The organism is Brevibacterium sp. UCMA 11754, from assembly GCF_021532275.1.
Lineage (GTDB): Bacteria > Actinomycetota > Actinomycetes > Actinomycetales > Brevibacteriaceae > Brevibacterium.
The window spans coordinates 1-57,671 of record NZ_JACBOT010000031.1 but is presented as its reverse complement, the minus strand read 5'-3'; the positions used below and the strand labels follow the sequence as shown (position 1 = coordinate 57,671).

General features: G+C 64.0%; 45 protein-coding genes, 4 pseudogenes and 1 riboswitch (1 of these 50 running past the window's edge). Of the genes and pseudogenes, 35 read left to right on the top strand and 14 right to left on the bottom strand.

Annotated elements, in window-relative coordinates; all coding sequences use genetic code 11:
* The 4 genes from HX613_RS17260 to HX613_RS17245 all read left to right on the top strand — a co-directional run.
* On the top strand, window positions 1–1,267 hold the 3' portion of the coding sequence (locus HX613_RS17260) for a pyridoxal phosphate-dependent decarboxylase family protein (protein ID WP_235346450.1). It extends 398 nt beyond the left edge of the window; the window shows 1,267 of its 1,665 coding nt (coding positions 399–1,665); its start codon lies off the left edge, out of view; the stop codon is at window positions 1,265–1,267.
* Window positions 1,264–2,742 (top strand): lysine N(6)-hydroxylase/L-ornithine N(5)-oxygenase family protein, encoded by a 1,479-nt coding sequence (locus tag HX613_RS17255; protein WP_235346449.1) that lies wholly within the window; start codon window positions 1,264–1,266, stop codon window positions 2,740–2,742. Before HX613_RS17260 ends, HX613_RS17255 begins: the two co-directional genes overlap by 4 nt.
* Window positions 2,739–5,294, top strand: coding sequence for a GNAT family N-acetyltransferase (locus tag HX613_RS17250; RefSeq protein WP_235346448.1), 2,556 nt, complete (start codon window positions 2,739–2,741; stop codon window positions 5,292–5,294). The genes HX613_RS17255 and HX613_RS17250 overlap by 4 nt, the downstream gene beginning before the upstream one ends.
* Before the next feature lie 107 nt (window positions 5,295–5,401).
* On the top strand, window positions 5,402–5,728 hold the full coding sequence (locus HX613_RS17245) for a DNA gyrase subunit A (RefSeq protein ID WP_193084515.1): 327 nt from the start codon (window positions 5,402–5,404) through the stop codon (window positions 5,726–5,728).
* 174 nt (window positions 5,729–5,902) lie between these two features.
* Here the strand turns inward: HX613_RS17245 and HX613_RS17240 are convergent, their stop codons facing one another.
* Window positions 5,903–7,108: a DUF418 domain-containing protein gene (locus HX613_RS17240; protein ID WP_235346447.1), complete on the bottom strand. Its 1,206-nt coding sequence runs from the start codon at window positions 7,106–7,108 to the stop codon at window positions 5,903–5,905.
* Window positions 7,109–7,192: 84 nt separating this feature from the next.
* Between HX613_RS17240 and HX613_RS17235 the strand changes: the two genes are divergently transcribed.
* From HX613_RS17235 to HX613_RS17195, 9 genes are all read left to right on the top strand, one after another.
* Window positions 7,193–7,945, top strand: coding sequence for a TetR/AcrR family transcriptional regulator (locus tag HX613_RS17235; RefSeq protein ID WP_235346446.1), 753 nt, complete (start codon window positions 7,193–7,195; stop codon window positions 7,943–7,945).
* A 151-nt stretch (window positions 7,946–8,096) separates the two neighbouring features.
* The gene (locus HX613_RS17230) at window positions 8,097–9,119 is read left to right on the top strand and encodes a LacI family DNA-binding transcriptional regulator (protein ID WP_235346445.1); all 1,023 of its coding nucleotides are present in this window, start codon (window positions 8,097–8,099) and stop codon (window positions 9,117–9,119) included.
* A 119-nt stretch (window positions 9,120–9,238) separates the two neighbouring features.
* Window positions 9,239–10,333, top strand: coding sequence for a substrate-binding domain-containing protein (locus HX613_RS17225; RefSeq protein WP_235346444.1), 1,095 nt, complete (start codon window positions 9,239–9,241; stop codon window positions 10,331–10,333).
* 20 nt (window positions 10,334–10,353) lie between these two features.
* Window positions 10,354–11,178 carry an ATP-binding cassette domain-containing protein gene (locus HX613_RS17220; protein ID WP_235346443.1) on the top strand — a complete coding sequence of 275 codons (825 nt, stop codon included), beginning with the start codon at window positions 10,354–10,356 and terminating at the stop codon, window positions 11,176–11,178.
* Window positions 11,175–12,386 carry a sugar ABC transporter permease gene (locus tag HX613_RS17215; protein ID WP_235346442.1) on the top strand — a complete coding sequence of 404 codons (1,212 nt, stop codon included), beginning with the start codon at window positions 11,175–11,177 and terminating at the stop codon, window positions 12,384–12,386. Before HX613_RS17220 ends, HX613_RS17215 begins: the two co-directional genes overlap by 4 nt.
* A 243-nt stretch (window positions 12,387–12,629) precedes the next feature.
* Window positions 12,630–12,733, top strand: a riboswitch (TPP riboswitch).
* Window positions 12,721–13,617, top strand: a complete 897-nt coding sequence (gene thiM, locus HX613_RS17210; RefSeq protein ID WP_235346441.1) for a hydroxyethylthiazole kinase — start codon at window positions 12,721–12,723, stop codon at window positions 13,615–13,617. (Overlaps the previous riboswitch by 13 nt.)
* Window positions 13,614–14,384 (top strand): thiamine phosphate synthase, encoded by a 771-nt coding sequence (gene thiE, locus HX613_RS17205; RefSeq protein ID WP_235346440.1) that lies wholly within the window; start codon window positions 13,614–13,616, stop codon window positions 14,382–14,384. Before thiM ends, thiE begins: the two co-directional genes overlap by 4 nt.
* A complete protein-coding gene (gene thiD / locus HX613_RS17200) occupies window positions 14,381–15,247 on the top strand; it encodes a bifunctional hydroxymethylpyrimidine kinase/phosphomethylpyrimidine kinase (protein WP_235346439.1) in 867 nt (288 codons plus the stop codon). Before thiE ends, thiD begins: the two co-directional genes overlap by 4 nt.
* A 93-nt stretch (window positions 15,248–15,340) precedes the next feature.
* Entirely contained in the window at window positions 15,341–16,072 is a 732-nt protein-coding gene (locus tag HX613_RS17195; protein WP_235346438.1) for a TenA family protein, read from the top strand.
* Between the two features lie 104 nt (window positions 16,073–16,176).
* On the opposite strand, the gene HX613_RS17190 is transcribed toward HX613_RS17195, so the two are convergent.
* On the bottom strand, window positions 16,177–16,731 hold the full coding sequence (locus HX613_RS17190) for a DUF1648 domain-containing protein (RefSeq protein ID WP_235346437.1): 555 nt from the start codon (window positions 16,729–16,731) through the stop codon (window positions 16,177–16,179).
* Between the two features lie 669 nt (window positions 16,732–17,400).
* On the opposite strand from HX613_RS17190, the gene HX613_RS17185 reads away from it, so the two are divergent.
* Complete coding sequence (locus HX613_RS17185; RefSeq protein ID WP_235346436.1) at window positions 17,401–19,308, top strand: HNH endonuclease signature motif containing protein; 1,908 nt, start codon at window positions 17,401–17,403, stop codon at window positions 19,306–19,308.
* Window positions 19,309–19,348: 40 nt separating this feature from the next.
* On the opposite strand, the gene HX613_RS17180 is transcribed toward HX613_RS17185, so the two are convergent.
* Genes HX613_RS17180 through nadA form a run of 4 tightly spaced genes read right to left on the bottom strand, consistent with a single transcriptional unit; the run spans window position 19,349 to window position 24,485 of the window.
* Window positions 19,349–20,602: a cysteine desulfurase family protein gene (locus tag HX613_RS17180; RefSeq protein WP_235346435.1), complete on the bottom strand. Its 1,254-nt coding sequence runs from the start codon at window positions 20,600–20,602 to the stop codon at window positions 19,349–19,351.
* 1 nt (window position 20,603) lies between these two features.
* Window positions 20,604–21,488: a carboxylating nicotinate-nucleotide diphosphorylase gene (gene nadC / locus HX613_RS17175; protein ID WP_235346434.1), complete on the bottom strand. Its 885-nt coding sequence runs from the start codon at window positions 21,486–21,488 to the stop codon at window positions 20,604–20,606.
* A complete protein-coding gene (nadB, locus tag HX613_RS17170) occupies window positions 21,482–23,194 on the bottom strand; it encodes an L-aspartate oxidase (protein WP_235346433.1) in 1,713 nt (570 codons plus the stop codon). The genes nadC and nadB overlap by 7 nt, the downstream gene beginning before the upstream one ends.
* 7 nt (window positions 23,195–23,201) lie before the next feature.
* Window positions 23,202–24,485: a quinolinate synthase NadA gene (gene nadA / locus HX613_RS17165; RefSeq protein WP_235346798.1), complete on the bottom strand. Its 1,284-nt coding sequence runs from the start codon at window positions 24,483–24,485 to the stop codon at window positions 23,202–23,204.
* Between the two features lie 285 nt (window positions 24,486–24,770).
* Between nadA and panB the strand changes: the two genes are divergently transcribed.
* The 3 genes from panB to HX613_RS17150 all read left to right on the top strand — a co-directional run bounded on the left by panB (window position 24,771) and on the right by HX613_RS17150 (window position 28,438).
* A complete protein-coding gene (gene panB, locus HX613_RS17160; RefSeq protein ID WP_235346432.1) occupies window positions 24,771–25,718 on the top strand; it encodes a 3-methyl-2-oxobutanoate hydroxymethyltransferase in 948 nt (315 codons plus the stop codon).
* A complete protein-coding gene (gene panC / locus HX613_RS17155; protein ID WP_235346797.1) occupies window positions 25,718–26,584 on the top strand; it encodes a pantoate--beta-alanine ligase in 867 nt (288 codons plus the stop codon). The genes panB and panC overlap by 1 nt, the downstream gene beginning before the upstream one ends.
* Before the next feature lie 324 nt (window positions 26,585–26,908).
* Window positions 26,909–28,438 (top strand): mechanosensitive ion channel, encoded by a 1,530-nt coding sequence (locus HX613_RS17150; protein ID WP_235346431.1) that lies wholly within the window; start codon window positions 26,909–26,911, stop codon window positions 28,436–28,438.
* 150 nt (window positions 28,439–28,588) lie between these two features.
* Here the strand turns inward: HX613_RS17150 and HX613_RS17145 are convergent, their stop codons facing one another.
* Window positions 28,589–29,371: a LysE family translocator gene (locus HX613_RS17145; protein WP_235346430.1), complete on the bottom strand. Its 783-nt coding sequence runs from the start codon at window positions 29,369–29,371 to the stop codon at window positions 28,589–28,591.
* Between the two features lie 226 nt (window positions 29,372–29,597).
* Between HX613_RS17145 and HX613_RS17140 the strand changes: the two genes are divergently transcribed.
* The 9 genes from HX613_RS17140 (at window position 29,598) to HX613_RS17100 (ending at window position 37,825) form a co-directional block, all read left to right on the top strand.
* A complete protein-coding gene (locus HX613_RS17140; RefSeq protein ID WP_235346429.1) occupies window positions 29,598–30,500 on the top strand; it encodes a LysR family transcriptional regulator in 903 nt (300 codons plus the stop codon).
* A gap of 109 nt (window positions 30,501–30,609) precedes the next feature.
* Complete coding sequence (locus HX613_RS17135; protein WP_235346428.1) at window positions 30,610–31,743, top strand: GuaB3 family IMP dehydrogenase-related protein; 1,134 nt, start codon at window positions 30,610–30,612, stop codon at window positions 31,741–31,743.
* Window positions 31,703–32,785 (top strand): SURF1 family protein, encoded by a 1,083-nt coding sequence (locus HX613_RS17130; protein WP_235346427.1) that lies wholly within the window; start codon window positions 31,703–31,705, stop codon window positions 32,783–32,785. Before HX613_RS17135 ends, HX613_RS17130 begins: the two co-directional genes overlap by 41 nt.
* 2 nt (window positions 32,786–32,787) lie before the next feature.
* Entirely contained in the window at window positions 32,788–33,225 is a 438-nt protein-coding gene (locus HX613_RS17125; RefSeq protein ID WP_235346426.1) for a DUF3817 domain-containing protein, read from the top strand.
* A 44-nt stretch (window positions 33,226–33,269) separates the two neighbouring features.
* Window positions 33,270–34,850 carry a glutamine-hydrolyzing GMP synthase gene (gene guaA / locus HX613_RS17120; protein ID WP_235346425.1) on the top strand — a complete coding sequence of 527 codons (1,581 nt, stop codon included), beginning with the start codon at window positions 33,270–33,272 and terminating at the stop codon, window positions 34,848–34,850.
* A gap of 93 nt (window positions 34,851–34,943) precedes the next feature.
* On the top strand, window positions 34,944–35,687 hold the full coding sequence (locus tag HX613_RS17115; RefSeq protein ID WP_235346424.1) for a biotin transporter BioY: 744 nt from the start codon (window positions 34,944–34,946) through the stop codon (window positions 35,685–35,687).
* Window positions 35,684–36,454 carry an energy-coupling factor ABC transporter ATP-binding protein gene (locus HX613_RS17110; RefSeq protein ID WP_235346423.1) on the top strand — a complete coding sequence of 257 codons (771 nt, stop codon included), beginning with the start codon at window positions 35,684–35,686 and terminating at the stop codon, window positions 36,452–36,454. The genes HX613_RS17115 and HX613_RS17110 overlap by 4 nt, the downstream gene beginning before the upstream one ends.
* A complete protein-coding gene (locus HX613_RS17105) occupies window positions 36,451–37,125 on the top strand; it encodes an energy-coupling factor transporter transmembrane component T family protein (RefSeq protein ID WP_268826999.1) in 675 nt (224 codons plus the stop codon). The genes HX613_RS17110 and HX613_RS17105 overlap by 4 nt, the downstream gene beginning before the upstream one ends.
* Window positions 37,126–37,261: 136 nt before the next feature.
* Window positions 37,262–37,825, top strand: a complete 564-nt coding sequence (locus tag HX613_RS17100; RefSeq protein ID WP_235346421.1) for a cysteine hydrolase family protein — start codon at window positions 37,262–37,264, stop codon at window positions 37,823–37,825.
* Window positions 37,826–38,002: 177 nt separating this feature from the next.
* Here HX613_RS17100 and HX613_RS17095 read toward each other — a convergent pair whose 3' ends face one another.
* Window positions 38,003–39,184, bottom strand: coding sequence for a glycosyltransferase family 4 protein (locus HX613_RS17095; RefSeq protein WP_235346420.1), 1,182 nt, complete (start codon window positions 39,182–39,184; stop codon window positions 38,003–38,005).
* Between the two features lie 309 nt (window positions 39,185–39,493).
* Here HX613_RS17095 and HX613_RS17090 point away from each other — a divergent pair, with 309 nt between their 5' ends.
* The 3 genes from HX613_RS17090 (at window position 39,494) to HX613_RS17080 (ending at window position 43,879) form a co-directional block, all read left to right on the top strand.
* Window positions 39,494–40,159: a LemA family protein gene (locus HX613_RS17090; RefSeq protein ID WP_235346419.1), complete on the top strand. Its 666-nt coding sequence runs from the start codon at window positions 39,494–39,496 to the stop codon at window positions 40,157–40,159.
* Window positions 40,156–41,010 (top strand): tRNA pseudouridine(38-40) synthase TruA, encoded by an 855-nt coding sequence (gene truA, locus HX613_RS17085; protein WP_235346418.1) that lies wholly within the window; start codon window positions 40,156–40,158, stop codon window positions 41,008–41,010. The genes HX613_RS17090 and truA overlap by 4 nt, the downstream gene beginning before the upstream one ends.
* Window positions 41,011–41,236: 226 nt before the next feature.
* A complete protein-coding gene (locus HX613_RS17080) occupies window positions 41,237–43,879 on the top strand; it encodes a bifunctional metallophosphatase/5'-nucleotidase (RefSeq protein ID WP_235346417.1) in 2,643 nt (880 codons plus the stop codon).
* Between the two features lies 1 nt (window position 43,880).
* Here the strand turns inward: HX613_RS17080 and HX613_RS17075 are convergent, their stop codons facing one another.
* Entirely contained in the window at window positions 43,881–46,019 is a 2,139-nt protein-coding gene (locus HX613_RS17075; protein WP_235346416.1) for a hypothetical protein, read from the bottom strand.
* A complete protein-coding gene (locus HX613_RS17070) occupies window positions 46,016–48,508 on the bottom strand; it encodes a hypothetical protein (RefSeq protein WP_235346415.1) in 2,493 nt (830 codons plus the stop codon). Before HX613_RS17070 ends, HX613_RS17075 begins: the two co-directional genes overlap by 4 nt.
* Before the next feature lie 265 nt (window positions 48,509–48,773).
* Here HX613_RS17070 and rplM (HX613_RS17065) point away from each other — a divergent pair, with 265 nt between their 5' ends.
* From rplM (HX613_RS17065) to glmM (HX613_RS17055), 3 genes are all read left to right on the top strand, one after another.
* Window positions 48,774–49,217: a 50S ribosomal protein L13 gene (gene rplM / locus HX613_RS17065; protein WP_009883872.1), complete on the top strand. Its 444-nt coding sequence runs from the start codon at window positions 48,774–48,776 to the stop codon at window positions 49,215–49,217.
* Between the two features lie 35 nt (window positions 49,218–49,252).
* On the top strand, window positions 49,253–49,768 hold the full coding sequence (gene rpsI / locus HX613_RS17060; protein ID WP_235346413.1) for a 30S ribosomal protein S9: 516 nt from the start codon (window positions 49,253–49,255) through the stop codon (window positions 49,766–49,768).
* 251 nt (window positions 49,769–50,019) lie between these two features.
* Window positions 50,020–51,372, top strand: coding sequence for a phosphoglucosamine mutase (gene glmM, locus HX613_RS17055; RefSeq protein WP_235346414.1), 1,353 nt, complete (start codon window positions 50,020–50,022; stop codon window positions 51,370–51,372).
* 84 nt (window positions 51,373–51,456) lie between these two features.
* Here glmM (HX613_RS17055) and HX613_RS17050 read toward each other — a convergent pair.
* Window positions 51,457–52,574: pseudogene (locus HX613_RS17050) on the bottom strand (ABC transporter ATP-binding protein); the annotation flags it as partial.
* Between the two features lie 12 nt (window positions 52,575–52,586).
* On the opposite strand from HX613_RS17050, the pseudogene HX613_RS17045 reads away from it, so the two are divergent.
* Window positions 52,587–53,735 (top strand): annotated as a pseudogene (locus HX613_RS17045) (ABC transporter ATP-binding protein); the annotation flags it as partial.
* A gap of 84 nt (window positions 53,736–53,819) precedes the next feature.
* Here the strand turns inward: HX613_RS17045 and glmM (HX613_RS17040) are convergent.
* The 3 genes and pseudogenes from glmM (HX613_RS17040) to rplM (HX613_RS17030) all read right to left on the bottom strand — a co-directional run bounded on the left by glmM (HX613_RS17040) (window position 53,820) and on the right by rplM (HX613_RS17030) (window position 56,423).
* Window positions 53,820–55,177 (bottom strand): annotated as a pseudogene (glmM, locus tag HX613_RS17040) (phosphoglucosamine mutase).
* A 251-nt stretch (window positions 55,178–55,428) separates the two neighbouring features.
* Window positions 55,429–55,944 (bottom strand): 30S ribosomal protein S9, encoded by a 516-nt coding sequence (rpsI, locus tag HX613_RS17035; RefSeq protein ID WP_235346413.1) that lies wholly within the window; start codon window positions 55,942–55,944, stop codon window positions 55,429–55,431.
* A 35-nt stretch (window positions 55,945–55,979) separates the two neighbouring features.
* The gene (gene rplM / locus HX613_RS17030) at window positions 55,980–56,423 is read right to left on the bottom strand and encodes a 50S ribosomal protein L13 (protein WP_009883872.1); all 444 of its coding nucleotides are present in this window, start codon (window positions 56,421–56,423) and stop codon (window positions 55,980–55,982) included.
* A gap of 264 nt (window positions 56,424–56,687) precedes the next feature.
* Between rplM (HX613_RS17030) and HX613_RS17025 the strand changes: the two genes are divergently transcribed.
* Both HX613_RS17025 and HX613_RS17020 read left to right on the top strand, forming a co-directional pair.
* Window positions 56,688–57,173, top strand: a complete 486-nt coding sequence (locus HX613_RS17025; protein ID WP_235346412.1) for a hypothetical protein — start codon at window positions 56,688–56,690, stop codon at window positions 57,171–57,173.
* 202 nt (window positions 57,174–57,375) lie between these two features.
* A pseudogene (locus HX613_RS17020) lies at window positions 57,376–57,671 on the top strand (hypothetical protein); the annotation flags it as partial.

Sequence of the window (57,671 nt, the reverse complement as noted above, 5' to 3'; positions counted from 1 at the left end):
CCTCAACTGCCCTGTCGCCGTGCCAGCCGTCGCGGCCGAGGCGATGCTGGCTGCGATCAACACCTCCGTCGACACCTACGACCAATCCGAAGTCGCCACACTCATGGAGCGCCGCCTGGTGCAGTGGGCCTGCAGGCACGTCGGATTCTCCGGCGGTGACGGAATCTTCACCTCGGGCGGCACCCAGTCGAACCTGCAGGCACTGTTCCTGGCCCGCGAGAACGTTCTGCGCGCACAACAGGCACAGGTGCTCGGCAGTGCCCAGCCCGGCCGCGGCGAGCCATCACGCCGAGAGCTCATGTCTCGGCTGCGGATACTCACGACCTCCCAGACTCACTTCTCGATATCCCGCGCCGCACACATCCTCGGCCTCGACGCCGAGGCTGTAGTGACCGTGGACACCGACGCCGCCGGACGCATGGACGCCGAGGCTCTGGCCGAGCTGATGCGCGACATCGATGACACCGGCGGCATCGTCATGGCCGTCGCCGCCACGGCCGGAACCACCGACCTCGGCGTCATCGACCCACTCGACGCCATCGCCGAGATCTGCGAGAACGCGAACGTGTGGATGCACGTCGACGCCGCATACGGCGGGGGACTGCTGTGGGCACCACGACGCAAACACCTGCTGCAGGGAATCGGCCGCGCCACCTCGGTGACCATCGACTTCCACAAGACCTTCTTCCAACCCGTGTCCTCAAGCGCACTGCTGGTGCGCGAACTCGCCCTGTTCGACCCGACGCTTCATCACAATGACTACCTCAACCCGGAGGCTGAGGCCCAGGGCGCCGATGCCGAACCGAACCAGGTCGACAAATCCCTGCAGACCACCCGACGCTTCGACGCCCTCAAGCTCTGGACGACTCTGCGCGCCCGCGGTGCCACGGAGATCGGTTCGATGGTCGATGCCGTGTGTGATCTGGCCGCCGAGGTCCGAGAGCTCCTCGAGGCACAGCCGGACTTCGAGGTGCTGGGAGCAACCGACCTGAGCACGGTCCTGTTCCGGTTCGCCCCCGCGACCGCCGAGGCTGCCACTGCCGATGAACTGGTGCCGATGATCCGCCGCGTCCTCTTCCGCTCCGGGCGCGCAGCGATCGCCCGCACCACCATCGACGGCACCCCCTGGCTCAAACTCACCCTGCTCAACCCCGACACCACGGTCGCAGACATCACCGCCGTGCTCGACCTCGTCCGCGCCACCGGCCACGGGATCCTCGCCGGCCGGCACCTGGAGAGCACGACCCTCGAAGGAGGCGCAGCATGAGCACACCCGAATCACACATCCACGACATCGTCGGCATCGGCATCGGACCCTTCGGTCTGGGACTGGCCGCTCTGTCTGACCCCCTGCCCGACGTCGACGCCGTCTTCCTCGACCAACGCGAGGAATTCCGCTGGCACCCGGGCATGATGATCGAAGGTGCGACGGTCCAGGTCCCGTTCCTCGCCGACCTCGTGACCATGGCCGACCCCACCTCCCGCTTCTCCTTCCTGCAGTTCCTCAAGGACAGCGGCCGGCTCTATCCCTTCTACATCCGCGAATCCTTCTACCCTCTGCGCGCCGAATTCGACGAATACTGCCGATGGGTCGCCGCTCAGTTGGACACTCTGCGCTGGAACCGCACGGTCACCTCGGTGACCAGGAATGATGACATCTACACCGTGACCGCCGAGGTGGCCGATCAGTTCGGTCAGACGCTGAGGACTGAGTCCTACCGCGCCCGCCACCTGATCCTCGGTGTCGGGACCGAACCGGTCCTGCCACAGGCCCTGCAGAACCTGGAAGCTGAGGGCACAGGCCCGGTCATCCATACCTCGAAGTACCTCGACCACAGAGACGCACTGCTCGAGAGCGGATCAATCACCATCGTCGGCAGCGGACAGTCTGCGGCCGAGATCTACCGTGATCTCATCGACGAAGCTGAAGCCCGTGGCGTGCGACTCGACTGGGTGACGCGCTCACCGCGCTTCTTCCCGATGGAGTACACGAAGCTGACCTTGGAGATGACGTCCCCGGAGTACACGGATCACTTCCGAGCCCTGCCCGATGACCTGCGCGAACAGCTCGGACGTGAACAGCGAACCCTGTACAAGGGCATCAGTGCCGAGCTCGTCGATGACATCCACGACACCCTCTACCGACTCAGCCGCGGCGGCAGGAAGCTGCGCACCAACCTCCTCGCAGAATCGGAGCTGATTGCCGCCGACCACGATGCGAGCACCGGCGACTATGCTCTGCGCTTCCGCAACACGTCACTGGACAGGTGCTTCGACCGGCGCACCGGATCGGTTGTCTCTGCCACCGGTTACAAGTCCCAGGTCCCGGCCTTCCTCGCGCCGCTGGGAGACGAGATCCGCCTGGATGCCAAGGGCCGCCTCGAGGTCAGCCGCCACTACACGGTCAACGACGCAGGCACCATCCACGTCCTCAACGGCGAAGAGCACACCCACGGAGTCACCGCACCCGATCTTGGCTTCGGGCCCTGGCGCGCATCGGTCGTGCTCTCACATGTGACCGGACGGGAACCGTACCCGATCGAGAAGACCATCGCCTTCCAGACCTTCGGAGTTCCGGACGACGGGGCACTCGACGATGGGGCGCTCGACGACGGAGCTCTCGACACGACTCCTCTGAGCACTCAGGACGACTTCGAATCGCACTTCGACTTCGCCGACACCGCTTCCGATTCCGACTCCGATTCCCAGCCTGCAGACGACAGGGAGATGACACACGTATGACCACCGACCTCATCAACGACGCACCCACACCCTCAACGGCAAGCTCCGCACTCACCGTGGACATCCGAGCCGTGGACCCAGCCCGGGATACCAAGAACATCCACGTGTGGCTGACCCACCCGCGCGCCCACTACTGGCAGATGACCCACCTCGACGAGTCCGGAGTCCGCGACTACCTCGGCGCGGTCCTCGGCTCCGCCGACGAGAACGGTTGGGTGGGATCGGTCGACGGCATCGACTGCTTCTACGTCGAAACCTATCTGCCCTCCACGCTGATCCCACACGATGTTGTTCCCACCGGGCCCGATGACATCGGAATGCACCTGCTCGTCGCCCCACCTGACGGCGATGGAGTCCGCGGACTCACGAACCAGATCATGGCCGAGGTCATCGACTTCTGCCTGCGCCCGATCGAACGAGGCGGCCGCGGCGGTCACCGAGTCATCGTCGAACCCGACGTGCGCAACACCGCCATCCTCGAGAAGAACCGGGCAGCGGGTTTCAGCCCGGTGAGCGAGGCGACCATCATGATGGGGGAAGAGCGGAAACGCGCCTTGGTCAGTGTCTGCGATCGTGAGGACTTCGAAGCCAGCGAGCTGGTGAAGCTCCTCGATCGCGATGAAAGTGCCGACGTGGCGGACACCGCTTCGGAGGATGACACTTCTTCGGACGAGAACGACAACGACATCGACATCGAAAACGACAACGACATCGTGGAGGACGCCATCACGCCCGCCGCATACTCCCACCTCAATCCCGACACCTTCGCGGTCGCCCAACGCCACCTTGTGGCCAAGGCACTGTCCGAGTTCGCCCACGAACGACTGATCGCCCCGGTCCGCGCCACCGGCCCGAATGCCGGGCCCGATGACTGGGAACTGCAGATCGATGACACCGGGTCGAAGAGCACGGACTCCGTCACGTACTCGTTCACCGCCCGAGTCCTGCCGCTCGAGCATTGGGTCATCGACGAGGACAGCATCACCCGCCGACGAGGTGACACTCAGCTGGGACTCGACGCGCAGGAACTCGTCGTCGAACTCCAGGACGCCCTCGACATCCCGGAGAACCTGATGTCGACCTACCTCGAGGAGCTCGCGTCGACCCTGGCCAGCAGCGCCTTCAAGCTCGCCGAGGCGGTCAAGGGTCACCGCCCGGACTCCACAGATCTCCTGACTTCCGATTTCCAGGCCACCGAGGCGGCCATGACCGAAGGCCATCCCGGCTTCATTGCGAACAATGGACGCATCGGTTTCTCCCTCAGCGATTATCGGAAGTGGGCCCCGGAGAACGGGCGCACCACCCGCATCGAATGGGTAGCAGCGACCCGCGAGCACAGCCACCTCTCACTCGGTCAAGGATTCGACGAGGCCGCACACACCGACTGGGCACTCAGCGCCGAGGAGCGCGAACTCTTCGACTCACGAATCCGGTCAGCCGGCCGCGATCCGGAAGACTTCCACCTCCTTCCGGTCCACCCTTGGCAAGCCGATCACCGACTTGCGATCACCTTCGCCGCCGACATCGCCCGCGGAGATCTGCTGCCCCTGGGCGCTGGCCTCGACGAGCATCAGCCGCAGCAGTCCCTGCGCACCTTCTTCAACCGAACACGGGCCGATGCCCCTTATGTGAAGGTCGCGCTCGCCGTACAGAACATGGGGTTCTTGCGCGGACTGTCCCCGAAGTACATGCGCGATACTCCGGCAATCAATGACTGGATCGCCGAGTTGATCGGCACCGATCCCGCCTTCGGGGACGCCGGGTTCCGGGTCCTGCGGGAACGTACCGCGCTCGGCTACACCGGAGACGTCTACCACCGAACGCAGGAGACGAACCCGCACCGCAAGATGCTTGCCGCTCTGTGGCGAGAGAACCCTTTGACCGTGCTCGAACCTGGTCAGAAGGTCGTCACCATGGCGTCCTTGCTGCACCGCGATCACAGGGGAGTCGCCTTCGCCAGCGAACTCATCCGCGCCTCGGGTCAGGCGCCCGAGGACTGGGTGCGGTCCTACTTGAGGGCTTACTTGCACCCACTCGTCCACGCACTGCTGGCTCACGATCTGGTGTTCATGCCGCACGGGGAGAACCTCATCCTCATCCTCGATGACCACGTCGTGACCGGTGCCTTCATGAAGGATATCGGCGAGGAGGTCGCCGTCCTCGGCCACCGTGACCTGCCAGGCGACGTCGAGCGGATCCGGGCGCTGGTCCCCGGCGAGGAGAAGGCCCTGTCCGTGTTCACGGACATGTTCGACGGAGTGCTGCGCCACCTCGGCGGGATCCTCGACGCGGATGGTGTGCTGAGTTCGGAGACGTTCTGGACCTTGGTCGCCGAGGTGCTCGATCATTACGAGGCCCAGCATCCGGAACTCGCCCGTGGTCTGGCCGGGGATGTGGACCTGAGAGCCGAACGTTTCGCCCATTCCTGCCTCAACCGTCTGCAGCTGCGTAACACCGTGCAGATGGTCGACATCGGCAACCAGGCCGAATCCCTGCTCTACGCCGGAACGATGAGGAACCCCGTGGCGCGGGGCGATTCAACAGCGCGCTGATCAGGAAAAACATCAAAATCGCCGAGGTGGGCGCTGGGTTCCAGCGCCCACCTCGGCGAGAGCCTTGGGGGTCGACAGAGTGGGCAGCTCCATGGTGCGATAGCTGTGTGAAGACACCTGGAAAGAAGCAGCCGACTGCGAGTGATGCTCAGCAGGAAGAGACAAACTTGATCGGCAGAATTGCGCTCCTCGAAGCGCTCTGCACCGGTTTGGATCGGCGCCGAGAAGTTCTTGAGGTACTCGAGGCTGCCGAAGATCCGGACATTGCCTTGGAGCGGTTGCAGGACAAACTTGATCTTGAGCCGGAGGGTGCACGGGCGGTGCTCGATATGCAGTTGCTGCGTCTGACCACCACTGAGCGGGATAAAACTGCTGCAGAACTGGCGGAGGCCCACGTTCGCCTGCGCAAGGTGCGGCAAGAGTCGATGGAGTGATGACTTGAACTACGGATAGGCCGCACCGTCGGGACCGCCAGTGGCTATCATCATTCCTATCGGTCGCCCGCGCGCTGTGACCTTGCACCCTCCTCGGCGGGGAGGTATCGGTCGGTACCGGTCCGGTAGAGGGGCCAAACGGCTATCTGGGAGGATATTGACCCGCTGCGATGCTTACCGGTCAGTGTCCATCGAGACCTTGGTGCGACCGGGTCGGCTCCAGTTGGTGAAACACCGGAGGACGTACTCAGCAGGACCATATCGGTGGCGCTTCAGCCACCAGGCGCTGATCAACGTCTGGACCGCAAAGACGGCGACGGCGAGGACCATCAGAACCGGTGGGGACATCTGCCCGGCAAGGCCGAGACCAACTCCTGTGAACAGCACGATCCCAGCCAGCGACTGTCCCAGGTAATTCGTCAACGCGATGCGCCCAACTGGTGCCAGTGCTGTGCGCACCCATGCTCCCCAGGGCACGTGCATGATCCGGATCAGCGTCGCAACGTACGCGGCCGTGAGGAACGGGGCAGTCACGACGCTCGCTGTGGTGGCCCAGGTGTTGGTGTCTCCGCCCATAACGGCGAAGAGCACCCCGCCTGGGAGGCCGACTGCGAAGCCGATCGCCTGAGTCCGTCGCAGAAGCGTGGCCCGATCTCCCGCCTGAGAGAACAGGCGCCGCCGGGCAGCAACCATTCCTAATAGGAACATCGCCAGTGCAGTCGGTCCTTGCAGGGAGACCGCTTGGATGACGAGAAGATCAAGGCCGGCCACGTGTTGCCCCACAATGTCAGCCAGCGACCCGAGCATAGCCTGAGTCTGCGCAGCGGCCCCAAGGAGCGCCTCGTCGTGACTGGGCATGAACATCGAGCGATCGAGGAACGCGGCGCTGATGACGAGAGAGAGTGTCACGAAGCCATAGATGATTCCGGTCGTGAGCAGCGCAGTCCGATCACGTACCTGGTGCATCGCCAGGAGCACGAGGCAGACCACTGCGTAGGTCGTGAGAACGTCCCCACCGTAGAGCAGGACGATGTGCCCCACTCCGATCACGAAGAGGCCCACCGCTCTGCGAAGCATTCGCGGCACGAACGCCGCACCCGCGCGCTTCGCCGCATCCATCTGCAGAACGAAGCTGTATCCGAAGAGGAATGAGAAGAGTAGGTAGAACTTCATTGAGAACAGCGCGGCCACAAGGAATCGGGCCGCTGCATCGATCGGTGTCGAGAAGCTCGGATCATGGACCAGGTTCCCCGGATAGGCCGAGGCCATGAACGTGATGTTGACGACGAAGATCCCCAGCAGGGCGAACCCGCGGAGGGCATCGACATCATGAACTCGCCCGGTCTTCATGGGCTCTTGTGCAGCCGTTTGTCTATTCATGCAACAGAATTTAACACAGAAACTATATGTAGTAAACTATATGGTGTGTCAGACTGTTGCTCTACTGACAGAGAGGTGGATTCCATGACTGACGGCGCGGTGCCCGACTTCTTCCGGCGACTCTGGAGGCTGCCGGAGGTTCCTCAGCAGCGGGGGCGCAAGTCCACTCTCGATGTCGAGACGGTGGTCAGCACTGCTGTTCAGCTTGCCGATCATGGCGGCCTGGAGGCCGCGACCTTGCCCAAGGTCGCCGAGGAGTTGAACGTGACAGCGATGTCGTTGTATCGACACATCGGCTCCAAGCACGAGCTGCTGCAGCTCATGATGGACGCAGCAAGTGAACCGCGGATATCCGAGTCGCTCGCTGCAGGGTGGCGTGAAGGTCTGCGACTGTGGGCACGTGACCTGTGGTCTCTGTATCGAGGTCGGCCATGGCTTCCCCGCGTGCCCATCTACCAAGCACCATCCGGACCACACCAGATCGCCTGGCTCGAACGAGGATTCGCGCAATTGGCTTCAACTGAACTCGATTGGAACGAGAAGCTGGCGGCACTCACTCTGCTCAGTGGCTTCGTCCGTCAGTCAGCACTACTTCAGGGCGAGCTGAAGGAAGGACGAGAGCCCGGCCAGGCTCAATCCGAGAGTGAGCGCGAATACGGAGAGGCCCTCTTCCGCGTCGTCGCCTCAGCGCAGTTCCCGTACACCTCGGCGATGCTGGCTTCTGGTGCTGTGGGAAGCGACTCCAACTCAGGTGGCGAGTCTGATCCGGACTTCGTGGATGGTCTCGAACTCATCCTCGATGGCCTCGCAGTGCGCATCGCCAACGCCTTGGACTGATGCAGGGATTGGTGACATCTTCCTGTCCGGTAGGTGCTGATCGTCGGACCGTCTGCGACCATGCGAGCACCAGCGGCTATCATCATTCCTATCGGTCGCCTGCGCGCAGACCGCAAGCGGTCCGTAGGATTCCCGACTCAAAGGTGTGGTCATGGCGAAGCAGAACGATCGGCCGACCCTGGCCACGGTCGCTTCGCGCGCAGGAGTCAGCATCAAGACCGCTTCCAGAGTGCTCAACGGCGAAAAGCATGTGGCCGCGAGGACCGCCGAGAAGGTGGAAGAAGCCGCCGCCGAGCTCGGATTCCGCATCAACTCCACGGCCAGGCGCCTGCGTGCCGGTGGCCGATCGCCCTACATCGGCGTGGTCATGAGCGACGGAGATGACCCCTTCCAGGCTCGTCTCTTCACCCTGCTGGAGGCCGAACTGAGCAGGGTCGGACTGCGCCCGGTCGTCACGGTCACCACCGACGATCTTGACCGTGAACGCGGCTTCCTCGAGGAGTGCCTGGCCAATGACATGACCGGAATCTGCGTCATCCGATCGCATCCGGACGCCGCACGGTTCTACACCGATGCGACGTCTGCTGATGTGCAGATCGTGTCCTTCGACCCATCGACAGCAGGACCGGGTGTCGACCTCATCGCCGGAGATGAGGAACGTGCCGGACGACTGGCGGCGACTCAACTGCTCAATCACGGGCACATCAGCCTCGGCGTCATCGGCGATCATTCGACCAGCCCCATCACCACCGCCAGGCTCGCCGGAATCCAATCGGCCATCGCCGGACGCTCGGACATCGGGTGGCGCGCCTACCTGCGCGAAGACGCCCACGACCTGGCCAGCGCGAAGAACGTCGTCGCGGCCTGGCTGGGTTCGCGCAGCGCGCCCAGCGCGCTGATCACCCTGTCCGGGACCCTGACTCAGGGGGCCATCGACGCCTGCCGGCGCCTCGATGAATGGCCGGCGCTGGTGGGCATCGACGATTTCCCCGCCGCGGACCTCTTAGACGTGACCGTCATCGATCGTGACCTCACCTCCATGGCCGCCGAGGCGGTCCGACGTCTGCAGGATCCGCTCGGTGGCGGGACTGGAAGCGATCCGTTCCGGGGTTCGACTCAGGTTCCTGTGCACGTGATCGCTCGCGGCAGCGGCGAGGAATCTCCGGACAGGTGACGCTGTCCGGAAAGAGACGACGAACACAATTTTTCGCCGAAACAGTTGACACCGAGCTCCGATCAGCGAATTATATTGATCAGCCTGACAACGTTGTCAGAAAAATTGAAAGGGTCACAATGAGGCACAACCTGCAGTCTCGGAAGAAGTTCGCCGTTCTCGGCGCCTCGGTTGCTATCGGCGCTCTCGCGCTCAGCGGCTGTGGGAGTCAGAAGGGCCAAGGCAATGAGGAATCCGGCGGCGGTTCGGCCGGAGATGGTGAAGTCACCATTGCTCTGCTGCTCCCGGAGTCCAAGACCACCCGTTACGAATCTCTGGACAAGCCGAATTTCGAGAAGTACGTCAAAGAGGCGAACCCTGATGCGAAGGTCGAGTACCGCAACGCGAACCAGGACGCGACCCAGCAGCAGCAGCAGTTCGAAGCCGCTGTGACCGAGGGCGTCGACGCCATCGTCCTTGACCCCGTCGATGCCTCGGCGGTGTCCTCGGCTCTGTCGAAGGCCGAGGCCAAGAAGATTCCGGTCGTCGCCTACGATCGCTTCTTCGAAGGTGCGACCTATTACACCTCGTTCGACAACAAGAAGATCGGCAACCTCCAGGGCCAGGCCGTCCTCGACGGTCTCAAGGCCGAGGACAAGGACCCGAAGTCGGGTCCGGTCTGGATGGTCAACGGCGATCCGAAGGACCCGAACGCCGCAGACTTCAAAGCCGGTGCGGAGGAGACCCTGAAGAAGGCCGGTGTCGACATCGCCGGAAGCCACGACACTCTCGATTGGAACCCGGACGACGCCCGCCAGTGGGTCGAAGGTCAGCTGCAGAGCGCGGACAAGGAGCCGATCGCCATCTACTCAGCCAATGACGGCACCGCCGGTGGTGTTCTCGCCGCCACCAAGAAGGCCAAGGTGAAGCCGGTCGTCACCGGGCAGGATGCTGAGGTCGACGGTCTGCAGAACATCCTCAGGGGTGACCAGTACGCCACGATCTACAAGTCGATCCCACCGCAGGCGGAGTTCGCTGCGAAGGCAGCCGTTGCACTTGCCGGTGGTGAGGAACCGAAGGCGGGAACAACCTATAAGGACACTCCGACGGACTTCGTCGAGGCCAAGGTCGTCACGAAAGACACTGTGAAGGACATCGTCGGGGATCAGATCAAGGCTGAAGACATCTGCACCAAAGACGTGAAGAAGCTCTGCGAAGACGCCGGCGTCAAGTAGAAATCGGCGAGTAGGAATATATGAATTCTCAACCCAACGATCCGGCGCCCACGAGTACGCGGGTGCCGGAGACCGGAGCCGAACCAGTCCTCGAGCTGCGCGGGATCAACAAACGATTCGGCGCAGTCCAAGCTCTGACCGATATCAACCTGACCATCGGCCGCGGTGAAGTCGTCGGCCTCGTCGGCGACAACGGCGCCGGCAAGTCCACCCTGGTCAAGGTCATCGCCGGAGTCCACGGAGCCGACGAAGGTGAGATCATTCTGGGCGGACGATCCCAGAAATTCGCAGCGCCGAAGGACGCACAGAAGGCGGGAGTCGCCACAGTCTTCCAGGACCTCTCCCTCTGCGAGAACCTCGACGTCGTGGCCAACCTGTTCCTCGGCCACGAGAAGACCCGCGGCGGTGTTCTCGACGAGGTCACCATGGAAGCAAGATCGTGGGAGCTGCTGCGCAGCCTGTCGGCGAAGATCCCCAGTGTAAGGGTGCCGATCGCGGCTCTCTCCGGCGGTCAACGTCAGACGGTCGCGATTGCCAGGTCCCTCCTCGGCGAACCCTCGATCGTGATGTTGGACGAGCCGACCGCGGCCCTCGGCGTTGCGCAGACCGCCGAGGTGCTCAACCTCATCGAGCGGCTGCGTGAACGTGACCTCGGAGTGCTGCTGGTCAGCCACAACATGGCCGATGTCCAGGCCGTGTGCGACCGTGTCCATGTTCTGCGTTTGGGCAAGGATGCCGGTGACTTCCCAGGTGACGAGCGCACGGACGTGCTGGTCGCCGCGATCACGGGAGCCAACGACAACGTCGTGACTCAGAGAGCGACCCGGAGGGGTGAGCGTCGATGACCCGCAACTCGTTCATCACCGACGAACGCATTTCGAGCGAGGGGTTCCTCGCGACATTCGTTCGTCGAGTCAAGGAGGGCCAGCTCGGCTCATTCCCAGTGATTCTGGCGCTCATCGTCATCGTCGTCGTCTTCCAATCGGCGAACAGCAAGTTCATCTCACCGGCCAACTTGGTCAATCTCTCCACACAGGTCGCGTTCTTGGCGATCCTGGCGCTGGGCATCAACCTCATCCTGCTCCTCGGTGAGATCGACCTGTCGTTGGCTCAGCTGGGTGGACTCTCTGCCTCACTGCTGGGTGTGCTGGTGGTCAGACAAGGGGTCCCGCCCCTGATCGCACTGGTCATCATGCTGGTGTTGGGCCTCGTCGTCGGAGCGATCCAGGGGTGGTTCTTCGCGGTGGTCGGCATCCCGGCCTTCGTGGTCACCCTGGCCGGTCTGCTGGCCTTCACCGGACTGACTCTGACGACATTGGGAGTGCAGAAGAACCTGTCGATGTCCGATACCTTCGCCTTCGACTTTGCGAGCTTCTACTTCCCAGCCATTTGGGCCTACGTCTTCGGAGCAGTTGCCGTCGTCGGCTTCGGTACCGGGATCATCTACTCGAAGCTGCGCCGTCACAACGAGGGACTCGACAGCCCGAGCTGGACCTCGGTGATCGTGCGCATCGTGCTGCTGGCAGCCATCGTCTTCGGCTTTCTCATCCTGGTCAATCAGGACTTCGGACTGGCGATGCCGTTCTTCCTCATGATCGTCATCGCGATCGGAATCGACCTGGTGCTGCGCAAGACCAAGTACGGGCGTTCGATCTACGCTGTCGGCGGCAAGGTCGAAGCCGCCAGGCGCGCAGGTATCAGGGTCACCTGGGTGCGCATCAGCGTATTCATGGCCGCCGGTGTTCTGGCAGCATTGTTCGGCTTCATCAAGACCGGTGTGACGACAAACGCGGGATCGACGCTGGTGAGCACGCAGGACCTGCTCAACGCGATCGCCGCCGCGGTCATCGGCGGCACCTCGCTGTTCGGCGGTCGCGGCACAGCCTGGGCAGCCGTGCTCGGTGCCCTGGTCGTCGGTGCTATCAACAACGGTCTCTACCTCATCGGCTTCAACTCCGATGCGCAGCAGATCATCACCGCGCTCGTCCTGCTCACGGCCGTCGTCATTGACGCCCTGAGCCGCCGCGGACAACGCTACGTCGGACGAGGTTAGCTGCCGAGAGACGCAGCTAGCGCCGCTCGATGCGGTAGCGAAACGTCGAGAGCAGAGCTGAGCCTCGAGAGCGCACTCCCTGGAGCCTGCTCTCGACGCTCAGCTCTGCTGTCGATGAAACCTGTCCCTCGCCGAGGCGGGGCCGAGGTTCCAGCTCGGCGCTCCCGGTGGGCGGTGGGCGCTGTTTCAGCCCTCCTCGGGCGCCGGCATCGGCGGTGCTGGGACTGAGCTGATACAGTCGTGGGCAATGACATGGGGTGCCTGACGCCATTCGCGTGAGGCTGAGAGAACACCCATCGAACCTGATCTGGGCCATACTAGCGAAGGGATCGTCATGGTTGACTTCGACCTGCGTTCTGCCAATGCACGACTGCGTGCGAATAATCCACTCATCCAATGCATCACGAACACTGTCGTGCAGCAATTCAGTGCCAACGTGCTCCTGGCCATCGGCGCCGCTCCGGCGATGCTCGACCACGACGCCGATGCCGCACAGTTTACCCGCATCGCCAGTGGACTGCTGGTCAACTTCGGCACCGCCACGAACCAGCAGTTCCTCGCCGCCGACGCCGCCATCGACGCAGCCAACGAAGACTCCAAGCCCTGGGTGCTGGACCCGGTGAGCATCGGAGCCGTCGACTTCCGCACCACACGAATCCGCCGCGCGGCGAACTCTTCACCCACAGCCATCCGCGGAAACGCCTCCGAGATCGCAGCCTTGGCCGGCATGGGTTTGGGCGGGCGAGGTGTGGATTCCACTGACGAAGTCGATGCGGTGATTCCCGCCGCGGCCGAACTGGCCCGGTCCACCGGTGCGATCGTTGCCGTCTCAGGACCAAGGGACGCGATCGTCGCTCACATCGACGGCGCCGATCGTGTCGTCCGCCTCGACGGGGGTCATTCCTATATGCCACTGGTCATCGGCACAGGTTGCTCTCTCGGCGCAGTCACCGCCGCCTACCTCGTGGGCGCAACGACCGCCTCGGCGAGGTTCGAGGCCGTCGTTGCCGCCCACGCTCACTTCAAGGCTGCCGGTGAAGCCGCCGCTGAGGGAGCACGCGGACCCGGCAGCTTCTCCGTGAACTTCCTTGACGCGCTGCACACGGTAACGGGCGAAGAACTGGCAAGGCTTCAGGTCGAAGTAGGCACGGTCGAAGTAGGCACGGTCGGAACAGGCACAGTCGCTGCAGGCACAATCGAAGCCGACGCGATCGACGGAGCACAGTCATGAGCCCCTCGATTCCCGATGTGGATTCTCGCCTGGCCGGAATCGACGCCCGCCTGGCCGGAATCGATACTCGGCTCTACCTCGTCACGGACTCGGCCCAGTGCCGAGAATCCGGACGCAGCGTCGCCGACACCGTCCGCGAAGCTGTGGCCGGGGGAGTGGGGATCGTGCAGGTCCGGGACAAGGACATCGACGACGATGCGTTCTACACGTTGACCCGCGAGGTCATCGCCGCCGTCGACAGCGCGGTGGCCGACAGCGCGAGCGTCGACTCCGCTTCGGCAGGCACGGAACGCCGCGTGCCCATCGTCCTCAACGACCGCGTCGCCGTCGCCCAGCGCCTCCTTGCCGAAGGTTCACACGTCCACATCCACGTCGGACAGTCGGACACTCCGGTCGAACAAGTGCGCGAACTCATCGGCGCCGAACCGCTCATCGGGCTGTCGGCGGCCAACAGCACCGAATTCGCAGCCGCCCGGGACTCGGGCGTCATCGACCTCGTCGGAATCGGGCCTGTCTACGACACCACGACGAAGACCGACGCACCCGATGGGATCGGGCCGGACCGCCTCGGCGAACTGGTGAGTGAAGCAGGACTTCCGGCGGTCGCCATCGGCGGGATCAGCACCGCTCGTGCCTCCGAACTGCGCGGCCGGGGACTGGTGGGGATCTGTGTGGTCTCTGCCATCTGCCGTGCCGAGGATCCGCGTGCTGCGGCCGAGGAACTGCTCGCGGAATTCGGTGACGGACGTGCGGAGGCAGCGCGATGACCACGCGTCCACCCATCGCACTGTCCATCGCCGGCACCGACCCCAGTGGGGGAGCCGGCATCCACGCCGACCTCAAAACTTTCACGGCCCGTGGGGTGCTGGGCACCACGGCCATCACGGCTCTGGTCGCGCAGAACACGCACGGCGTCTCGCGGGTCTACGGAATCGACGATGACTTCGTCTCGGATCAGCTCGACAGCGTCCTGGGCGATATGCCCGTCGACGCCACGAAATCGGGGATGCTCGGCTCACGTTCCCTCGTGGAACTCGTCGTCGTGCGCGCGGCCCAAAGCCAGCTGGGCTTCTACACCGTGGACCCGGTGATGGTCGCGACCTCCGGGCACCGCCTCCTCGAGGTCGATGCCGTGGCCGCGGTTCGTGACCAACTGCTGCCGGTCTCTGACCTCATCACCCCGAACCTGCCCGAGGCGGCGCTGCTGATCGGTGACGATGAGCCGGTGGCGCAGAATCCGCAGGAGATGTTGGCCCAGGCCAGACTGCTTGTCGACCGTGGGCCTCGGGCGGTGCTGCTCAAGGGCGGGCACGCGATCGAGGGTGACGTCGCCGACGTTCTCGTCACTGCCGAAGGCACGGTCACCGAGTTCACCCACCCGCGAGTGGCGACCCCGAACACACACGGCACCGGGTGCACATTGTCGGCCGCAATCACCGCCGAGGTGGCAGTGCTCAAACGTGAACGTGCAGTTGACGAGGTGGGTTCGGAACTACTTCACAAAGCAGTCGACAACGCCCTGAACTATCTGGCCCGGGCGCTGAAGTCCGCCGCGAACTGGCAGGTCAGCCTGGATCCGAAGGGCGCACACGGTCCCGTCGACCACCAGGTCGACATCGTCCGCCGCTAGAACAACCAGCTGCAACCCAGATCAGCTTGCCATCCGGGAACCGCATAATGACGCTTCGGGGCCGCTGTGGTCCCTTGAACATGGGAGATATCAATGACGACAGACTTTTCCGCAGGACCTCAGACCACTCAGCTGTGGGATCGGGTGCGGCCAATAGTTGAGGAGATCGAGAGTCTGCCGTTCCTCGGCCAGCTGGCCGACGGCAGCTTGGACGTGAAGGCGTTCACGAACTACATCGTCCAGGACGGCATCTACCTCACCGGCTATGCCAAGGCGATGTCGTTCCTCGCTGCGCGTGCCAACGACCGTGACGAATCACGATTCTGGGCCAGCTCCGCCGCCGAAGCGATCTCGGTGGAAGAGGAGATGCACGGAGAGCTGCTCGCCGATTCCCGCTTGGCCGCAGCCCACGAGGACCTGGTCAACAGCGGGGCCGGATTCCGAGCCTCACCGACGACCATGGGATATGTGTCCTACCTCGTGGCCACCGCCGCCAGCCGCTCCTACGGCGAAGGTGTGGCCGGAGTGCTCCCGTGCTTCTGGGTGTACGCCCACATGGGCAAAGTGCTCGTCGAGCGGGCGGGAGCGATGAGCGCGGACCACCCGTACCGGACCTGGGTGCAGACCTATGACTCACCCGAGTTCGACGAATCGACCCGGCAGGCTGTCCAGCTGCTTGAGCAGGAGCTCACCAATGCCCCCGCCGAGGTGGCCGCACAGATGCGTGCCACCTTCGAGCAGGCCTGTGTGTACGAACTTCACTTCTGGGCCTCGGCGCATGCGCTGCAGGACTGGGACGCAGGAGTGTTCGTGCCGCAGAGCTGAGCACCCTTCGCCGGTGACGAGGCTTGGCTGGGGTCTGCGGATCTTATGGTGGAAAGCTCGGCCCGCCAGATCGTTTCGGTTCATTTTTCGGCCTGCTTTTCGGGCTATCTTTCGGGTTTGAGTTCGCGGTCGTCTCTGTCGCCGGGCTTGAGACGGCGGAAGAGATTCCACATTGCGATTGCGACGATGGCAAGGAAGACACCGGTCGGGAGGACCAGAAGGGCATCCGGCCACGATCTGCCGATCCCGACGCTAAGCGTCTGCGCCAGAGACAATGCAAACAGCAGAGCACACGCACCAGCAGTGATTCGCATGAACTCCATCAGACAGTCGAAGAGATAGACACGTTCGCCGCGTTGCAGCCAGTATTCCTTGTGAGGAATGTTGACGAGGCCGATCGGCAGCTTCTCAAATATCCAGCGGATGGAGAGCACCACTGGGATGCCCACTCCCAAGGGAACGAGCCATCCGAAGACTTCACTCTTTGGCGACCAGTCGTCGGGCTGGCCGTTTGCCCCGAAATGGCTCGGCACCTGGTCGGGTGCGTTGAACCAGAACCAGAAAGCGACACCGATGAGGACCAAGAGGGACGCCACTGCGAAGAGCAATGCGGCGATTCCAGGGCGTCGGCTCGGGTCCGGTTTCGTTGAGGAAGGCACATTGCAAGGCTATCGGGTGCCGGGCGTCGGTTTCTGGGTGCCGGTTTCCGGTTATCGGGCATCGGTGATCGGCGATCCCGTTAAGCCAGATCAGGCCGGGTGATTTCCTGACGGCCCGCTTCTGCCCGGGGCCGTGGGCCCCAACGAACCCATTGCGTGCCATCCGCGACGCAGAGTGGTCCACAGGAGAACATGGTCGACTTCCATCAGGGGCACGCGGTCGTGTCTCGGACAGGCAAATCGTCCGATGAAGAAAACAATCGTGGCGAAGCACACCCCGATGATAAACAGAATAAGCAGATCCATGACGGCCTCCTCACACCCGTATCGAATGCATGTCTCCATTTTCCACCCGGGTAGAAGAGAAAGATAGGGCCACCCTGCAAGAAGTGGCCTGCGTGCCGCACTCGGTTCCTCACGTACGTATGCCCACGAGATCATCGTCACCGAAGTCGGAAGTGACCATGTGGCCGAGATAATACTTCGACCGATTGGGATTCTACGTCCTGACCTGGGGTGTTGTGAGTCTTGGCCGATTTTTGAGCCATCAATCAATACGAGAATTGAAGAATGACCGAACTAAAATCGAAACTAAGGGTGCAATTGGGTGAAATGAATGTATAATTGAGGGAAGAGCAACGACGATGTTGGCGAATGGACTTCAGTACCATGACTCTCACCCCCGACCGCACATCAGGAAACCCGGAAGAGCGTGACCCACGCCCCGGTCCCAGTGATGCCGCGACGGGTTCAGGTGCCGCCGATGCTTCGTCTTCTGGGGGAGAGCCGTCCTCTTCAGCAGTGGGGCAGCAGTCTCTGTTCGACCAGCTCAAAGACTCCAACCTCGACCTCACCGGCCACCCACTCGCGGGCAAGTTCGAATCCCTCGCGGCTGTGCCGACCGGTAAACCAGGGGTATCGAATGATCGCGATGAAGCTGATGTCCACGGTGAGTCAGAGGCACGTGTTTCGGAAGCCAGCGAAACAAGCGAAGCCAGCGAAACAAGCGAAATTGGCGGAACCTGCGAAACTGGCGGTGCCAACGAAACCGGCGAGGTCGCTGGGACTGCCGACGACGGCAGGACTGTCGAGGCTGCCAGCACTCCAGCCGCCAATACTTCGGGTGACGACTCAGGTCCGGCTATTCCCGGTCCCGGTACCCCTGGTCCTCATCCTCTGCTCTCGAGTGAAGAGTGGACGGATCTGTCGCGTTTCGCGCCCGAAGTCACGACCAGTCTCACCGCGCTCAGTGGACTCAAGGACGGGCTGCGGACCTTTGACCGGCCGATGGGGCCAGCCGATGCGATCAAGCTCATCGACGGACTCGAAGCACTGGGCCGAGTCAACGAGGCCCTATCGACTCTGGCTCTGGCAGTGTGTGAACGAGTCGGAGCACCGTCTGATTACGGTGCGAAGACAACGAAGGCCCTCATCCAAGACAGGCTGAATATCACCGCCCGGGAGGCGAACCGTCGGACCGATATGGCCAAGAGCCTCGGCGGGCGAGTCACTCTGACCGGGCAAGCGCAGCCACCACTGTTTCCCATGGTTGCTGATGCCTTCAACGAGGGCAGACTCTCGGCCGATCAGGCCAGGGTCATCAAAGACTGTTTGACGAAGCTGCCCACGTTCACCAGCCAGGACAATCGTGATTATGCTGAATCGACTCTCGTCGACAAGGCACCGAGCGTGCGGGTCCGTGACCTGCGGGCGATCTTCGCTCGGATCCTGGCCCATATCGATCCCGATGGTCAAGAACCAACAGATGCCACGGATCGGACCATGTACAAGGTGACTATGCATGCTCGTGATAATGGTGATTGGGAGATCTGTGGTCTTCTGGACCCGGTCACGGGTGGTGTCCTCAATGGGCTGCTGACGCAGAGAACCAAGATCGCGAAGAGCGTTGAGGGCAGTTCACGTGCGGGTGGAACCGGTGTGGAGTCTGGTGTCCTCGAAGACGGAACGCTCGTTGACATGACAGGGCAGCGACTGTCTGCCCAGGAGTGGATCTACGAACGCTTCGCGACTCTCATTGGGCGCATCGATATGACGCGGACCGGTCAAGGCTCGCCCTACGCTCTGGTGGTCACGGCCAAGGCTGAAGACCTTGCCAACGGTACTGGTGTCGGGGCGACGGGGACTGAGAATCCGGTCCCGATCAGCGAACTTGTCCGGAACGGTTTGAATGGGGCTGTGTTCTTCGAACTCATCTCTGACAAGGCGAAGACGATGCAGGTGGTGACAGAGAATCGGTTCGCGAACGCGAAGCAGATCGCGGTTCTCACTGCTCGTGATCAGGGGTGTACGTTCCCCGGGTGTGATGCTCCGCCGGGGTGGTGCGATGCTCACCATATTGTCGAGTGGGCACAAGACGGTAAGACTGATGTCAATAATATGATGTTGAGTTGTTCTGCCCATCATCATCTTTTGGATCGGTCGGAGTGGGAGACAGTGATGCTCAAGGATGGGCGTCCTGCGTGGGTGCCTCCTGCGTCGATTGATCCGGCCAGGCGACCGGTATTGCATGCGAGGTTCGTGGCTCAAGAAGTCATCGACACACTCTTCAACGAGTGACTGCTCAGGTTGCTTAGGCTGCTCAGATTGTTCAAGCTGCTCAGGTGTAGCTGAGAGCCAAATTCTTCACCGCCGCAGATACGGCATGCGCTGCTCGATGCCCCTCTTCGGCGGTGAAGTCTGTCGGGAAGGTGAAGCGCACACTGGTCTTCGCGAGATCATCGTCGATGCCCAACGCGGTGAGCACATGCGATGGCTCGTCCGAGCCGACGGCGCAGGCTGAGCCACTCGAGGCAGTGATGCCCAGGCGTTCAAGCTCGAGCAGCACGGCCTCACCGCTTGTGCCTGAGAAACAGAACGAGGCGTGATTCGGACTGCGCAACGACTCGCTGCCTGTGAGGAACGCCCCGGGAACCGTGGCCAGAACCTCGGCGATGAAATCATCTCGGATGGCTTGGACACGGCCAGCGGTCTCGGTCCGCTCCGCCTCGGCGAGTTCCAACGCGGTGGCAAAGGCAACGGCGAGGGCAACGTTCTCTGTCCCCGACCGACGCCCGGACTCCTGACCGCCGCCGTGGATGAGGGGTTCGAGAGGGATCCGTGCGCGAATCGCAGCGACCCCGATTCCCTTCGGCGCACCGACCTTGTGCCCGGCCAGGCTCATGGCGTCGACGCCGAGTCCGTCCAGCGGGAGCCAACCCGCAGCCTGCACAGCATCGGTGTGGAAGAACGCGCCGGCATCGTGAGCAACCCTGGCGAGGGCTGCAATATCGGCGACCGTGCCGATCTCGTTGTTCGCGTACCCCAGGCTGACCAGGAGCGTGTCCTCGCGCAGAGCCGAACCAAGGGCTTCGACCGTGATCGTGCCATCGGGTCCGACGGGCACCTCCGTGATCTCGAACCCGTGCCGACGAACCAGGAATTCCGCCGCGGCGAGCACCGCCTCATGTTCAAGGGCGGAGATCACGATATGGCGCCGAGGTGGCCGACCACCCGGCCCCGCACCGGAGCCATCATCGCCATCGGCCCCAGCATCTCCACTGGCCCCAGCATCGCCATCGGTCCCAGCCCCGAGAGCGATACCGATGATCGCAAGATTGTCGGATTCGGTGCCGCCGCTGGTGAAGATGATGTCGGTGCTGCGCATGCCGAGCATCTTCGCCACACGTCGGCGCGCGTCCTTGAGCGCGTCTGCCGAGGTACGGCCGACCTCGTGGTGGCTCGACGGGTTGCCGAACGCACCGGTCAGATATGGCCAGGCAGCTTCGAGCGCCTCCCTGCGCACGGGTGCAGCCGAGGCTGTGTCGAGGTAGAGCGGAACACCGCCGTTATCGAGGGGTGATTCGAGCGCCATATCAGCCTGCGTCCAGAATCAGGTCGAGGCCCAGGTCGATCGCACGGACACTGTGGGTCAGCGCACCCGAGGAGATGACGTCGACCCCGGTGTTGGCGATGCCTGCGACGGTTTCGAGGGTGACGTTGCCGCTGGCCTCAACGATCGCACGTCCGGCGATGAGCTCGACTCCTGCACGCAGATCGGTCAAGGTGAAGTTGTCGAGCATGATGATGTCGGCACCTCCGTCGAGCACCGCATGGATCTGCTCGAGGCGATCGACCTCGACTTCGATCGCCGTCGTGTGCGACAACTGAGCCCGAGCCGACCGGATCGCGGCACTGACATCGGCGTTCTCACCAGCGAGAACAGCGAGGTGGTTGTCTTTGACCATAACTGCGTCGGAGAGTCCGAACCGGTGGTTGTGCCCACCGCCGCAGACCACCGCATGCTTTTCGAATGCCCGTAGTCCCGGTGTGGTCTTGCGGGTGTCGACGATGCGCACACCTCGACCGTCCGTGTTCGCGCCTGCGGTATTCGACGACGCCGCATCGACGAAGGCTCTGGTCTGCGTCGCGATTCCGCTCATGCGCTGGCAGAAGTTCAGTGCGATCCGCTCGGCTCGCAGAACCGCACGTGCCGGTCCCGAAACCGTAGCCACTGTGTCGCCAGCTGCGAAGGCATCTCCATCGGCGCCGGTGAGATCCACATCGACGCTCGGGTCGACAAGGGTGAAGGCGCGAGCGAATACATCGATTCCAGCGAGGACTCCTGCCTCGCGTGCGCTCAGCTTCGCCGTCGCCGAGACGGTGGCCGGGATGAACGTCTCACCGGTGATGTCGCCCCACGGTGCGTCCTCGTCGAGAGCAAGCCGGAGCGCGGAGTCGATGGTTGTGGCGTTCAGCATGAGGCGGCCTCCTGGAACAGGGAAGTGGTGGGAGCAGGTGTAACGGATGCAGGCCGTTGCTGCGTCGGCAGGGTGTTGGACACAGGGAAGTCGGTGCGGGTGTGGGCACCTCGGCTCTCCTGTCGGGCGAGGGCATGAGTCGCAATGTGGCGCGCGATGAGAGTGAGATTCGCGGTCTCGAGTCCCTCACGATCAGCCGCTGCAGGGCCACTCTCGCGATCCGTCAAGGACGACCCACCCTCGCCGAGCGGGCCACTCTCGCGATCCGTCAAGGACAGGCCACCATCGCCGAGGTGGTCGAGCAGTGCCCGCAGCCCCGTTTCGTTTCGTTCCACGCCGAGGTGGGTCCACGCGAGATCCCTCAGCTCGTCCCGCGAGATAGACACAGAGGCACAGGAAGCATCGCCGGGCCCTCCACTGAAGTCCGGCATCGGCTCCAGCGTCATAATCGCCTCAGCCGCGCGGACTCCGAACACCGCACCTTCGAGCAGAGAGTTCGACGCCAGACGGTTGGCGCCGTGCACACCGGTGCAGGCGACTTCACCGACCGCGAAGAGCCTGTCGACCGAGGTTCGGCCGTCCAGGTCGGTGGCGATACCGCCCATATAGTAGTGCGCCGCCGGAGTGACGGGGATGAGGTCGGTGGCGAGGTCGAGTCCGTGGGCTGCAAGACCGCGTGTGATGGACGGGAAACGAGCGGTCACCTCGGGGATGGCTCTGGCATCGAGATGGCAGAACTCCCCGTTCTGTGCCGCCATCGTCCGGTGGATCGCCAGGGCCACGACATCACGTGGTGCGAGCTCAGCCCGGAGATCGATGTCGGGTATGAAGCGGTGACCGTGTGCGTCGAGCAGCACGGCACCGGCGCCGCGGACGGCCTCGGAGATGAGGAACCCCGCGCCGGCAAGCGCGGTCGGATGGAATTGAAAGAACTCCAGGTCGGCAACGTCAGCACCGGCACGGATCGAAGCGGCCAGACCGTCACCGGTCGCAGCCAGCGGATTCGTCGTGTGTGCGAAGAGCTGCCCAGCGCCACCCGTTGCCAACACCACGGCATCGGCGGCCACCATTTCGAGCGCACCGTCGTGGAGCAGGCTGACGCCGGTGGCTCCCTTAGAAGCAACGGCATCGACCGCGCGGCGATCCGCGCGGCCATCCGCGCTGACCGTCGGTGGGCGACCACGCGGGCCGGAGCCCGCCCACGCACTGCCGCGATCGTTCGCCTCGGTGACGATATCGACGAGCATCGAATGCTCACGTACTGCGATTCTCCCAGCGGCCGCCTCGGCGCGGGTGGCCCTGACTAGGGCATCGGTGATCGCTCGGCCGGTGGCATCGCCGCCGGAATGGAAGATGCGCGCCACGGAATGCGCGCCCTCCATGCCCCTGGCCCAGCGCCCGGAGACATCCGTGTCGAAGGTGACGCCGGTAGCGGCGAGTTCGAGGATTCGGTCGGGGCCCTCGGTGCACAGTACGCGGACGGCAGCCTCATCATTGAGTCCGACGCCGGCAATCAGGGTGTCGTCGATGTGCGACTCGACGCTGTCCTCGGCCGCGAGGACACCGGCGATCCCACCTTGAGCCATGGCCGTATTCGACTCGCCCAGACTGTCTTTGGTCACAACGGTGACGTCATGTGCACCTGCCAGTCGCAGGGCGGCGGTCAGTCCCGCGATCCCGGAGCCGATGATGACGATGTGAGCCATGAGTCGCTCAGATCCGGGGTTTCGCAGCGAGCATTCGCTCAAGGGACACACGAGCGGGATCGGCCACCTCGGCGTCGACGGAGATCTGGTTGATCACCCTGCCGTCGATCAGGGACTCGAGGACCCAGGCGATGTAGCCGGGGTGGATCCGATACATCGTCGAGCACGGGCACACGACAGGATCGAGGCAGAAGATCGTGTGCTCGGGATGTTCGGCTGCTAGGCGTTGGACGAGGTTGATCTCGGTGCCGATGGCGAATGTGGTCGGTTCGGTCGCCTCGGCGATGGCCTTCGTGATGTAGGCGGTGGATCCGGACTCATCGGCCGCGGCCACGGTCTCCTGCGGGCATTCGGGGTGGACGATGACGCGCACATCCGGGTGATCGACGCGTGCCTTGGCGATCTGCGCGGGGGTGAAGCGCTTGTGCACCGAACAGAACCCCTGCCACAGGATGACCTTCGAGCCCTCGATCGCGTCGGGGGAGTTGTTGCCCAGAGGCCGCGCCGGGTTCCACAGCGGCATGGCCTCAATGTCGATGCCCATGTTCAGAGCGGTGTTGCGGCCGAGGTGCTGGTCGGGGAAGAACAGCACGCGCTGACCGCGCTCGAACGCCCACTCAAGGACCACCTCGGCGTTGGAGGAGGTGCACACGATGCCGCCGTTGCGGCCGCAGAATCCCTTGATTGCGGCCGAGGAATTCATGTAGGTCACCGGGATGACGGGCACCTTGCCGTCAGCATCAGGCTCGTCGCCCAGCAATTCGATCAGCTGCTCCCAGCAGTCCTCGACCTGGTCGATGTCGGCCATATCAGCCATCGAGCAGCCCGCAGCGAGGTTGGGCAGGATGACCGACTGCTCAAGTGTGGAGAGCAAGTCAGCGGTCTCGGCCATGAAGTGCACGCCGCAGAAGACGATCGCCTCAGCCTCGGGATGATTCTGGGCAGCCTTGGCAAGCATGAACGAGTCGCCGATGTAGTCCGCGTGCTCGACGACCTCTACCCGCTGGTAGTGGTGGCCGAGGATGACGACCCGGTCGCCGAGCCTCTCCTTTGCCCGGATGATCCGGTCATTGAGCTCCTCCGCCGAGGCGTCCCTGTACTCGGCGGGGATCTGACCCTGGCGTGGGGCTGCGACGGGAATCGGATCGTCCATCGAAGCGCCGGGCCCATAGCCGGGCTTGACGTCGACGTCCCACGGGGCATCGATGAGGTCGGTCGAACACATATCGTCGTTCGCACCCTTCGCGGAGATGTCCTTGAGGGTGAGCTCGATCGAGGCTGTAGTGGTCATCATCGTCCTTCGCAGAGTGGAGCGGTCCGCCCGTGGAACAGGTCATCGCGCCCCTGGAAAAGTTTTGCGCAGATTTGAGCTTAATCATCAATGCTCGTAATGTAAAACACCACCGTGCGGTGGACCAGAGTCGATGATCTAGTCTGGAAACTGGCTCGCAATCCGAGTCGACCCGAACGTGAACCCGCGTGATTCGGCCGGCGCCACAGCCTGCCGCCGACTTGCGCCTACGCGGCGCTGACGATGCGCAGCCACCCAGACGAAGGCCGACAGAAGAGGATGCCCATGCCCCTGCCCCAGAATCCGACACCAGATCGTCCCGAGAGTTCCGCACCGGCACAGCCTGAGAGCTCCACGTCCGACCAGTCAGAGATGACTCCGCCTTACGGAGGCGGCCCCAGCCAGGCTGCAGCTGCCGGTGCAGCCGCGGCCCCACCTCGGCGAGTGCGAACGCTGGACCTCATCAAGGCCAAGGCCGAGGGCCGGCGCTGGGCGATGCTGACCAGCTATGACCAGTACACGGCCGCACTGTTCGAGCAGGCCGGTGTCGAGGCGCTGCTGGTCGGGGATTCTGCGGCGAACAATGTCTACGGCCACGAGACCACGCTGCCCGTCACCGTCGATGAGCTCATTCCACTGGCGCGAGCGGTCTCCGGTGCGACCTCGCGGGCGCTGATCGTCGCGGACCTGCCCTTCGGCAGCTATGAGATCTCCGACGAGCAGGCGGTCGCGACGGCAGTGCGGTTCATGAAGGAAGCCGGTGTCCACGCGGTCAAGCTCGAAGGGGGAGTGGCTGTGGCCTCGAGGATCAAGGCGATCACGACCGCCGGCATACCGGTGATGGCACACATCGGATTCACGCCCCAAGCCGAGCACAACCTCGGCGGGTACAAGGTCCAGGGTCGTGGGGATGCCGGTGATGCGCTGCTGGCCGATGCTCGTGCCGTCGCCGAGGCGGGGGCGTTTTCCGTGGTCATGGAGATGGTTCCAGCCGGGTTGGCTGCCCAGGTGACGGCGGAGATGACGATTCCGACCGTGGGGATCGGCGCCGGTGCCGACTGCGATGCCCAGGTGCTCGTCTGGCAGGATATGGCGGGTCTGCGCACGGGCAAGGCGCCACGGTTCGTCAAACGGTATGCCGACCTGCATTCGGTGCTCTCCGATGCTGTCGGCCGCTATGTCGATGAGGTCAAGAGCGGCGAATTCCCCGAGCCCGAGCGGAGTTTCGAGTGATGGAGGTCGGTGGAATCCAGGCCCTGCGTACCTGGCGGAAACGGCAGTCGGGCACCGTGTCGTTGGTGCCGACGATGGGTGCCCTGCATTCTGGTCATCAGGCGCTGATGGACAGGGCACGAGCATCGGGTGATTCGGTGGTGACCAGCATTTTCGTCAACCCGCTGCAGTTCGGCACCGACGAGGACTTCTTCCAATACCCGCGGCCCTTCGAAGCAGACTTGGAAGTCTGCGAGGCCGCCGGAGTGGACTTCGTGTTCGCGCCGGCGCTGGGGGAGATGTACCCGTCTGCGCCCGAGGTCACTGTGTCCTCCGGGCGGATGGGTGCTGTGTACGAAGGCGAGGCGAGGCCCGGGCACTTCGACGGGGTCCTCACCGTCGTGGCCAAGCTCTTCACCCTGACGGCACCGGACTCGGCGGTGTTCGGCCTCAAAGACATCCAGCAGTTCTGTCTGGTCAAGCGCATGATTGCCGACCTCAACTTCGACATCGAGCTGATTGGTCTTCCGGTCGTCCGAGACGCAGACGGACTGGCGATGTCGAGCCGCAACGAATATCTGGCGCCGGCGGACCGAGCGGCTGCATTGGCGATTCCTCGCGCACTGGACGCCGCGGCGAAGGCGGCGGCTGACTGGTCTCCGAGCGTTGAGCCTCCAGCGGTCGTCGAGAGGGCGGCGAAGCTGGTGCTCGACCCCGCCTCCGATCGCGGCGACCTCACGCTCGGCTATCTCAGCCTTGTCGATGCGCGAACTTTTCAGCCCTGCGCATCCGGCTTCCGTGGGCAGGCGCTGCTGCTCGTGTCCGCGACAGTCGGGGGAACGCATCTCATCGACAATGTGCCACTCGATTTCGTTAGTTCTCCATGAATTCGCATGTGCTTCACCTTTTGGAAGGATTCATGGATTCTCTTTGGGCCTGCCGCAAATTCTCTGTTTCAGAATGGGGCATTTCGATCATGACATCGCTTCGATGCTGAATCGTGATCTGAATATATAAGAATTGTTAAGGACCTGAAATACCCATGTGGGCAGGTTTGTGCGACTTTATCGATCGCGTCATTATTCGACTTCAAGCAGTCATTTGCCCTTGTTCTGAGTGTCTGATGTGAATAGACTCCACACCAGCAACAGCGAAAATCAGAGTGTTCATTCGCACCGAACTCGAGTGTTCATTCGCCTCAGCCGAAGGAGATGACGGAAATGCAAATGTCGGACTTGTGGTCAGTTCTTGCGAAAGTGGGACTGGCGATACTCATTCTTATCGTTACATGGATAGTTGCATCGATCGTCAAATGGGCGATCGGAAAACTGGTGGCGAAGGTCCCGGCATTGCAGCGTGACGGCAATGACGGGCAGCAGATCGGTAAATCGATCGGGCAGATCGGCAGCCTGATCATCTGGCTGCTCGGTCTCATCGCCGTTCTGCAGCTGTTCAACCTCAACCAGGTGCTCGCACCGCTGCAAGGCCTGCTCGACGGAATCTTCGGCTTCCTGCCGAACATCATCGGTGCCGGGGTCATCTTCTTCATCGGCTTCGTCTTTGCCAAGATCGCCAAGCAGCTGGTCCAGACTGCGCTCAACGCCGTCGACCTCACGAAGCTGACATCGAAGTTCAGCTCGCTGGGAGATCGCGCCACAGGTGTCGTCGGTGCATCGACGGGAGCCGAACCGCAGCACAACAACATCAATGCTCAGCAGGCCGCCTACGACCAGCCTCATCAGGGTCAGCCGGGTCAGCCGGGCCAGCCGCAGCAGGGTGCCGGGAACCCGAACGCTGAGGCGAATGCCAAGATCTCGTCGCTCGCGGGCAACCTCGTCTTTGGAATCATCATCATCGTGGTGTCGATTTCGGCACTCCAGGTCCTGGGGATCGCGGCCATCTCGCAGCCGGCACAGCAGATGTTGGAACTCTTCCTCAACGCCATTCCTGCCATCATCGCGGCCGGCATCCTGCTGGCCATCGGCGGAGTCATCGCGAAGTTCCTCGGCAACCTGCTTGAAGAGCTCTTGCGTGGAGTCGGCACAGACCGTGCTGTCAGCTCTCTCGGAATCGCTCCCGAGGGCTCCAGCGCCTCGAGCGTGATCACCAAAGTCGTCCAGGTGGCCATCATGATCTTCTTTGCGATTATGGCGACTCGGATGCTCGGGTTCCCCGAGATCACGAACATCCTCAACGAGATCCTCGACCTCGGCGGCAGCGTCCTCTTCGGCGCTGCGATTATCGCTGCAGGCTTCTTGGTTGCGGGCCTGATCGGGAAGTTCATCACGAACTCTCTTGCGAGCAAGGTTCTGCGTTACTCGGCCATCGCACTCTTCATCGCGATGGGTCTGCGTTACATGGGACTGGCCGATTCGATCATCAACCTGGCCTTCGGTGCTGTGGTCATCGGCGGCGCGGCCGCTGCTGCACTCGCCTTCGGTTTGGGCGGTCGCGATGCCGCGGCGAAGATGCTCGACAAGGTCGATGTCGAAGCCGCTGTCGACAATGACGGTGGAGCCGATCGCCAGTCCGGCAGCGCCAGCACTTCCGGCAGCGCCAACACCTCCGGCAGTGGAAACAGCGGAATCGGAACCGGCGGAGTCGGCAGCACCGGACACGGTGGAGCCGGAACCGCGGGACACGGTTCGGCCGGAACCGTCGGGCACGGCGGTGCCAGCGCCGGGGACGACGGTCCACTCGATGGTCCAGGTGGCAGCGGTCCCGTACCGCCTGCCAGCTGACCAGACGACATGAAGAAGGTGCGGGCCGGGGTGCTATCCCCGGCCCGCACCTTCTTCGGCTTCAGGTTCGTCTGCAAGAGGTTCGCCTGCTCTTTACGTTCACCTGCAATACGTTCGCCTGCGTTGCGCCCGTCTCGGCGTCGGCTGGTGCTACACCGGGATGGCGATGACGGCGATGCCCATGACTACGAGGACAGCGGCGGAGACCGCTTCGATGTAGAAGTCGGTGCTCCTCCTCTGGAGAGCGGCCGCTGCCATGCCGGCGATGAAGGCGAGAAGAACCTGGTAGGCCAGCATCAACCCGATCACGACCGAGATGAGCAGCAGGTAGTCGATGCCGGCGGCGGAGGATGGCACCAGGGTCGGCATGACGGCGAGGAAGAACAGCCCTGCCTTCGGGTTGCTCAATGAAGAGAACAGGCCCCGACGATACGAGATGACCGACCGCAGCTGTCCCCACGACTTCTTAGCACCGGGCTCGGTGCTTATCCCGGAGCCAGCGATCGCGTCAGTATGGGAGCCGGCACCCACCTCGGCGCTCACCTCGGCGCCCACCTCGGCGGTTTCAGGCTCGCCGAGATCATCGGTGGCCGCCACGATCTCGCTGACCTGTCCGCGCGGGGGTGTTCCACGCAGTTCGGTACGGATCCGCAGAGCCTGCCGGGCAGCCAGCACGCCGAGCAGGCACAGGTAGAGCCCGCCGACGACTTTGAGGACCAGCAGAGCAGAGGGGAAGGTCGTGAGCAGCGCGGAGATTCCGGTCAGCGCCGCGATCATCCAGACCGTCATGCCGGTTGCGGAACCGAGCGAATAGATCAGCCCGGCCTTGCGGCGCAGGGCTGAGAGACGAACGGTGAGGATCGTCTCGGGGCCGGGGGTGACGGCAAGGACGGTCGCAGCTCCGGCGATGGTGATGAGCTCGGCTCCGGTCATGGCGCTCCTTCAAGGACGGCGACCAGGCAGGTGGCCTGGTCGGAGTGGCAAATGCGACGCTGCACGATGACGGCCCGAGATGCTGCGCACGAATCGTTCTGACCCGGGCGCGAAGGGCTCTTCCCCAAGTCTGCCGCAGTACACCCCGAGAGAACAGGTTGGGAAAAGCAATCATTTGCTAACAACCATTCGGCACGTCCGAACGATCATCGGCTAGTCTGGGCGCATGTGGGATCTCAACCGACTGCGCATCTGGCGGGCCGTCGTCGCCACAGGCTCCGTCGTCGACGCAGCCAGGAGCCTCAACTACACATCGGCCACGGTCAGCCAGCACATCACCACCCTGCAGAAGACCGTCGGCGTCCCCCTTTATCGCAGGTCTGGACGCGGCATAGAGATCACGGATCTGGGCAAACGACTGGCCGAGGAATCCACGGACGTCTTTACAGGTCTGAACAGGCTCGACACCTTGGTTGAGAGCTTCCGCACCGTGAATCGGCCCCGGATGCGCATCGCAGCATTCACCTCCTTCAACGCCGGGCTGCTGCCAGGGATCATCGAACCGGTCGCACTCGAACATCCGGACATGCGCTTCGACATCCAACTCAATGAACCGGCCAAGGTCCGCCGCAGCCACTGCACGATCGAGATCCGCAGCGAAGTTCCACAGGATGACGAGGTCCACCTGCCCGGAATGACGCGCACGGTCCTCTTCGACGACGACTACCGGGTCGTGGTCTCGGACAGGCATCGGTTCGCGAAGCTCGAATCCGTCCCGTTCAAAGACCTCGAAGACCAACGGTGGGTCGACTACGACCTGTGGGCCGGTCCGACGAGCAAGGTCGTCGACCTCGCCTGCGCCGCGGCCGGATTCGAACCCCGGACCTTCGCCGCTTCGGAAGACGAGTTCGCCGCGCTGGCCCTCGTCGCCTCGAACCTGGCCATCACCGTCCTGCCGCGCCTGTCGTCTGCCCAGCTGCGACCTGGACTGAGAGCAGTCGGCCTCACCGATCCCACGCCCGTGCGCCGCATCGTCATGCATGTGCGTGAACGCGAGGCGCACCTGCCGCACGTGCGATCCTTCGTCACCGCCACCGAGGAGGTTGTGGCCGACTACCTGGCCCGCTGAGAGACCGTACTGAGAGACTGTACTGAGAGGCCGTACTGCCCAGGGAGACGCACCGTTCCTCATAGTGGGCTGAGTCCCCGGCGTCAGGGCGGTGGGATAAGCTGTTCGGGTGAGTTCTGAAATCGAAATCGGCAAAGGCAAGCGCGGTCGTCGCGGCTATTCACTCGACGATATCGCCGTCATCCCTGCTCGGCGCACCAGAGATCCCGAGGACGTATCGCTGGACTGGCAGATCGACGCCTACAAGTTCGATCTCCCATTCATCGGTGCACCCATGGACTCCGCCATGTCCCCGGAGACCGTGATCGCTCTTGGCAAGCACGGTGGCCTGGGTGTTCTCGACCTCGAAGGTCTGTGGACCCGCTATGAGGATCCCGCTCCGATGCTGGCCGAAATCGCCCAGCTGCCGGCCGAGATGGCGACCGCACGGATGCAGGAGCTCTACTCCGCCCCCATCCAGGCAGAACTCATCACCTCTCGACTCGAACAGATCCGCGAAGCAGGAGTCACCGTCGCCGGTGCCCTGACACCGCAGCGGACTCAGCAGTTCTACAAGACCGTCATCGACGCCGGTGTCGACATCTTCGTCATCCGCGGCACCACGGTCTCTGCCGAGCACGTGTCCTCGCAGTCCGAGCCGCTCAACCTCAAGCAGTTCATCTACGAACTCGACGTGCCAGTCATCGTCGGCGGCGCCGCAACCTACACGGCGGCACTGCATCTCATGCGCACCGGTGCTGCCGGTGTCCTCGTCGGCTTCGGCGGAGGAGCGGCGGCGACGACGCGCAAGACCCTCGGCCTCCACGCGCCGATGGCCACCGCGATCGCCGATATCCACGCCGCTCGGCGTGACTACATGGATGAATCCGGCGGTCGCTACGTCCACGTCATCGCCGATGGCGGGTTGGGCACCAGCGGTGAGATCGTCAAGGCCTTCGGCGTGGGAGCCGACGCCGTCATGCTCGGCACCGCGCTGGCCCGGTCGACCGAGGCCCCGGGCCGCGGAATGCATTGGGGCGCCGAGGCGCATCATCCTGAACTTCCCCGCGGACACCGCGTGGAGCTGGGAACCGTGGGCAGTCTCGAACAGGTTCTGTTCGGACCCGGACGCACCGCCATCGGCGAACTCAACCTCGCCGGTGCCCTGCGCCGTGCTCTCGCGACCACAGGCTATGTCGATCTGAAGGAATTCCAGCGCGTGGATGTCACCGTCTCGCCCTATCAGCCTGGATCGGTGGTTTGATCTGTTCCGCCTGGCGCTGACCCCCAAGTGGTTGGGGTCCCTGCTCTTCGTGTTCATCCTGGTCACCTGCTTCGTCGGACTCTCCGCATGGCAGGTCGACCGGGCTCAGCACAAGAACGATGCCGTCGATTCGGCGAATGTCGAGGAGATCGTGCCGTTCAATGACGTCATGGAGGCACAGGCCCCGATGCCGGGCATCCTGGCCGATCAGCGGGTGAGCCTGTCCGGACACTGGCTCCCGGACGATCAGGTCGTCGTCCCCGGGCGCGTCCTCGATGGGGACAAGGGCTTCTGGGTGGTGACGATGTTCGCACCCGATGATGCCCGCCTCGGCGATTCGGCCGGCGCCGATGCCTCTGACAAGACCATTGCGATTCCGGTTCTGCGCGGCTTCACCACCGATGAGGAAACCGCCATGGAGTCCCGTGCGGCAGAGGGCCCAGTCGAGATGAAGGCACAGATCGGCCCCGTTGAGGGCCCTATGCCCGGCAACTCGCTGCCCGAGGGGCAGGTGCGCAGCGTCTCGACGTCACAGCTGATCAACCTGTTCCCCGACCTTCTGACCTATTCGGGCTTCCTCATGCCCGAAGAGGCCACCGGGGACGCCGCCTCCATCGCGACCGACGGATTGTCCTTCGTACCGCCGACGACGACGCGGGAGGAGGGCGGATTCGATCTGCAGTCCGCAGGCTACGCGATCGAATGGCTGATCTTCGCCGTCATGGCCCTGTATATGTGGTGGCAGCTGCTGCGCGATGACTTCGTGCGCCGCCGGCTCGGCAGCGACCCTGATTCTCAGGATCCGACAAACCGAGTCGAGTATGTTGTCGTCAAGTCCGCAGGCCAGGCCTCGATCGATCCCGAGGTGATGTCGGGACTGACCGGGCTTCCCGCCCACAAACATGGAGCGAAGAAGCCTCGCCGCCGCGGCAGACCCGAAGCAGGCAGCCGACCTGCAGCAGGCGGCAGCGACGACTCGACCGACGACTCGACCGACACCAACGCCAATTCGACCAATACCACCCCGACCGGAGGAAACTGAGCGTGAGCGAAGAACCCGAGTCCCTGGATTCCCGCCCCGACTTCGACGACGGCGATGTGTGGAGTGTCAAGCGCTTCACCTCGGCGCGCAACGCCCTGAAGTTCTATCGCGTGATGGCCATCATCACGGGAACGATGCTCCTCATCCTCACCGTCGAGATGATCTACAAGTACCTCATCGCCGCTGATTCCTCGACGGCGCTGAACTTCGGCGGCTTCAACCTGGCCGCCGCGATCGCGATCTGCCACGGCTGGTGCTATGTCGTCTACCTCATCGGCTGCTTCTGGCTCAACCAGCAGATGCGGTGGACGCTGGGCCACTACATCGTCTTGGCCCTGGCCGGCGTGGTTCCGGTGATGTCGTTCATCCTCGAACGCAGAATCAACCGCCAGGTCGAAGCCGAGCTGGCAGCGGCCGTGGTGGTCGCTCCCAAGAGCTGAGGCCAGTAGTTGGGCACTGGGTGCCCGGTGTTTAGAATTGGGTCATGACGCAAACCCAGAGCACACAGGTGCCTCCTGTCCTCGTGGTCGATTTCGGTGCGCAGTACGCGCAGCTCATCGCCCGACGGATCCGCGAGGCCGGACTGTATTCCGAGATCATCGCCCATGACGCACCGGCCGCGGAGTTCGCGGCCAAGAATCCGATCGCCATCGTGCTCTCGGGCGGACCCTCGAGCGTCAACGACGAAGGCGCCCCCGGATTCGACACCGCTGTCTTCGATCTCGGCGTGCCCACCATGGGCATCTGCTACGGCTTCCAGCTTATGTCGACCACCCTCGGCGGACGGGTCGCCAAGACCGACAAGCGCGAGTACGGTTCGACCCCGGTGACGGTCTCCAGCACCGGTTCGCTGCTGGCCCAGACCCCGAACAGCTACAAGGTCTGGATGTCTCACGGAGATTCCGTCGCCGAGGCGCCCGCTGATTTCGATGTGCTCGCATCGACCCCGGATACCCCGGTCGCCGCCTTCGAGTGTGCGGCACGCAGGTTCGCCGGTGTGCAGTGGCACCCCGAGGTCCTTCACTCCGAGTACGGACAGCAGATCCTCGAGAACTTCCTGTTCGATGTCGCCGGTCTCACCGCCGACTGGACCAATGCTTCGGTCATCGACGAGCAGATCGAACTGATCCGGCAGCGCGCCGGTTCGAAGAAGGTCATCTGCGCCCTCTCAGGCGGAGTCGACTCCTCCGTGGCCGCGGCTCTGGTTCACGAGGCCATCGGCGACCAGCTCACCTGCGTCTTCGTCGACCACGGTCTCCTGCGTGAGAACGAACGCGAACAGGTTGAGAACGACTACGTGAACTCGATCGGCGTCCGACTGGTCACCATCGACGCGCGTGAGCAGTTCCTCTCCGAACTCGCCGGCGTCACCGATCCGGAGACCAAGCGCAAGATCATCGGCCGCGAGTTCATCCGCACGTTCGAACAAGCCGCGGCCGACCTCGTCCTCGAGGCCAAGGACGAAGGCGAAGAGATCGGCTTCCTGGTCCAGGGCACGCTCTACCCCGACGTCGTCGAATCCGGTGGCGGATCCGGGACTGCGAACATCAAGAGCCACCACAATGTGGGCGGGCTGCCCGATGACATCACCTTCGAACTCATCGAACCCCTGCGCGCCCTGTTCAAGGACGAGGTCCGCGCCATCGGCCGTGAGCTCGGAGTCCCGGATGCCATCGTCTCCCGCCAGCCGTTCCCCGGCCCCGGACTGGGAATCCGCATCATCGGCGAGGTCACGGAGGACCGTCTGTCCATCCTGCGCCGTGCCGATGCCATCGCCCGCGAAGAGCTGACCAAGGCCGGCCTCGACGGAGAGATCTGGCAGTGCCCTGTCGTCCTCCTGGCCGACGTCCGCTCCGTGGGAGTCCAGGGCGACGGACGCACCTATGGCCACCCGGTCGTGCTGCGCCCGGTCTCCAGCGAAGACGCGATGACCGCTGACTGGACACGGGTTCCCTACGATGTCCTGTCGGTCATCTCCAACCGCATCACGAACGAGGTCGACGACATCAACAGGGTCGTCCTCGACGTCACCTCCAAGCCTCCGGGCACCATCGAATGGGAATGATTCTGTTCCCCGACTACAACTCCTGAACAGTGTTCAGTTAAGGTGGGTGGTGCCCGAACAAGTCTCGGGTGCCACCTCACCATCGGAGAACTCATGTCACACGCGCACACCGGCAGCACCACCTCGGCGAGGGGATCGCGGAGGAATTCAGCTGGCAGAGCCGGCGATATCGCGCTGATCGCGGTCTTCGCCGCTCTGCTGGCGGCGTTCGCAATCATGCCCCCGGTGCCGGTGGGCCCGGCCGGTGTGCCGATCACCCTGCAGACCTTCGCCATCGCACTCTGCGGCCTGGTGCTGGGACCGTGGCGCGGCGGAGCGGCCGTCTTGCTTTACGTCGTCCTCGGCCTGCTCGGTCTGCCGATCTTCTCCGGCATGAGCGGCGGCATCGGCGTGCTCGCCGGTCCCAGCGCCGGCTACATCACCTCGTTCACGCTCTACGCCCTGGCCGCAGGCTTCGTCGCCCGCTGGGCCATTCGTCGCTTCCGTGGAACGAAGCTGTGGGTCGCGCTGTTCCTCGGGGCACTCGGCTCGAGTCTGCTGCTCAATCATCCACTCGGAATCCTCGGGATGTCGATCAACGCCGACCTGCCCCTGGGTGTCGCCGCCGTCGCCGACCTCGTCTACTGGCCCGGCGACATCATCAAGAACGTCCTCGCCGTGTCCGTCGCGATCCTCATCCACCGGGCATTCCCCGATGTCCTCCGCCGCCGAGGTGGCCCGACGTCGGTGCCGAGCGCGCGGACTGCGGGTGCTGGCTCTGCAAGTGTTGGCTCTGGTAGTGCTGGCTCCGAAGGAACCGGCGTTGAGGGTGCGGCCGAAGGCACTGCGGCACAGTGATCTTCGCACGCAGGCCAGAACCCGATTCCGCAGGGCCGGCGACGGAGCAGATCTCCTTCTCCGAGGTCTCGGTCGGAGTTCTCGACGACACTCCGACCGGCGATGTCTACCGCCCGATACTGACCGACGTCAACGTCACTCTGGACGAACCGACAGTCGCGATCATCGGCGCCAATGGATCCGGGAAATCCACGCTGCTGCAGCTGTTCAACGGGCTGGTCACAGCCAACTCCGGCCGAGTTCTCATCGACGGACTCGATCCGGCTGAGGAGGCGAAGCAGGTCCGCTCGCGGGTGGGCTTCGTCTTCACCGACCCTGCCGCGCAGCTGGTCATGCCGACCCCGCTCGAAGACATCGAACTCTCCCTGCGCAAACGCGTCCCGAAGGCGGAGCGCCGCGCTGCTGCCCTGGCCGTGCTCGAGGAACTGGGCATCGCTGACCTGGCTGAACGCAGTGTCTACGAGCTCTCCGGCGGACAGCGGCAGCTCGTGGCTCTGGCCGCCGTTCTGGCTGTCGACCCGCAGATCCTGGTCCTCGACGAGCCGACCACGCTGCTGGACCTGCGCAACAAGGAGAAGCTGCGGAAACTCCTCTCCGACCTTGTCGCCCGCCGAGGCGTGCGCGTGATCTTCTCGACCCACGACCTCGACTTCGCCGGGCTGGCCGACCGAGCCCTGGTCGTGGATTCCGGCCGCATCGTCCACGACTCGAACCCCGCCGAAGCGAGCCGAATGTACCGTGAGCTGATCATGAGCGACTCCTCATGAGCAGCCGGTTCCGGTCGGACAGCCGGTTCCGGTCGGGCAGCCGGTCCCGTGCCGGCATTCAGCCAAGACCGCAGCTGTTCGGGAAGGTTGCACACACACCCGGTTGGCTGCACAGAACCGCTCCAGGGGTGAAGCTTGCTGTCATCGCCCTGATCGGAGTCGTCGCACTGATCTTCCGCGACCCGGTCATCAACTGGTCGATGTTCGCCGTGCTCGTGATCCTCGGCTTCACTGCCAGGCTGAGACCGCACCACTTCCTCAAGACCTGGATCTATGCGGCAGTGCTGATCATCATCGTGGTGGCCATGCAGTACTTCTTCGGATCGCTGCGCGCCGGCCTCACCGTCGGCGGCACCGTCTTCGCCTGTGTGCAGGCCGCGCTGCTGCTGACATTGACCACAACCGTGGCGCAGCTGCTCGACACCTTCACCGTGATCGTCTCACCGCTGCGATTCCTCGGCGCCAGTCCTGACACGATCGCTCTGACCGCAAGCCTGATGGTCCGCGCCATCTCCCATATCTCCGGACTGCTGGGGGAGGCTGACCGTGCTGCCCGAGCCCGCGGCCTCGACTCGAGCATCAAGGCCAGAGTGGTCCCCGCGATCCTGCGCTCGGTGAAGTACGCCCAGGACACAGGCCGGGCACTCGACGCTCGCGGAATCGTGGACTGAACTCCACTGGAACGGGCGCTCGAAGGTCATCCACCGAACATCCTCGGACGGTTGACCTGATGAAGAGTATCCTCGGCGAAGGAGGGCAGTCGGTTCGCATTTCGACTGCCGCGCAGATCCGCGAAGGAGACACACAATGGCTGCGAACCATCGCCCCGTCCTGCTCGCCATGGACTTCCAGAACGGCATCGCCGGTGATGAGGCCTTCACCAAGACCGGCGTCCTCGAACGCGCCCGCGATGCTGTCGTTGCTGCCAGAGACAAGTGCATCCCTGTCATCTGGGTGCGCGTGGCACTGCGGGAAGGGCATCCGGAGCTCGCGGAGACCGCGTCGTTCGCCCAGATCGCCGCCCACGGGGATCTCGACCAGGCCCACGCATCGACGAGCATCCACGACACTCTGGGCCGCCACGAGGGCGAACCGATCGTGACCAAGCGCCGCATCAGCGCCTTCACCGGCAGCGACCTCGAGGTGCTCCTGCGCGGCTACGGTGCCGACACACTCATCCTCACCGGCGTCGCCACGAGCGGAGTGGTTCTCTCGACCGTCCGGCAAGCCGCAGACCTCGACTTCCGCCTGACGGTGCTTTCCGACGCCTGTGCAGATCGAGATGAGGAGGTGCACCGGGTGCTCACGGAGAAGGTCTTTCCCAAGCAGGCCACGGTACTCACCGTCGACGAATGGACTGCGCACACCTGAAACGCCGTCATTGGCACCCTTGATCGCGAACTCGCCACCAGCACCCGCGAGCTGTCGCCATCATCGAGAGCGCACATCAGCACCGAGCGGTCACGTTACAACCTGCGCTGTCGACGCTAAGGTGTGCGCTCGACGCTGTGATCAGCTCTCGCCGTGGAGTCCGACGTGGTCAGTGGGTCAGAAGCTTGAGGAATCCTCGACATCGGCACCGGTCTGCACGGTGAAGCCGCGGCCCAGAACCTGGGGGTGCGGGTTCTCGATCGCCCGCGAATAGTGGCCGATGAGCTGTGAGCACACGCTCTTCCAGCTGCGGCTGAGCACCTGATGACGTCCGGCGACACCGAACGCCCGACGCTTCGCCTCATCGCCGAGGAGGTCCGTGACATGCCCGCGCATCGCGCTCAGATCCTTCGGGTTGTAGAGCCACCCGGTGTGGGAGGAGTCGACGAGATCCAGCGGGCCGCCTCGAGCGGGGGCGATGACGGGCACCTCGGAGGCCATGGCCTCCTGGATGGTCTGGCAGAAGGTCTCGAGCTCGCCGGGGGCGACCATGACATCGAAGCTCGCCACCGCCTGGGCCAGGGCATCGCCACCGAGGAAGCCAGCGAAGTGCGCATTCGGCAGTGAGCGTTCGAGCCGAGCCCGCCACGGGCCGTCGCCGACGATGACGAGCTTCGAGCCGGGCACATCGTCCAGAACGGCCAGATCCTCAACCTGCTTCTCGGCCGCGAGCCGACCGACGTAGCCGATGATCTTCTCACCATTGGGAGCTGCGGACCGGCGCCAGGCCTCTGATCGGTGACTGGGGTCGAAGCGGGAGGAGTCGACCCCGCGTGCCCACAGATCCACCTCGGCGACTCCGAGTCCGGACAGCTGATCGAGGGTGTACGACGATGGGGCCAGAGTCAGGGAGGCGTGCTGATGGATGTTGCGCACATGCGACCACAGCATGGTCTCGATACCGTGCATGCCGTACCGCGCGGCATATGCAGGCACCTCGGTCTGATAGATCGCCACCGTCGGCAGATCGAGGCTCTGAGCGGCCAGGACGCCGCGCCAGCCGAGCACGAAGGGGCTGGCGAGGTGGACGACATCGGGATTGAAGTTCTCCAGCAGTCGTTTGATGCGGCTGACCCCGCCGGGAGCCACACGGACCCGACGATACTTCGGCAGCGCGATCGATGGAACACGGATGATGCGGGCTCCGGCGACCTCCTTGGGTCCGTCGCGGCGTGTGCCCGGTGCGATGATGAGGACGTCGTCGCCGCGGTCGGCCAGATGGTCGAGGACGCGAAGGAGTGAGTGGGTGACCCCATTCATGTTGGGGAGGAAGGACTCTGCAATGATCGCTACTCTCACAGAACTCAGTTCACGCCCTCAGGGTGAAGGACGGGCGACATCGAGGCGTCCCTCCGGCGACCAAAGGCCGAAATCGCCGCTCACGGTCGGATCTGGAGTCGCTCATGGTCGGATCTGCGGCCGCTCGGTCGGATCTGCGGCCGCTCGATCGGGGTTGCCGCCGCGCACGATCGGATCTGGAGTCGCTCGCGATCAGCGGTGATGCAGAAATAGTGGGGCTTTCGGTGACCAGCCGGCGGCTGGTTCGCGACGGGTCTGAACCCCGCGTAAACTTAAGTGTCGGGAATGCGAATGAGAGGGGAGGCGAGATTGGTCTGGTTCATCGTCGGGGCATGTGTCCTCGCCCTCGTCGTCCTCGCACTGGTCCTCACCTTCTTGCGGTTCAATCAGCTCTCGATGGCCCGTTCACTCTGCGATGAGGCCAAACGCCAGCTGCTGGTCGAACTCCGCGGTCGGCACGCCCTTGTGCCCGCCTACATCGGGACCCTGCAGCAGGTCACCACGCGAGATCTCAGCACTGTCGAACTTGCGCTTGCCTCGGCCGAGCGTGCACCGTTCGGCCCCCGCGGTGCGGCCGCGGAACGCGCGCTGACCCGAGCCGTCGACGATGCGGCACAGATTCCCAGCCAGGTCACCGACAAGGCCAGCGCCTCTGATTCGACCCTGGCGATGCAGACGAGCCCCCGTGAAGAGCTCGACACCACGATCGCGCTTCTGCACGGCCAGCTGAACGTGCTGACCGAACGCATCCGGTCCGGGGCCCGCATCTACAACGCGAACGTCGATCTCTACCACCGACAGCGCGAACGAGCCGTGTCGAGGCTGTTTCAGAATGTGTTCAAGGCCCGCGAACCCTTCACCGAATCCCAACCTCAGGGTCCCTCCACCGAGGTGGAGTCTGAGCAGTCGTACACCGAGGCGCAGTCTGAAGAACAGTCTGGAGCCCAGGACCACACACGACCAGCCGGATCATGACGCGGTTCCGCATCGACCTCGGCTACCGCGGCACCGACTTCCACGGCTGGGCGAAGCAACCCGGCCTGCGTACCGTACAGGCATCGCTCGAGGCTGGGCTGGCCCGGATCACCGGCGACGAGGTGGCCACCGTCGTTGCCGGACGCACCGACTCAGGCGTCCACGCGAGACGGCAGACCGTCCACATCGACCTGCCCACAGCAGGTATCGAGAAGCTCATCGGCAAGGCCTCCCGGTCCGCCGAGGCGGCTCTGCTGTCGCGTCTGCGCGGAGTCCTCACTGTCGATGACACCGATGACATCATCATCCATGCCGTATCCGAGGTCCCGGGGGACTTCGATGCCCGGTTTTCCGCACTGTGGCGGACTTACCAGTACAGACTCGCCGACCGTCGGTCCTTCATCGACCCGCTGCTGACCCCCATGACGCTGCGACACAAGGGTGAACTCGACGCCGAGGCGATGGCCGAGGCCGCTCGAGAGGCCCAGGGCCTGCACGACTTCCTTCCATTCTGCAAGCCACGGGCAGGTGCGACGACCATCCGCACCCTCCACGAACTCGATGTCACCCGGGATCAGGAAGCCGTGATCACGATCGATCTGCGTGCCGATGCGTTCTGCCACCACATGGTCCGTGCCCTGGTGGGCGGGCTGATCAAGGTCGGATCCGGCACTTGGCCGGTGACTCGGCCCGCCGAACTCCTCGCCGAGGCGGACACCGGCATCGAACCCGATATGCCCATGTTCGTCACGCCCGCACACGGGCTCGTCCTCACCGGAGTGGGTTATCCCGAGGCCGAATTCTATGCCTCCCGCGCGGCTCAGACGATGGCGCGTCGCACTCAGGATTAGCCCCTGATGCTCTGCATGTGGCCCCTCATACTCAGCATCTGATCAATGTTGACGGGGTGCCTTGTCGTCTTTTTGAGAGAATCCCTCTTCCCAGATGTGAAAATCCTGTGTACATTCACGTGTAGGTAACTCCCCGTTCTCTTCGGCACTGCAGGATGAGTCTGCTTGATCCTCGCGAGGCACAGTGGTTGTGCAGTGGATGAAATGACCAAAGGAACTTGAACACATGTCGAAACTTGTGACGAAGATGTTGGCAACAGGAGCGGCAGTGTCGATGTTGACGCTGCCGGGCGCCGCTCCTGCTGTTGCCTCGTCCCTCGGAGGTGATTCCGTCAGGGAAGCACCCGCCGAGGCCAGCCTTCCCGACCCATCCTCAGACAGATCGTCACTAGATGGCTCATCGGATGCAGCCTCGTCCGCTGCCGAAGCCGGTGCCGGTACCAGTGCTGGCAAGACTGCCGACGCCGACAAGACTGCCGACAAGGATGCCTCTGCTCAGGCGGCAGCCGAGGGCACCAAAGTCCAGCTGCTCAACATCACCGATTTCCACGGACGCATCGCCGAGGCCGGTACGGAGCTCGCCTCGGTCGTCGAGGAAGAGCGTGCGAAGTATGCAGCTGCGGAAGGCACAGCCGGAACCGGGTTCCTCTCCGCCGGTGACAACATCGGAGCCTCCACCTACGTCTCCTCCTCTCAGCAGGACGCCCCGACACTCGACGTACTCAACGCCATCGGCGCCCAGGCTTCGGCCGTCGGCAACCACGAGTTCGACCAGGGCATCGACGATCTGACCGGCAGAGTCTCCTCCGAATCGGACTTCCCTTACCTTGCCGCCAACGTCTACGACAAGGGCACCACCGACGTCGTCGACGGGCTCGACGGCTATACGACGATCGATGTGGGCGGTGTGAAGGTCGCCGTCATCGGCGTCGTCACCAAGGACACCAAGTCCTTGGTCTCACCCGCCGGCATCGCAGATCTCGAGTTCGGTGACCCCACCGACGCCGTCAACCGTGTCGCCGGCGAGATCGAGGCTCTGCCCGCTGACGAACAGCCGGATATGACAGTCGTCGAGGCCCACCTCGGCGCCTCAAGCACGAAGAGCCTGGGAGATGCCCAGGCATCGAACGCCGAGTTCGACAAGCTCGTGACAGAGGCAGATGCGTCCGTCGACGTGCTCTTCACCGGCCACACCCACCTGCCGTACTCGTTCGAGGCCCCTGTGCCCGGTGAACCCGACCGGACTCGCCCCGTGGTCGAGGCCGGCAGCTACGGCGAATACGTCGGCCAGGTCCAGCTCGAAGCAGATGCCGAGGGAAACTGGACGACCGAGAACTCCGATCTCATCAAAACGGAGAAGAAGAGCTACGATTCGCCCGTCGTCGATGAAGTCGCGAAGATCATCGCGGACGCCGACGAGAAGGCGAAGGTCCCAGGCTCTGTCGTTGCAGGTGAGATCAGCGAGGACATCACCCGCGCCACGAAGGACGGCGAAGAGGACCGCGGTGCGGAGAGCACCCTGGGCAACCTGGTCGCTGACGCCCTCAAGGACGGAGTCGAAGGCACACAGCTCGACGAGGCCGACTTCGGCATCACGAACCCGGGCGGACTGCGCACGGATCTCAGATGCGATGACATCTACAACACCGAGGACAAGTGCGAAGTCACGGCCGCTGAACTCAGCTCGGTCCTGCCCTTCGCCAACGATCATGGCGTCGTGACGATGCAGGGCTCCGATGTCATCGGACTGTTCGAAGAGCAGTGGCAGCCAGCAGATGCCTCGCGGCCGTTCCTCCACCTCGGGATCTCCGACGAGCTCGAAGTCGTCTACGACTCCGATGCGGCCGAGGGTGAGCACGTGAAGTCGGTCGAGGTCGATGGCAAGAAGCTCGACCCGGATAAGGAGTACAGGGTTGCGACGCTGAGCTTCCTCGCCGCCGGAGGAGACAACTTCTCCTCCTTCGCCGAGGGTGACTTCGAACTCTCCGGACTCACTGACTTCGAGACCTGGATCGACTACTTCGAGAAGACTACTGACGAGAACGAGAAGGTCTCGCCGGACAACGACGAACGCCAGGCCGATCTGACGAAGGACGTCATCGACAACGGTGACCTCACAGTCGATCTCGCTGCCCCCGACAATGGCATCGAGCCAGGTGAGAGCAAGGACTTCGTCCTCAACACCACCGCCGAGGCGGAGGTCCCAGGACCGGTGGACGTGACCGTTGACCTGCCCGAGGGATACACCGTCAGCGCCGCTGACTCGCAATCGGCCCGAGCCCAGAAGGCAGCGAAGTCGGAGACGGCGAAGGCCCCCGAGGTGAAGGTCGACGCTGCGGCGAAGACGATGTCCTTGGAATCGATCCCAGCCGGTGCCAGCGACGTCGCCATCAATGTCACCGCACCCGATGATGCCTCCGGTGAGGTCACCGTCGAGGTGGGTCTCAAGGCCGGCGAGGGCGAGTGGTGGGATGACAACCCGCTACCGGTCAGCCACGAATTCGAGGCCACGGCACAGATCGGCGATGAGGCGAATGCTGCGGCCGGCGATGATGGCGGTGTTGATGGCACCTCTGACGTTGCAGGATCGGATGCCAACTCCAACTCCAACGCCAGCGCCGACGGTGGTGCCGGTGGTGACGACGGATCGGGATCGGGAGCGAATGCCGACGGAGCGAACGCGGACGTCTCCGGCGCCACCTCGGCGAATGCGGATGGCAGTGGAGTCGAAGCCGACGGTTCGAAGGACGGCGGGGACCTGCCTCGCACCGGCTTCGAAGCCATGAACCTCGTGGCTGCGGCACTCGCACTCATCGTTGCAGGCAGCATGGCTGTGACCGTAGTGCGTCGGCGCAAGAACACCGTGTGAATCAGATGCTGGATTGTTCCGTCTGGTCGTCGCTGTCTGCCGTCTGCTTCGTCTCGAAGGTTTCGAGGTGGACGAGGACGGGGACGAGGAAGAGGATGCCCACGGCCGGGACGACGATTCCCGAGTCGTTGATGATCGTGCCGACGCCCAGCAGGATGGCGAGGCTGATCACGCCCGCTCGCAGCAGTGGGATCCGATGGTAGGCGTCGGTCATTCCCTGCAGTGAGAAACGCTGCGGTTCCAGTGCCAGCCAGAACACGCCGATGATGATGAGCGGCAGGACCAGCGTCATCCACGACTGGGTCAGGATGTCGATATTCATGCCGATCTTGCGGGCCAGCACGCTCAGGGCCTCGCCGCTGATGATGGAATCGAAGAAGCGGCCGAAGTGGGTGCGCTGATCGGCGGGACGCAGCCAGTCGATGAACAGGACCGCCAGCATGACGAAGCCTGCGATGCCCACGGTCAGTCCCATGCGTTTGAGCGAGAATCGGATTCCTGCGGCCGCGAGGACGAGGTAGGCGACGCCGATGATCAGCGTCGGGACGGACCCGAACTTCGTGCCCAGTCCCGGGGCTGCCAGGAGGACGCTCGAGACGAGGATCGGCACGGTGACGATGAGGATGCGCATGATCGGTCTCGTCGTCAGCGATGCGAAGCCGGCCACGGCCAGCAGCAGAGCACAGCAGTAGAGCGCGAGTGCGGAATTGCCGATGCCGTAGAACCTCGATGCGATGAGCAGCGGTTCGCCCAGCAGTGTTGACATCTGGAGCTGAGAACCGGTGATGACGTCGTAGGCGAGGACGAGGACCGTGACGACGCTGACGAAGAGCACGGGCCCGAGTTTGTACCCGCGCCACGGGCCCAGCAGGGCGATGGCCCCGAGTATCAGTGACCAGCCGGCCAAGGCTCCCAGCATCGCAATATCAGGGTTGGTCGCTCTCTCCCAGGGCACGGTGTTGACCAGATAGGTCGACACCGGCATTGCCGCGAAGACGATGCCCAACCGGTAGGCTCCGGAATGGACGAGGGCGCGATGGTTCTTGCGTAGGAACCAGGCCAGGACCAGCAGGCCGACCATGAGGGAGGCGACGACGGGGAAGAACCAGGTGGACAGTTCGTTCTGGGTCTTCACCGCCACCTGACGGTCGAGAACGGCCTGGAAGCGCGATTCCCAGCTGCTGTCTGCGTTCTGGTTGGCCATCGGGGCGCCGGCCGCGTTCCGCATGGCCTGCCCATCGCTGAGCTCGACGAGCGTCGGTGCGATATCGGGGACCTGGATGAGGCCGGGTTGGCGAGTCGATGAAGAGCTCAGCAGTCCGGCAGTCCCGCCGGGGCGCAGCATCATGGTCGACTGCATCGATGAGCTCTTGCCCGAACCGTCGGCGATCGACGAGAAGATGATCGGCGAGGTGCCTGCGGTCAGACGTTCGGGGTCGTCACCGTCGACCCAGCCGGCGGCTGCCAGAATCTCTCCGACGTGACTGTCAAGTGCCTTGAGGGAGTAACCGTCCGAGGTGGTGTCGCCGAGGTCGACGAGTGTGAGTTCACCGTTCTGTGAGGCCCGATTCGCCTTCTGGGCCAAGTCGTCGCCGATCGGTGACCAATCGTCGAGTTTGCCCCTGTGGTCGGCTGCCGCGATCGCGGCACCGGGCCCGAAGGCAGCGATGTCGGGCACCGACTCCGCCAGATCGCCGAGGCCGGCGTCGTAGTTGTCGCTTCTGGCGACCTGGGCATAGACGTCCCAGTCGGAGACCCAGCCGTCGAGCGGCGGAGCCGGTTCGCGGCACTGTTCACGGGGTTCGTCGGCGGCCCGCCGTCCCGAACCCACGCCGAGCCAACCGTCGACGGGGCAGCTGGTCGCCCGTACGCTGCGGGGAGTGATGGTGCCGATCTGCGCGGTCTGCATCATCCTCCACAGATTCGGAGTGGTGCGTGGATCGAGGTCCTCGAAGCTGAAACCGGAGACGCCGATGAAGATGGGACCCTTGCCCGCCGAGGCGGCTTCCGCTTCCGATGCGCTCTGTCCATCCATGCCCCGAGTCGGCGCGGCTTGAGAGACCTGCGGCATCCCGAGGACGAGTAAGGCGATGACGAAGAGGCCGAGCAACATGCGCACGGACAGCGAGGGTGTTCTCATGTTCGATCCGCCTTCTTACCGGCGACAGACTTCACTCCGACGTCCTCTTTCGCGTGTTCGGCGCTCAGTGCCAGCAGGTAGGGCAGGAGCACCATGGCACCTGTCGAAGGCACGGCGATGCCGGAGTCCGTGAGCACCAGCCCCACGGCCATGCCTGTGACTGCGGCGAGGAAGCCGAAGTGGACGTCCTGGTCCCGGAAGACCTGCGGCAGGCGTCCCCTCCACTTGTTCGCCAGAAGACCGGCGCGACTGGTGGCAGCGATGCTGGGGAAGTGGAGCAGATAGCGCAGGAAGAACAGGATGGCGATGACCGCGAGGGGAGTCACGATCGCCAACGCCGGGTTGATCTGCATGATGTGGAGATTGGCGCCGAGTTTCCGCCCGACCACTTGGAGGGCCTCACCGGTGACGATCTGGTCGAAGAAATTCCCGAAGTGTGACCTTGCCCCCGGCTCACGCAGCCAGTCGAGGAACGCGATGCCCAGCAGCACGGCCAAGGAGGCCAGCCCGATGAGCATGAGGCGGAAGATGGAGAGGCGGATGCGGCTGACGAGAGCCAGCAGCACGAGAAGGCCGGCCAGGGTGGCGATCGTGCCGCCGAACTTCGCTCCCCAGGACGGATTTCCGGACACGAACACCGCAAGCAATCCGAGGACGAGGGGAAGGATGAACACCATCCGACGATGCCCCTTGGCCCGCAGCCAGGAGATCGCAAGCCCCAGGAAGATGAAGAGACTGACGATGAAGATCGCCGCACCCTGATTGCCCAGGCCGTAGTAGCGGCCGCCGACGATCGGGTTGTAGCCCAGCAGCGAGTTCCCCTGCAGATGCGAACCGGTGATGAGGTCTGCGGAGAGGATGAGGAAGCTCAGCAGCGAGAGTGCGGCCACCCGTCCGCGCCAGGTCCGACCCCACGGCGGAAGCAGTGAGGCACCGAAGAGCAGCGCGGCCGAGACTGCGATCGAGACGCTGAGGCCGAACCCGGGGTGCGGGAGTCTGGCCCACGGGAACAGGCCGGCCATGAATGCGCTCATCGGCAGGGTCGCCACCGCGAGTGAGGCCCAGGCGAGGAATCTGTGCACGGTCGGGGCGATCGTCGCACCACCTCGGCGACCGAGGAGATTCCGGCTCAGGAGGACCCCGCACAGGATGAACAGCAGATAGAAGGTGATGTCGAGGAGCAGGGAGAACGTCGACAGGTGCTGGTAGATCGACGTCGCCTTCTGCGACTCGGACACGAGGTCGTCGATGCGTTCCTGCGGGTCGTCATCGGTGGGTGTGTTGTCGAAGGAGATGCCGCTGGGGGAGGAGACGCCGAACTGGTCGAGGATTCCCGGGGCGATGTCCGTGAGCTGCAGGAGACCGGGGGTGCGGGTGCTGGCCGAGGACAGGCTGCCTGGTTCGTAGCCGGGACCGGAGGCGATGAATGCACGCAGCTGCGGCAGACTCGAACTGTCGCCGAGGCCGGCGACCATGATCGTGGGCTCTTCGCTTCCCGGTGTCGCTGAATCGCGGGCCTCCTCCAGCTTGTCGCCCAGACGTTCGTCCGCCTCGGCGACGCGTTCCTCGCGGTCGAAGAAGACGGGGACGGTGTAGGAGTAGTCGGGGATCGGATCGTAGAGCCAGGCCGAGGAGCCGATCGAGCCCAGATCGACGAGGTCGAGCCGGCAGTCCGCGGACGCGGCGTCATCGGTGTAGTTGGCCACGATGCCGTTCTCGTCGGCCACGGCGTAGGCCGCTCCCGGGCCCTCGGCGGCGACGCAGGATTTCCCCTGCTCTCGGACGAGGCGGGCGAGCATCCCGTAGTCCACCGAGTAGCCGGAATCGACGTTCGACTCCTTGATGGACTCGAAGTCCTCGATCGTCGCGGTGGCCGTGCCGTCAGCGGAAGCCTCGGCGAGATCTTCATCACTTGATCTCTGTGCCTCGGCGCCTGATTTCGTGGCGTCATCCGCATCATCCAGCGCCTTCTTTACGACACCGTCGCTGGTCGACGGGGCACTCAGAGGGGGACAGGTGGCCCTGTTGCCTTCCTGTTCCGGATCGGTGGGTGGACCCGCCTGAGCGCGGGCGCCGGCGCCCATGGACAGCCAGCCGGAGCCGGGGCAGGTGGCCGAGCCTATGGTGCGCACATTGAGGTTGGCAGCCGCACCCTCGGAGAAGAGCTTATAGAGGTTGGGTGTGCGCACAGGATCGATATCGTTGATGGTCAGACCGGGTATGCCATAGACGATGGTCTTGCCGGCGGGCCCCTGTGAGCCTTCCGAATCCTCACCCGATGTTCCGGTGTTTCCCGATGCTGCGGTGGCTGACGATGCTGTGGTGCTCGCGGCCGATGCGGAGGGTGATTCGGTGGCCGATGACTCCTGGGCAGCGGCGGCCGGTGTGAGTGCCGGTCCGAGGGCGAGGACCAAGAGCCCGAGAACTGATCCCAGCACCAGGAGTCTGAATGCGGGAAGGCGCGTGGGCACGAGGGATGGAGGCGGCACACCTCAATAGTATCGGCTCAGCTTTCCACCCGCTCTGGCACAGGCCTGAGCGTTTGCTCCGCGGGAGAGAATGCATGTATATTTGATTGTCGTTGTGTGTGTCCGTCGTGCTCCCTTACATAGCCTCATGCGTTGCAGGCCCGTAGGTGAGGGGACGACTTCGATGGACAGACCCGATTCAAGACAACGAGTGCCCTGACTCATCAGACTCACGACCGGATGAGTCATCAGCACTACACCAAGAGATACGAAAAGAAGGCTACTTTTGCGTACGTTCACACCCAAGCCCGGCGATATTGAGCGCCAGTGGCACGTCATTGACGCCACTGACCAGGTGCTCGGTCGTCTTGCTGCCCAGGTTGCACGCCTGTTGCGCGGCAAGCACAAGACCACCTTTGCTCCTCATATCGACACCGGTGACTTCGTCATCATCATCAATGCAGACAAGGTCGCATTGACCGGTGCGAAGCTCGATCAGAAGCGCGCTTACCACCACTCGGGTTACCCGGGCGGTCTGAAGAGCGTCAACTACGCCGAGCTTCTCGCCACCAATCCCGAGCGCGCAGTCGAAAAGGCTGTCGGCGGTATGGTTCCGAAGACTCGTCTCGGACGTGCCCAGATGCAGAAGCTGAAGGTGTACCAGGGTGGAGAGCACCCACACGCCGCTCAGAATCCGCAGCCGTACGAACTCAGCCAGGTCGCGCAGTAAAGCGCGCCCCAGCTCTAGACATACCGAGGAGAACCGTGGCTGAAGAAACCACCACTGCGACAGAATCTGTCGAAGAACCAACCGTCACCGAATACACGTCTGAGACCCCTGAGTCAGCTGGCCTGGGCGAGCAGACCGCTGGTGGACGCGGACAGTCCCTGACCGCTCCCGGCAGCGCAGTCGGACGTCGCAAGCAGGCAATTGCTCGCGTCCGCCTGATCCCCGGATCCGGTGAATGGACCATCAACGGACGCACTCTCGAAGAGTACTTCCCGAACAAGCTGCACCAGCAGCTCGTCAACGAGCCCTTCCGCCTGCTCGACCTCGAAGGACGTTTCGACGTCATCGTGCGCATCGGCGGCGGCGGACCTTCCGGCCAGGCCGGAGCCGTTCGTCTGGGCATCGCCCGTTCGCTCAACCAGATCGACGAAGAGTCGAACCGTGCTGAGCTGAAGAAGGCAGGCTACCTGCGCCGCGACGCACGCGTCCCCGAGCGCAAGAAGGCCGGTCTCAAGAAGGCACGTAAGGCACCTCAGTTCTCGAAGCGCTGATTCTGCTGTCAGGACTGCGCCTGGTCTGCCGCTGAAGCGCAGCCCCCGACAGTTCAGCTCGAAGAACACCGCACTGCGGCCCCGAACCGGATTCGGGGCCGCATTTCGTGCATTCACCTGCCTGACGCCCCGCTCCCGCCAAGACAGGGGCGACACATCTCGTACCGATTTCGGCCGTAGTGCGGTCCGGCGCCACCGCCTCGGCGGCGCTATGGACTAATATCGACGAGAAATTGAGGAAAGGACTTTCCATGACACGACTCTTCGGCACCGACGGTGTCCGTGGACTTGCCAACCGCGACATCTCCGCCCGGCTGGCACTCCAACTCTCCGTTGCAGGCTCGCGGGTTCTGACCCGCGGTTGGCCCGAAGGCAAGCGCCCCTTCGCCGTCGTCGGCCGCGACACTCGAGTCTCCGGTGAGTTCCTCTCCGCTGCAATCTCCGCGGGCATCGCCTCCGCCGGAGTCGACGTGCTCGACGCGGGAATGCTGCCCACCCCCGGCATCGCCAGCGTCGTAGCGGACACCGGTGCCGCCTTCGGCGTCGTCATCTCCGCCTCCCACAATCCGATGCCGGACAACGGCATCAAGTTCTTCGCAGCAGGCGGGACGAAGCTCGATGACTCCGTCGAGGACTCGATCCTTGCGATCCTCGACGAGGACTGGGTCCGTCCCACCGGCGCCGAGGTGGGTCGCATTTCCCGTTATCCCGCCGCTGCCGACGAATACACGGAGAAGCTCGTGCGGTCCCTCGACGCCGAGGGCACACGTCCCCTGTCCGGGCTCAAGGTCGTCGTCGACTGCGCTCACGGTGCCGCGTCCATCGTCGGGCCCGCTGCCCTGCGCCAGGCCGGTGCCGAAGTCATCGTCTCCGCCGCCGAGCCCGATGGCTTCAACATCAACGACGGAGTCGGCTCCACTCACCTCGAACCGCTCCAGCGTCTCGTCGTCGAAACCCAGTCCGATCTGGGTGTGGCCTTCGACGGTGACGCCGACCGATGCCTGGCCGTGGACTCACTGGGCCGTGTCATCAACGGTGACCAGCTCATGGGCATTCTGGCGATCGGCCTCAAGGAACTCGGCGAGCTGAAGGGCAACACGCTCGTGACGACCGTGATGTCGAACATCGGCCTCAGACACGCGATGGATAAGTACTCTATTGAGACCGTCCAAACCGCCGTCGGTGACCGCTACGTCCTCGAACGCATGCTGGCAGACGACTTCGTCCTCGGAGGGGAGCAGTCCGGGCACGTGCTCATGCTCGACCACGGTACGACCGGCGACGGCGTGCAGACGGCTCTGCACCTGATGAAGCGCATGGCCGATTCGAAGCGTACGCTGGCCGACCTGGCTGCCGAGATCCCTCAGCTGCCCCAAGCGCTCGTCAACGTCAAGGGCGTCGACAAACACGGTGTCGACCACCCGAAGGTCATGGCCGAAGTCAACGCCGTCGAGGCCGAACTCGAAGGCTCGGGTCGTGTGTTGCTGCGGGCCTCGGGCACCGAGGCGCTGATCCGCGTCATGGTCGAAGCAGAGACCGAAGACATCGCCCAGGCCCAGGCTGAACGTCTGGCCTCCAACGTCAGGGACAACCTGGGGCTGTAGGAACTCCGAGAAGCAGCAGAGGCCGCAGTCGCATACAGCGCTGCGGCCTCTGTCGTGCCCGAGCTTCGTTCGCTGCGGCGCAGCTCAGCTCGCGGCGAACTGGGTGGCGTAGAGCTCAGCGTAGCGACCGCCCAGGGCCAGCAGCTCGGTGTGAGAACCCGACTCGACGATGCGACCGGCCTCGACGACGAGGATCGTGTCGGCCTGGCGGATCGTGGAGAGCCTGTGCGCGATGACCATTGCGGTGCGGCCGCTCATGGCCCGAGACAGCGCCTGCTGGACTGCCGCCTCATTCGTCGAGTCCAAGGCGGAGGTCGCCTCATCGAGGACGACGACCTCTGGGGCGGCCAACAGCATCCGAGCGATCGTCAGACGCTGACGCTCACCACCGGAGAGTCTGTAGCCGCGCTCACCGACGATCGTGTCCAGGCCATCGGGCAGCGAGGCGATGACGTCGTGGAGCTGCGCGCCGTCGATGGCCTCATACAGTTCGGCATCCGTGGCCCCCGGCTTCGCCAAGGACAGGTTCGCCCGGATGGATTCGTGGAACACGTGCCCGTCCTGAGTGACCACGCCGACGGTGCTGCGCAGCGTCTGGGCCGACAGCTCGCGCACGTCGACCCCACCGATCGTGATCGACCCGGAGGTGACGTCGTAGAGACGGGGGAGCAGCGAGGCGATCGTCGACTTCCCAGCGCCCGAGGAGCCGACCAGGGCGACGGTATGCCCAGCTGGGATCGTGAAGTTCAGGGCGTGCAGGACCTCGTCGCCGCCTCTGGTGTCGAGCACAGAGACGTCCTCGAGGCTGGCGAGGCTGACCTGTTCGGCGCTGGGGTAGGCGAAGTCGACGTTAGAGAACGTCACGTCAAGACCGCCGGAGGGCAGTGACTTCGGTGCCTTGGGTTCCTTGATGAGGGGGACCAAGTCGAGGACCTCGAATACGCGCTGGAAGCTGACGACGGCGCTCATGATGCCAGGCGAGCGTTGGCCAGCATGGTCAGCGGCGTATAGAGCCGGGTCAGGAGCAGTGCGAGGGTGACGACCTGGCCGGCGTTGAGATTGCCCACGACCGCCTGGGCACCGCCGATGCCGTAGACGAGGGCCAAGGCGAGGGCGGAGACGAGCGTCAGCGAAGACACGAACGTCGACTGCAGCATGGCACCTGACGCGATGTCGCGGGACCTGAGCGGCACGTCGGAGAACCCTCGTTCTCTTTCGGCAACCCCAAGACCGAGAACGAGGAGTTCTCCGACCGTGCCGCTCAGGTCCGCGACATCGGCGTCAAGGTGGCCATGCTGCAGTCGACGTTCGTGTCTTCGCTGACGCTCGTCTCCGCCCTCGCCTTGGCCCTCGTCTACGGCATCGGCGGGTGCCCAGGCGGTCGTGGGCAATCTCAACGCCGGCCAGGTCGTCACCCTCGCACTGCTCCTGACCCGGCTCTATACGCGCTGACCATGCTGGCCAACGCTCGCCTGGACATCATGAGCGCCGTCGTCAGCTTCCAGCGCGTATTCGAGGTCCTCGACTTGGTCCCCCTCATCAAGGAACCCAAGGCACCGAAGTCACTGCCCTCCGGCGGTCTTGACGTGACGTTCTCTAACGTCGACTTCGCCTACCCCAGCGCCGAACAGGTCAGCCTCGCCAGCCTCGAGGACGTCTCTGTGCTCGACACCAGAGGCGGCGACGAGGTCCTGCACGCCCTGAACTTCACGATCCCAGCTGGGCATACCGTCGCCCTGGTCGGCTCCTCGGGCGCTGGGAAGTCGACGATCGCCTCGCTGCTCCCCCGTCTCTACGACGTCACCTCCGGGTCGATCACGATCGGGTGGGTCGACGTGCGCGAGCTGTCGGCCCAGACGCTGCGCAGCACCGTCGGCGTGGTCACTCAGGACGGGCACGTGTTCCACGAATCCATCCGGGCGAACCTGTCCTTGGCGAAGCCGGGGGCCACGGATGCCGAACTGTATGAGGCCATCGACGGCGCGCAGCTCCACGACGTCATCGCCTCGCTGCCCGATGGCCTGGACACGATCGTCGGTGAGCGCGGCTACAGACTCTCCGGTGGTGAGCGTCAGCGTCTGACGATCGCTCGGATGCTGTTGGCCGCCCCAGAGGTCGTCGTCCTCGATGAGGCGACCTCCGCCTTGGACTCGACGAATGAGGCGGCAGTCCAGCAGGCGCTGTCTCGGGCCATGAGCGGCCGCACCGCAATGGTCATCGCGCACAGGCTCTCCACGATCCGCCAGGCCGACACGATCCTCGTCGTCGAGGCCGGTCGCATCGAGTCGGGTTCTCACGCCGAGCTGCTGGCCCTGGGCGGTCGCTACGCTGAGCTCTACGCCACCCAGTTCGCCGCGAGCTGAGCTGCGCCGCAGCGAACGAAGCTCGGGCACGACAGAGGCCGCAGCGCTGTATGCGACTGCGGCCTCTGCTGCTTCTCGGAGTTCCTACAGCCCCAGGTTGTCCCTGACGTTGGAGGCCAGACGTTCAGCCTGGGCCTGGGCGATGTCTTCGGTCTCTGCTTCGACCATGACGCGGATCAGCGCCTCGGTGCCCGAGGCCCGCAGCAACACACGACCCGAGCCTTCGAGTTCGGCCTCGACGGCGTTGACTTCGGCCATGACCTTCGGGTGGTCGACACCGTGTTTGTCGACGCCCTTGACGTTGACGAGCGCTTGGGGCAGCTGAGGGATCTCGGCAGCCAGGTCGGCCAGCGTACGCTTCGAATCGGCCATGCGCTTCATCAGGTGCAGAGCCGTCTGCACGCCGTCGCCGGTCGTACCGTGGTCGAGCATGAGCACGTGCCCGGACTGCTCCCCTCCGAGGACGAAGTCGTCTGCCAGCATGCGTTCGAGGACGTAGCGGTCACCGACGGCGGTTTGGACGGTCTCAATAGAGTACTTATCCATCGCGTGTCTGAGGCCGATGTTCGACATCACGGTCGTCACGAGCGTGTTGCCCTTCAGCTCGCCGAGTTCCTTGAGGCCGATCGCCAGAATGCCCATGAGCTGGTCACCGTTGATGACACGGCCCAGTGAGTCCACGGCCAGGCATCGGTCGGCGTCACCGTCGAAGGCCACACCCAGATCGGACTGGGTTTCGACGACGAGACGCTGGAGCGGTTCGAGGTGAGTGGAGCCGACTCCGTCGTTGATGTTGAAGCCATCGGGCTCGGCGGCGGAGACGATGACTTCGGCACCGGCCTGGCGCAGGGCAGCGGGCCCGACGATGGACGCGGCACCGTGAGCGCAGTCGACGACGACCTTGAGCCGGACCGGGGGACGTGTGCCCTCGGCGTCGAGGGACCGCACGAGCTTCTCCGTGTATTCGTCGGCAGCGGCGGGATAACGGGAAATGCGACCCACCTCGGCGCCGGTGGGACGGACCCAGTCCTCGTCGAGGATCGCAAGGATCGAGTCCTCGACGGAGGAGTCATCGAGCTTCGTCCCGCCTGCTGCGAAGAACTTGATGCCGTTGTCCGGCATCGGATTGTGGGAGGCGGAGATGACGACGCCGAAGGCGGCACCGGTGTCCGCTACGACGCTGGCGATGCCGGGGGTGGGCAGCATTCCCGCGTCGAGCACGTCGACTCCGGCGGAGGCGATGCCCGCGGAGATTGCAGCGGAGAGGAAACTCACCGGAGACTCGAGTGTCGCGGCCGACGACGGCGAAGGGGCGCTTGCCTTCGGGCCAACCGCGGGTCAGAACCCGCGAGCCTGCAACGGAGAGTTTGGAGTGCCAGCCGGGCGGAGATGTCGCGGTTGGCAAGTCCACGGACACCGTCGGTGCCGAAGAGTCGTGTCATGGAAAGTCCTTTCCTCAATTTCTCGTCGATATTAGTCCATAGCGCCGCCGAGGCGGTGGCGCCGGACCGCACTACGGCCGAAATCGGTACGAGATGTGTCGCCCCTGTCTTGGCGGGAGCGGGGCGTCAGGCAGGTGAATGCACGAAATGCGGCCCCGAATCCGGTTCGGGGCCGCAGTGCGGTGTTCTTCGAGCTGAACTGTCGGGGGCTGCGCTTCAGCGGCAGACCAGGCGCAGTCCTGACAGCAGAATCAGCGCTTCGAGAACTGAGGTGCCTTACGTGCCTTCTTGAGACCGGCCTTCTTGCGCTCGGGGACGCGTGCGTCGCGGCGCAGGTAGCCTGCCTTCTTCAGCTCAGCACGGTTCGACTCTTCGTCGATCTGGTTGAGCGAACGGGCGATGCCCAGACGAACGGCTCCGGCCTGGCCGGAAGGTCCGCCGCCGCCGATGCGCACGATGACGTCGAAACGTCCTTCGAGGTCGAGCAGGCGGAAGGGCTCGTTGACGAGCTGCTGGTGCAGCTTGTTCGGGAAGTACTCTTCGAGAGTGCGTCCGTTGATGGTCCATTCACCGGATCCGGGGATCAGGCGGACGCGAGCAATTGCCTGCTTGCGACGTCCGACTGCGCTGCCGGGAGCGGTCAGGGACTGTCCGCGTCCACCAGCGGTCTGCTCGCCCAGGCCAGCTGACTCAGGGGTCTCAGACGTGTATTCGGTGACGGTTGGTTCTTCGACAGATTCTGTCGCAGTGGTGGTTTCTTCAGCCACGGTTCTCCTCGGTATGTCTAGAGCTGGGGCGCGCTTTACTGCGCGACCTGGCTGAGTTCGTACGGCTGCGGATTCTGAGCGGCGTGTGGGTGCTCTCCACCCTGGTACACCTTCAGCTTCTGCATCTGGGCACGTCCGAGACGAGTCTTCGGAACCATACCGCCGACAGCCTTTTCGACTGCGCGCTCGGGATTGGTGGCGAGAAGCTCGGCGTAGTTGACGCTCTTCAGACCGCCCGGGTAACCCGAGTGGTGGTAAGCGCGCTTCTGATCGAGCTTCGCACCGGTCAATGCGACCTTGTCTGCATTGATGATGATGACGAAGTCACCGGTGTCGATATGAGGAGCAAAGGTGGTCTTGTGCTTGCCGCGCAACAGGCGTGCAACCTGGGCAGCAAGACGACCGAGCACCTGGTCAGTGGCGTCAATGACGTGCCACTGGCGCTCAATATCGCCGGGCTTGGGTGTGAACGTACGCAAAAGTAGCCTTCTTTTCGTATCTCTTGGTGTAGTGCTGATGACTCATCCGGTCGTGAGTCTGATGAGTCAGGGCACTCGTTGTCTTGAATCGGGTCTGTCCATCGAAGTCGTCCCTCACCTACGGGCCTGCAACGCATGAGGCTATGTAAGGGAGCACGACGGACACACACAACGACAATCAAATATACATGCATTCTCTCCCGCGGAGCAAACGCTCAGGCCTGTGCCAGAGCGGGTGGAAAGCTGAGCCGATACTATTGAGGTGTGCCGCCTCCATCCCTCGTGCCCACGCGCCTTCCCGCATTCAGACTCCTGGTGCTGGGATCAGTTCTCGGGCTCTTGGTCCTCGCCCTCGGACCGGCACTCACACCGGCCGCCGCTGCCCAGGAGTCATCGGCCACCGAATCACCCTCCGCATCGGCCGCGAGCACCACAGCATCGTCAGCCACCGCAGCATCGGGAAACACCGGAACATCGGGTGAGGATTCGGAAGGCTCACAGGGGCCCGCCGGCAAGACCATCGTCTATGGCATACCCGGTCTGACCATCAACGATATCGATCCTGTGCGCACACCCAACCTCTATAAGCTCTTCTCCGAGGGTGCGGCTGCCAACCTCAATGTGCGCACCATAGGCTCGGCCACCTGCCCCGGCCCGGCTGGCTGTCCATGGGCGCCGGCGCCCGCGCTCAGGCGGGTCCACCCACCGATCCGGAACAGGAAGGCAACAGGGCCACCTGTCCCCCTCTGAGTGCCCCGTCGACCAGCGACGGTGTCGTAAGAAGGCGCTGGATGATGCGGATGACGCCACGAAATCAGGCGCCGAGGCACAGAGATCAAGTGATGAAGATCTCGCCGAGGCTTCCGCTGACGGCACGGCCACCGCGACGATCGAGGACTTCGAGTCCATCAAGGAGTCGAACGTCGATTCCGGCTACTCGGTGGACTACGGGATGCTCGCCCGCCTCGTCCGAGAGCAGGGGAAATCCTGCGTCGCCGCCGAGGGCCCGGGAGCGGCCTACGCCGTGGCCGACGAGAACGGCATCGTGGCCAACTACACCGATGACGCCGCGTCCGCGGACTGCCGGCTCGACCTCGTCGATCTGGGCGTCGATCGGCTCCTCGGCCTGGCTCTACGATCCGATCCCCGACTACTCCTACACCGTCCCCGTCTCTTCGACCGCGAGGGAACGCGTCGCCGAGGGGACGAACGTCTGGGCGACAAGCTGGAGGAGGCCCGCGATTCAGC

Coding starts and splice junctions, on each gene's coding strand:
- HX613_RS17250 (WP_235346448.1), top strand. CDS start 2,739: ATGACCACCGACCTCATCAACGACGCACCCACACCCTCAACGGCAAGC.
- HX613_RS17145 (WP_235346430.1), bottom strand. CDS start 29,371: ATGACCGGAGCCGAGCTCATCACCATCGCCGGAGCTGCGACCGTCCTT.
- HX613_RS17180 (WP_235346435.1), bottom strand. CDS start 20,602: ATGGCGCTCGAATCACCCCTCGATAACGGCGGTGTTCCGCTCTACCTC.
- nadA (WP_235346798.1), bottom strand. CDS start 24,485: ATGACCACTACAGCCTCGATCGAGCTCACCCTCAAGGACATCTCCGCG.
- thiM (WP_235346441.1), top strand. CDS start 12,721: ATGGTTGACTTCGACCTGCGTTCTGCCAATGCACGACTGCGTGCGAAT.
- HX613_RS17100 (WP_235346421.1), top strand. CDS start 37,262: ATGGCTGCGAACCATCGCCCCGTCCTGCTCGCCATGGACTTCCAGAAC.
- HX613_RS17220 (WP_235346443.1), top strand. CDS start 10,354: ATGAATTCTCAACCCAACGATCCGGCGCCCACGAGTACGCGGGTGCCG.
- HX613_RS17235 (WP_235346446.1), top strand. CDS start 7,193: ATGACTGACGGCGCGGTGCCCGACTTCTTCCGGCGACTCTGGAGGCTG.
- truA (WP_235346418.1), top strand. CDS start 40,156: ATGACGCGGTTCCGCATCGACCTCGGCTACCGCGGCACCGACTTCCAC.
- HX613_RS17150 (WP_235346431.1), top strand. CDS start 26,909: ATGACGGAAATGCAAATGTCGGACTTGTGGTCAGTTCTTGCGAAAGTG.
- thiE (WP_235346440.1), top strand. CDS start 13,614: ATGAGCCCCTCGATTCCCGATGTGGATTCTCGCCTGGCCGGAATCGAC.
- HX613_RS17185 (WP_235346436.1), top strand. CDS start 17,401: ATGACTCTCACCCCCGACCGCACATCAGGAAACCCGGAAGAGCGTGAC.
- HX613_RS17225 (WP_235346444.1), top strand. CDS start 9,239: ATGAGGCACAACCTGCAGTCTCGGAAGAAGTTCGCCGTTCTCGGCGCC.
- nadC (WP_235346434.1), bottom strand. CDS start 21,488: ATGCTGAACGCCACAACCATCGACTCCGCGCTCCGGCTTGCTCTCGAC.
- HX613_RS17255 (WP_235346449.1), top strand. CDS start 1,264: ATGAGCACACCCGAATCACACATCCACGACATCGTCGGCATCGGCATC.
- thiD (WP_235346439.1), top strand. CDS start 14,381: ATGACCACGCGTCCACCCATCGCACTGTCCATCGCCGGCACCGACCCC.
- HX613_RS17105 (WP_268826999.1), top strand. CDS start 36,451: ATGAGCAGCCGGTTCCGGTCGGACAGCCGGTTCCGGTCGGGCAGCCGG.
- HX613_RS17075 (WP_235346416.1), bottom strand. CDS start 46,019: ATGAGAACACCCTCGCTGTCCGTGCGCATGTTGCTCGGCCTCTTCGTC.
- HX613_RS17115 (WP_235346424.1), top strand. CDS start 34,944: ATGTCACACGCGCACACCGGCAGCACCACCTCGGCGAGGGGATCGCGG.
- HX613_RS17130 (WP_235346427.1), top strand. CDS start 31,703: ATGTCACCGTCTCGCCCTATCAGCCTGGATCGGTGGTTTGATCTGTTC.
- HX613_RS17080 (WP_235346417.1), top strand. CDS start 41,237: ATGTCGAAACTTGTGACGAAGATGTTGGCAACAGGAGCGGCAGTGTCG.
- guaA (WP_235346425.1), top strand. CDS start 33,270: ATGACGCAAACCCAGAGCACACAGGTGCCTCCTGTCCTCGTGGTCGAT.
- HX613_RS17240 (WP_235346447.1), bottom strand. CDS start 7,108: ATGAATAGACAAACGGCTGCACAAGAGCCCATGAAGACCGGGCGAGTT.
- HX613_RS17195 (WP_235346438.1), top strand. CDS start 15,341: ATGACGACAGACTTTTCCGCAGGACCTCAGACCACTCAGCTGTGGGAT.
- panC (WP_235346797.1), top strand. CDS start 25,718: ATGGAGGTCGGTGGAATCCAGGCCCTGCGTACCTGGCGGAAACGGCAG.
- panB (WP_235346432.1), top strand. CDS start 24,771: ATGCCCCTGCCCCAGAATCCGACACCAGATCGTCCCGAGAGTTCCGCA.
- HX613_RS17140 (WP_235346429.1), top strand. CDS start 29,598: ATGTGGGATCTCAACCGACTGCGCATCTGGCGGGCCGTCGTCGCCACA.
- glmM (WP_235346414.1), top strand. CDS start 50,020: ATGACACGACTCTTCGGCACCGACGGTGTCCGTGGACTTGCCAACCGC.
- HX613_RS17215 (WP_235346442.1), top strand. CDS start 11,175: ATGACCCGCAACTCGTTCATCACCGACGAACGCATTTCGAGCGAGGGG.
- nadB (WP_235346433.1), bottom strand. CDS start 23,194: ATGGCTCACATCGTCATCATCGGCTCCGGGATCGCGGGACTGACCGCC.
- HX613_RS17230 (WP_235346445.1), top strand. CDS start 8,097: ATGGCGAAGCAGAACGATCGGCCGACCCTGGCCACGGTCGCTTCGCGC.